The organism is Methylomonas sp. (genome assembly GCF_023228165.1).
GTDB lineage: Bacteria > Pseudomonadota > Gammaproteobacteria > Methylococcales > Methylomonadaceae > Methylomonas.
In genome coordinates this window covers 57,672-114,351 of record NZ_JALOBS010000015.1, presented here as the reverse complement: position 1 = coordinate 114,351, position 56,680 = coordinate 57,672, and the positions used below count along the sequence as shown (strand labels likewise).

Sequence of the window (56,680 nt, the reverse complement as noted above, 5' to 3'; positions counted from 1 at the left end):
GATGTCCTGATAGGCTTGACCGGCATCGCTTTGTTCATCCAGGATGACAGGGGTACCCGAATTTGAAGCATTCAACACCGATTTTGATTCAGGAATCACACCCAACAAATGCAGCGATAAAATTTCCTGCACATCTTCCACGCTCAACATTTCGCCCAGTTTCACGCGATCGGGTGAATAGCGCGACAACAGCAAATATTCCTTGATGGGTTCTTCGCCTTTTTCCGCCCGGCGCGACTTACTGGACAAAATACCCAGCATCCGATCGGAATCGCGCACCGAAGACACTTCAGGATTGGTTACCACAAATGCATCATCGGCAAAGTACATCGCCAGAGTAGCGCCCCGCTCTATCCCTGCCGGCGAATCGCAGACGATGTATTTAAACTCTTTTGCCAATTCCTCAAGAATCTTACCCACGCCTTCGGTGGTCAAGGCGTCCTTGTCACGGGTTTGCGAGGCAGGCAGGATATAAAGTTGATCGCAGCGCTTGTCCCTAATCAAGGCCTGATTCAAGCTCGCTTCGTTATTGATGACATTGACCAAATCATAAACCACCCTGCGTTCGCAGCCCATGATCAAATCCAGGTTGCGCAAACCCACATCAAAATCGATAACCGCGGTTTTATGGCCTCTTTTTGCCAGGCCCATTGCGATTGCCGCACTGGTTGTGGTCTTACCCACACCACCTTTTCCTGACGTTACGACGATAATTCTGGCCAATGTTATTCCTCCGAGAAAAGCTTAAATATCTTTAATAATTAGGGTCTGGTCATCCAGACTGATCTGAACAGGTTTGTGTGCTATTTCCGGACTTATATCGTCGCTGAGTTGATAAATACCGGCTATTGAAATCAACTCCGCCTGCAAATCAGAGCAGAAAATCCGGCTATTGCTGTCGCCCAACACGCCCGCCAGAGCTCGACCGCGCAAGGAACCATAAACATGAATATTACCTTCCGCCATGATCTCGGCACCCGCACTCACGGTAGCGGTTACGATCAAGTCACCTTTGGCATAGACGCGCTGCCCGGAACGAATCGGCTGAGTCACTACCTTGTTTTCGAACGTCTGCTCGGGCGGTTTGATTTCTTCCACTTCAGGCACGACCAATGTTTTTGCGGTCGGCTTACTCGTCATAGGCACATTGCCGCCATGCATGGAATGCACCGGTAAATTCATGGCCAAGGCGGCTTGATTTTGCTGTTCGTTGCCGCCGCGGATACCGATAGGCATAAATTCCAAATCGCGCACCAGCTTAATCAGGGATTGCAAGTCCATATCCAGGCCCAAGCCATTTAACTTTTGCAAATCGATAAGCAAGGGAGAGTTTTTAAAAAACTCCGGTGCCTGCGCGATTTTTTCCTGCAGTTGTTGTTCGATATTCAGCTCGTCATTACTCGCCAACAGCAATACCGGCACCGTCAGCGAGGTACTTTTAAACTCTAAAGCTGCTTTTTGCAAAGTAGGAGAACTGGTTGACATAGAGTTATTAAAGAGAATCAGCTATTTGTATGGAATGGAATGAAATACTATCATCATCCACCGGAAAAAGCACAGTGTGACTTAGAGCAAGAACAGGGTAGCCAAACCCAGAAATGCCATAAACCCAACCACGTCAGTCACTGTGGTCAGTAATACCCCGCCCGCCAAGGCCGGATCGATGCCCAATCGATCCAATACCACGGGAATGGTTACCCCCGACAAGGCGGCGCACACCAAATTTATCATCATGGCCGACCCCAGCAATAAACCGAGATGCATATTATGGAACCAGAACCCGGCTATACTGGCCACCACGACCGACCAAATCAAACCGTTCACCAAGCCAACCGACACTTCTTTTATCAAAAGACTCCAGGTATTACCGGCAGACACTTGCTGCAGGGCCAAACCCCGAATCACCAGGGTCAGCGTCTGGCTGCCGGCAATACCGCCCATACTGGCAACTATTGGCATCAATACCGCCAATGCCACTATCTGCTGAATGGTATCTTCAAATAAATCGATGACCCATGCCGCCAAAAAGGCGGTCAACAAATTAATACCCAACCAGACGGCGCGTCGCTTGGCGCTGGTCATTACCGGTGAAAACATATCGTGTTCTTCGGTCAAACCGGCCATGCCCATCAAGGAGTGATCCGCTTCCTCGCGAATAACATCGACGATATCGTCTATTGTGATCCGTCCTATCACCTTCCCGTCGTCCGCAACCACCGGCATGGACAATAGATTGCGCTGCTCAAACAACCTCACCACATCGCGACTGGGCATACTGTATATAACGGCAATACCTCGGCTATCCATCACATCGGCCACTTTGCTATGCGGATCGCTGGCCAGAAACTGACTTAAAGGCAAAATTCCCTGGAACTGCTCGGTCCGATCAACCACAATTAAACTTTCGGTGCCTGTCGGAATTTTACCGCGCTTTCTTAAATAGCGCGCCACCACATCCAATGTCACATCGGAACGTACCGTGAGCACATCCTGAGACATCAAGCCGCCAGCAGTGTGTTCGGCATAACGCAGGGTTTTTTCGAACCGGCTGCGATTTTGCGCGCCGATGGTTTCAATGACTTGCGACAGCAAAGGCTCGGGCAGCACATGCAGCAGGTCGACCATACTGTCAGAGCCCATATTCTCGCAGGCGGCAATCAGGTCTTTGCGGTCGGTGATTTTCAGCAAGCTGCTGCCTACGTCCACATTGACCTCAACCAGTATCTCCCCCATCACGCTGGGAGGAATCACCAACCAAATTTTAGCGCGCTGTTCCGGCTCCAATGCCTCGAGAATATGGGCGGTTTCGGCGGGATATAGCGAGTGCACCAGATTTCTGATTTCAATCTGGGAGCCTTTTTCCAGAATTTTGCCAACTCTATTCAGCAGCTGTTTACTATTTTCTATCGGTAATGATGACATAGTAGAAATGTTTATTTTAAGGGCTTCATGTTAGGATTTAGCGCAGCTCGCGATGCCTGACGATCACATTCGGAATCTTGTCTTTAAAATATCGGCTCAGCGCCTCGACCAAAAAAACCGAACGGTGCTGCCCGCCCGTACATCCAATGGCAATAGTCAAATAACTTCGGTTATCGGACTCGAAGCGCGGCGCCCAACGCTCAATAAATTGGCTAATATCCCGTAAAAATTCTTGGACTATGGCTTCCCCTTGTAAAAAATCGATTACCGGCTGGTCCCGTCCGTTATGTCCGCGCAATTCCGCTACCCAGTAAGGATTGGGTAAGCTGCGGGCATCAAAAACAAAGTCCGCATCGAGCGGAATACCGTATTTAAACCCAAAAGACTGAAACAAAATCGATAAGCTGCCCTTTCCTTTTTCACTCAGACGGTTTTTCAGTAAATCCCTTAACTGGTGATACAAGGTATAGCTGGTATCGATGATAATATCGGCATTTACCGCAAGCGGCCGTAACACTTCCTGTTCAATTTCCAAAGCTTCCCGCAAGGGTCTGTTGGCCGTGGTAAGCGGATGTCTGCGGCGGGTTTCGCTATACCGCTTGAGGATAATATTCTCCTCGGCATGCATATAAACCACTTCGCACTCAATACCTTTGTCGCGAATAATCTTCAAATTAGTCGGAAAATCCGCCAAGTGCTCGGCCTGATTGCGGGCATCGATGCCGATGGCGGTTTTTTGATAGGTTTCTCTATCCTCCAGCATCACATGGTCAATAAAATCCTGCAGCAAGACGACCGGCAAATTATCGATGCAATAATATCCACAGTCCTCTAGTGTATCCAGAGCGATGCTTTTTCCGGAGCCCGATATCCCGCTGATAATGACCAATTTCATAATTTGTTCAACAGGGCGAAGCCGAACTTCGCCCTGCCCTTGTAGTTCAGTAATTAACGATGATTTTGTAATTTTTCTTTGTGTTTGACAATCTGTCTATCCAATTTGTCGACCATGTTGTCGATAGCGACATACATATCTTCTTGGGTATCGTCGGCATACAGTTTTGCGCCGCTGATTTGTACAGTAGCCTCGGCTTTTTGTTCTAGTTTTTCGACTGTCAAAATAACGTGAACATCGACCACGTTATCGAAATGACGTTTTAATTTACTGATTTTGTCTTCCACATGGGCTCTTAATGCCTCGGTAACTTCTACGTGGTGACCTGTGATACTGACTTGCATGGAAATACTCCTGTTTATAAAAAATGTGCTTCCCGTAAGATTTAAATTAGCCTTTTCCGCTGGCTGGTGGAAGGAATCGACATGGCTTCGCGGTATTTTGCAATGGTGCGACGCGCGACATTAATGCCTTTCTCATTCAATAAGTCGGATATTTTACTATCACTTAATGGTTTGGCCGGGTTTTCATTACCCACCAACTCTTTTATCAGTGCTCTGATCGCCGTGGCCGAGCACTCGCCTCCTCCTTCAGTACTGACATGACTGGAGAAGAAGTATTTAAATTCAATCACCCCTTGCGGAGTGTGCATATATTTTTGCGTGGTAACCCTGGAAATGGTGGATTCGTGCAACTCCAGTTCTTCGGCAATATCCCTAAGCACCATGGCTTTCATGGCAATCGGGCCATGCTCGAAAAATTCGCCCTGCTTTTCCACGATACTTTTGGCCACTCTTAGGAGCGTATCGTTGCGGCTGTGCAGACTTTTGATAAACCAACGCGCCTCTTGCATATGGTTTTTCATGCTGACGTTGTCCTGGCTGTTATCGGCCCGCTTGATCATGCCCGAGTAGAACGGATTAATGCGAAGTCTGGGGGCGATATCAGGATTGAGCGTGACCAGCCATTGATCCTTGACCTTGTGTACGAACACATCCGGTACCACGTACTCCACATCCATGTCCTGAAGGCGTGCGCCGGGCTTGGGGTCCAGACTCCTGATCAATGCCAAGACACCTTTCAATTGTTCTTCGCTGAAGCCGACCCGTTTCATCAGGCGGGCCTGATCGCAAGTAGCCAACAATTCTAAATGCCGGGACACGAAATCCAAGGTATCGGCCTTGAAAGGCGTATCCGCTGGCAATTGCAACACTTGCAGGCGCAAGCAATCCGCCAAATCCAGCGCACCCACGCCGACCGGATCGAAATTCTGGATCATGTGCAAAACCGCCTGCACTTCATCCATTTCCAAATCGTCCAACTGCTCCAACAGCCCTTGGTATATGTCATTCAAATCCGTGGCGATATACCCGTCGTCATTAATAGCGTCGACAATCCCAACGGCAATGGCATAATCGCGCTCGGACACATGGGTCAATTCCAACTGCCAGATCAAATGATCCTGAAGCGTTTGGGCTTTACCGCGAAAGGTTTCAAATTCGACGCTTTCGGACGAATCGTCTCCCGCCGGCAAGGCGCTTTCATATACATCATCCCAGCTGACATCGACAGGCAGTTCATCCGGCATATCGGTTTGCGAGCCTTCGCTGGTGACCTGATCGCTATTTTCAGTTTTCTTTTCGTTGTATTCCAGGGTAGGTAAATCGTCCTCTTCAACTTCCAGCATCATATTGGATTCCAACGCCTGTTGAATTTCCTGCTGAAGGTCCAAAGTCGACATCTGCAACAATTTAATCGCCTGTTGCAATTGCGGCGTCATTGTCAGGCTCTGACCAATTCTGAGCTGTAAAGATTGCTTCATAACTACTCGATCTCTATAAGCTAAATGTGTCGCCCAAATATACGCGGCGGACTTCCTCATTTTCAACCAATTGCCGCGAGGCCCCCTCGGCAATCACCTGTCCCGCATTCAGGATGTAGGCCCGGTCGCATATTTCAAGCGTTTCCCGAACTTTATGCTCGGTAATCAATATGCCGATGCCCCGATCCTTCAATTGGGCAATTATTTTTTGCAATTCCAGCACCGAAATCGGGTCGACCCCGGCAAACGGCTCATCCAGCAAAATAAATTGCGGCTCCGAAGCTAATGCCCTGGCGATTTCAACCCGCCGACGTTCCCCACCCGATAGCCCCAAGGCTTGTTGATTTCGTAAATGGCTAATCCCAAATTCACCCAGCAGCTCATCGATCATCAATTCGATCTGGCCATCGGTCAGGTCGTCGCGAATCTGCAATACGGCCCTTAAGTTATCCGCCACGCTCAATTTACGGAACACGGATGCTTCCTGGGCCAAATAACCTATACCCAGTCTGGCCCGCCTATGCATGGGGTGATGCGTGATAGCTTGATCATCCAGATATATTTCGCCGGCATCGGCCTTGATCAACCCTACCAGCATATAAAAACTGGTGGTTTTACCCGCGCCGTTAGGCCCCAGCAGACCGACTACCTCGCTGGTATTGACCAGCAAACTCACGCCGTTGACAACGTTGCGTCGGTTATAACTCTTGAATAATTGTTCCGCCCTTAATCGCGCCATATTACTGAGCCGGTTTTGCTTTGGGTTTGATCACGGAGTGGACGCGCTTACCGTCTGAACGGGGTTCGCCAGCCTTCAACAAGGAGTTTTTAGTATCATACTCGATATGGTCGCTGGATTGTTTGGCATCCCCCTGCCAAACCGACGCATTTTGCATAAAAATCAGCAAATTCTTGTCCGGATAAAATTCGTTGGTCAAACCTTCCCCATACATTTTCTCTTTTCCCACGGCCGGCAACTGTTCGAATTTCGAGGGCTTGCCGGTTGCTACCAGCTTGGTAATATCGCCATCCTTCAGATAAACCACCAGTTTATCGGCGTCAATTCTAATACTGCCCTGCTTGGCTACCACATTGCCTATATAGGTACTAACCTGCGATTTTTCATCGTAAATCGCGCTATCCGAATCGATATACACCGGCTGCTCTGAGTCTGTCTCCAAGCCGAACGCCGGACACACGGACAGTAATAGCCCCAAGCCGATAAACTTACTTAATTTCATAACGCCCTTTAACCTTGGACAATAATTTCAAGTGAATTGGACTCACAAAGGTTACTTCCATGCCGGTGCCCGATGTTTGATTGGGTGGGCTAATGATATCCGCCCAAGCCGTTGTTTCCGCAAAGTGGGTTGACAGTTCAACCCGCAAATCCGAAGTATTGATTGTCAAGGCCGAGGAGCCTTGAGAAGCCTCGCGACTAATCACGGCCTTGCCGTTAAGCTGCAGGTGATCCCCATCCGCCGCCATGATACCGCTATCGGATTGGATCACCCACGGCGCGGCATTAGGATGATGCAAAACCATCACCGGCTGCTCCAGATGGGTGGAACCATCCGCTTTGTAATGGCGCATGATTGCCGCCGTCAATTCGCTTTTGGGCAAGCCGTCCAAACCCATTGCTTTTTTGTAATACCCCGAACTAAAAAAATCGGGGCTATGTTCCGCAACTTTAATTTCGATGGCGCGCTGTTCGTACAATTGCTGCAACCACCAAGTCAGCAGAGCAGCCGCCGCTACATAAATAAACAGCTGGTATTTATCCCAAAGGTTCATAAATAGCTCTGCAACATCCGATCAAAAGTACCCTGCACCTGCATGATCAAGTCGCATACTTCGCGCACCGCGCCCAATCCGCCCGCTGTGAGCGTGCACCAGTCTGCACGTTGCTTGACGGCAAAGTTTGCATCGGCAACGGCTACAGCGAAACCGGCTTGGAGCATAATCGGCAAGTCCAGCACATCGTCGCCGACATGAGCCGCTTGCTCGGGACGCAGGTTCAGGTTTTGCAGAATCTCGGCAAAGGCCGCCCGTTTGTTTTCATGACCCTGATACACTAAATCGACCCCGAGGGTCCGCATGCGTAACGCCACGGAATTCGATTTGCGTCCGGAAATGACCGCTACCTCGACGCCGGATTGCCGCAATAACTTAATGCCGTGGCCATCGCGGGCATGAAAGCATTTATATTCTTTACCATTGTCATCAAAAAACAAACGTCCGTCGGTCAAAACCCCGTCGACATCCAGTATCAACAACTTTAGCCGTTTGATTTTTTCCAGTTGTATTTGCGATAAGTTCAGCATGTGCTTACTCAAATAATGCCGGCGCGCAGCAGATCATGCATATTCAAAGCACCCTGCAACCGCCGGTTTTCGTCAACTACCAGCAGGGCGTTGATCTTTTTTGTTTCCATAATCTGCATGGCTTCCGCGGCCAACATGTCGCTCGCAATCACGGTACAGGGGTGGGTCATCACATTGGCAACCCGGGTTACGCGTACATCCAGATTTTTTTCCAGCATGCGCCGCAAATCGCCGTCCGTAAATATACCCATCACCCGCCGGGTTTCATCGATCACAGCGGTCATACCCAGCTTCTTCTCGGTCATTTCCAGCAAGGCCTTACTGACTAAAACGGAATCGTTCACCATGGGCACTTCGGCATCGCGGTGCATAATGTCGCTGACTTGCAATAACAGCCGCCTGCCCAAACTGCCGCCAGGATGAGACAAGGCGAAATCGTCCCGGGTAAAGCCCTTGCTTTGCAGCAAGGAAACAGCCAATGCATCGCCCATCACCAGCGCGGCCGTGGTACTGGAGGTTGGCGCCAAACCCAATGGACAAGCTTCCTGCTCGACCCCCACATCGATATGCACGCTTGCCAGCCTGGCCAAAGCCGACTCGGCATTACCGGTCATGGCAATCAACGGTACGCCCAGCCGCTTAATGATAGGCAAAATCGTCAGAATTTCCTCGGTTTCGCCGGAATTCGACAACGCCAATACCACATCCTGACGGGTGATCATACCCAAATCGCCATGGCTGGCCTCGCCCGGATGCACAAAAAAAGCCGGGGTTCCGGTGCTGGCCAAAGTAGCGGCGATTTTTCCGGCGATATGTCCGGATTTACCCATTCCGGTTACCACGACTCGCCCCTTACAGCTCAACAGTAAATGACAGGCACGAATAAACCGTTCGTCGATGCGCTCAGCCAGTTTGGCAACGGCCTTCATCTCGGTTTGAATAACCGCTATCGCCAAGGCCTGAATATCCTCATCGCACACCAATTTCATGCTCTCATTAAAAACGTTAAAAAAGGAACCATTATTGCATGTTATTGCAGACCTTTTCATCCTGAGTCATTGACTTATTCTTAATGCCTCATACAAAATAGCCCACTTCAATCCCAAAAATCTTGAAATCTCGGCAAATGCCCAATAGCGCAAGCTCAACAAATCATATCGTTACCGTCAAAAATCTCAGCTTTTCCCGCGGGACGAGAATAATTTTCGACGATATCAACCTGAATATCCAGCGAGGTAAAGTCACCGCCATCATGGGGCCCAGCGGCACCGGCAAAACCACTTTGCTGAAGCTGATCGGCGGACAACTCTATCCGGATGCCGGTCAAATTCACGTGGACGGCCAAAATGTTCACCGATTGAAAACCAAGGATTTATATAACTTGCGCAAGCGCATGGGCATGCTGTTTCAAAGCGGCGCACTACTGACGGACATGAATGTGTACGATAATGTGGCGTTTCCGTTGCGGGAACACACCCATTTACCGGAAGCCATGATCCGCACGGTAGTACTGATGAAATTACAAGCGGTCGGTTTGCGCGGTGCCCGCAATTTAATGGCCAATGAATTATCCGGCGGCATGGCCAGACGAGTGGCGCTGGCGCGCGCGATTGCCTTGGACCCCTTGATGATCATGTACGACGAACCGTTTACAGGACAAGATCCGATTTCCATGGGCGCGCTGGTGCATCTGATAAAATCGCTGAATAACACCCTGGGCCTGACCAGCATCATCGTCTCTCACGATGTCCGCGAAACGGCCGCCATTGCCGACTACATTTACGTCTTATCGGAAGGCAAAATCGTCGGACAAGGCTCACCCCAACAACTGGCGGATTCGAAATCGGCCTGGGTGAAACAATTTATGAACGGCGATGCCGATGGCCCGGTACATTTTCATTACCCGGCCAATGACTACCTCGACGACTTGCTGACCGCTAAATAACCCGGACTCGCTATGCTTGAATTATTAGAACAGCTGGGCAAAACCACCCGTGGCAGCTTCGCCAAATTGGGTCGCGCCACATTTTTCCTGATGCATACCCTAACAGGCGTACGCGAAATATTGCCGCGCCCCAGCCTGCTGATAAAGCAAATGTATTCGATCGGCGTATTGTCGTTTTTGATCATTGCCATCTCCGGCCTGTTCGTCGGCATGGTGCTCGGCTTGCAGGGCTATTACATTTTGTCCGATTTTGGCGCCGAAGAATCCTTGGGCCTGATGGTGGCGGCTTCGCTGGTGCGGGAACTGGGCCCCGTGGTTTCGGCACTGCTGTTTGCCGGCCGGGCCGGTTCGGCCTTGACCGCGGAAATCGGTTTGATGAAAGCCACCGAACAATTGTCCGGTATGGAAATGATGGCGGTCGACCCCATCAACCGCATCATTACCCCGCGCTTTCTGGCCGGTCTGATCTCCATGCCCTTGCTGGCGGCTATTTTCAGTTCGGTTGGCGTCATGGGGGGGCACATGGTCGGTGTGGGCATGCTCGGGGTTGATGACGGTGCCTTCTGGGCGCAAATGCAAAACGGCATAGACTTTAACGAAGACATCATCAACGGCGTCATCAAAAGCGTGGTGTTCGGATTCGTGGTGTCCTGGATCGCCCTGTTCGAAGGCTACGACACCATACCCACCTCGGAAGGCGTCAGCCGCGCCACCACCCGCACCGTGGTCAATTCCGCTTTTTCGATTCTAGGACTCGATTTCATTTTAACCGCTCTCATGTTTGGAGACATTTAACATGCAGCACTCAAAAACGCAGGACACTCTGGTCGGACTTTTTGTCGCCATCGGCATCGCTGCCCTGTTTTATATGGCCTTGCAAATCAGCAATCTCGGCTCCTACAGCAACAGCGACAGCTTTACCGTCAGCGCCCGCTTCCAGAACTCCGGCGGACTGAAAGTCAAATCGCCGGTATCGGTCGCCGGCGTCAAGGTGGGACGGGTGTCCTCCATCACGCTGGATAAGGAATCTCACGAAGCTATCGTGGAAATGCAAATCGACGCGCGATACGACAATCTGCCGGACGACTCCAGCGCCAGCATCTATACCGCCGGCCTGTTGGGCGAGCAGTACATCAGCCTCGACCCCGGTGCATCCGACGATTATTTGAAAAATAAAAGTAAAATCGATATCACCAGTTCGGCCATCGTCCTGGAAGAAATGATCGGCAAATTCATGATGAACAAAGCAGAAGGCAAATAATGGCTAAGCTGAGTTTGAGCGAGCAATCGCCCGGTTATTTTACGGTTGAAGGCAATTTAACCTTCGCCAGCATAGACAAGGAGACCCTGCAATCCTTTAGGTTTTTAAAAGGCATAGAGACGATTTATATCGACTTGTCCAAAGTCGGCAAAACCGACAGCGCCGGCCTGGCCTTGATGATCGAATGGATAAAGCAAAGCCGCATGATCCGCGCCCAACTACGTGTTAAAAATATTCCCGCGCAACTCATGGCCCTGGCCAAATTGAGCGGCTTTGACGAAACCGAATATTATTCCGGCAGTTCATCCAGAACCGCCCCCAACAATGTAACCAACATCAATGGATAAATTACTGATTTCCGGCGGCGAACCGCTCGACGGCGAACTGCGCATTTCCGGCGCCAAAAACGCTGCGCTGCCCATTCTGGCCGCCACTATTTTGTCCGAACCGCCGGTCAGCGTCGGCAATATCCCGCATTTGCACGACATCACCACCACTCTGGAGTTGCTCGGCCAAATGGGCGTCGGCCTGATGGTCGACGAAAAAATGAACATCGAAGTCGACTCCAGCACCATCGACAAATACGAAGCGCCTTACGAATTGGTTAAAACCATGCGCGCCTCGATCCTGGTACTGGGCCCGCTGCTGGCCCGCTTCGGCGAAGCGCATGTTTCCTTACCGGGCGGTTGCGCAATCGGCACCCGCCCGGTGGATATTCATATCGATGCGCTGATTAAATTGGGCGCCGATATTCAGGTGGAAGCCGGATATATCCATGCCAAATGCAAGCGTCTGAAAGGTTGCCGTCTGGTACTGGATAAAATCACCGTGACCGGCACCGAAAACATCCTGATGGCCGCCACTCTGGCGGAAGGCATCACCATCATCGAAAACGCCGCCAAGGAACCGGAAGTGACCGATCTGGCCCACTTTTTAAACAAAATGGGCGCCAAAATAACCGGCATCGGCACCGACATTCTGACCGTGGAAGGCGTGGAAAAACTCGGTGTTCAGGGACTGCACTACAACATTCTGCCGGACCGTATCGAAACCGGCACCTATTTGGTCGCCGGCGCCATCAGTCGCGGCCGGGTCAAATTGAAAAACACCGACCCCACCACGCTGGACGCGGTACTGGACAAACTCAAGGAAGCCGGCGCCGAAATCACCACCGGCAACAATTGGATAGAATTAAACATGCACGGCAAACGCCCCAAGGCGGTCACCGTGCGCACCGCGCCTTACCCTGCATTTCCCACCGACATGCAGGCGCAATTTACCGCCCTGAATGCCGTTGCCGAAGGCGTCGGCCTGATTACCGAAACCGTGTTCGAAAACCGCTTCATGCACGTACAGGAAATGCAGCGCATGGGCGCGCAAATCAAACTGGAATCCAATACCGCCATTATCACCGGCATTGAGCGCCTCACCGGCGCACCTGTGATGGCGACCGATCTGCGCGCTTCGGCCAGCTTGGTTTTGGCCGCCTTGGTAGCCGATGGCGACACCCTGGTCGACCGGATTTACCATATCGACCGCGGTTACGACCATATCGAAGAAAAATTGACTCAACTTGGCGCCACCATCCGCCGCGTACCTAATTAACAACCGACTTAAATCATGTTGACCATAGCCGTATCCAAGGGCCGTATCTACGAAGAAGCCCTGCCGTTTTTGCAGCAAGCCGGTATCACCCCGATCGACGACCCGGACAAAAGCCGCAAACTCATCTTACAAACCACCCGCCCGGATGTACAACTAGTGATCATCCGCGCCACCGACGTACCCACCTTCGTCGAATACGGCGCAGCCGACATGGGTATCGCCGGCAAGGACGTGCTGCTGGAACACGGCGCCGAAAGCCTTTACGAGCCGCTGGACTTGGGCATTGCCGGCTGCCGGCTGATGACCGCCGGCCCGGTGAATGCGCCGGAAGTAAAAGGCCGTTTGCGGGTAGCCACCAAATACGTCAAAACCGCGCAGCGCTATTACGCCGACCTGGGGATTCAAGCCGAGATCATCAAGCTGTACGGTTCGATGGAGCTCGCGCCTCTGGTGGGCTTGGCGGACTGCATCGTCGACCTGGTAGACACCGGCAATACCCTGAAAGCCAACGGCTTGGAGCCACGCGAGCTGATTGCCAACATCACCTCTCGGCTGGTGGTCAACAAGGCGGCCATGAAAATGAAGCACCAAGCCATTCAGGCTTTAATCGACCAGTTTGAAAACACTTTGGCGCAACGGTAAACACTATGACTGCGATCAACATGCTCCGTCTTGACAACAGCAGCCCTGATTTTGAGCGCGACCTGCAGCAAAGACTAGCTTGGGACGCCAGCGACGATTTGGACATTCACCAAAGGGTTTTGGAGATTATCTCCAATGTGCGTAAATCCGGCGACCAAGCCTTGGTCGATTACACCAACCGCTTTGACCGCACCGCATTCAAAACGGCCGCCGAACTGGAATTGAGCCCAGCCGCACTAAAGCAAGCCTGGGACAGCCTGCCCGAGGCACAAGCGCAAGCCTTGCAAGTTGCCGCAGACCGCGTTCGCAGCTATGCCGAACATCAGAAAATGCAATCCTGGCAATTCACCGAAGCCGACGGCACGGTGTTGGGGCAAAAAGTCACTCCACTGGATAAAGCCGGCCTGTATGTTCCAGGTGGTAAAGCCGCTTATCCATCCTCGGTATTGATGAACGCCATACCAGCCAAAGTAGCTGGGGTCGGCGAATTGATCATGGTGGTACCTACCCCAGACAGCGAAACCAACGCCATGGTACTGGCTGCTGCGTATATTGCCGGCGTAGACAGGATCTTTACCGTCGGCGGCGCTCAAGCCGTGGCGGCGCTGGCTTATGGCACCGAAACCATACCGGCCGTGGATAAAATCGTCGGCCCCGGCAACATTTACGTCGCCACCGCCAAAAAACTGGTGTTCGGCCAGGTCGGTATCGATATGATCGCCGGCCCGTCGGAAATCTTGATTATCTGCGACGGCCAGACCCATCCGGACTGGATCGCGATGGACCTGTTCTCGCAAGCTGAGCACGACGAAAACGCCCAGTCGATTTTGATCAGCGACAGCGCCGAGTTTCTGGATCAGGTGGCAGCCAGCATCAACAAACTGCTGCCGGAAATGGAACGCGCCGACATCATTCGTGCCTCTATGACCGGGCGCGGCGCGTTTATCAAAGTCGCTAACCTGTCGGAAGCCGCCGAAGTCGCCAACCGCATCGCGCCGGAGCATTTGGAATTATCGGTTGCCGACCCGGAAGCCCTGGCCGCGCAAATCCGCAATGCCGGCGCTATTTTCATGGGCCGTTACACTGCGGAAGCCTTAGGCGATTATTGCGCCGGCCCCAATCACGTGTTGCCAACTTCCAGCACTGCGCGTTATTCCTCACCGCTGGGCGTGTACGATTTTCAAAAACGCAGCAGTTTGATCAATTGCTCAGCTGCCGGCGCTTCTGAGCTTGGCAAGATTGCTTCGGTGTTAGCGCGAGGCGAGAGTTTAACCGCTCATGCGCGGTCGGCGGAATATCGGATTTAGTTATTCCCTCTCCCTGAGGGAGAGGGCTAGGGTGAGGGGATTTTTTCTCGTTCCCACGCGCCGCGTGGGAATGCAGTCTAACCCTGCCAGCGGTAACCAAGCTTTTAGTATTGTGTCGCTATCGCGACGGTTTAATTTAATGCCGGTTCCCACACCGGCGACCGCGATACTTTCTTTTGCGTCGCCTCGGCAACTGCTCCATACGTTGCTCTACCTCCTGCATCCATGCAGTCGAAAGAAAAGACACCCGGATGCCGCTTTTATCCTGCGCTCCGAAGGCTTTGACCGGGGTTTTCCGAAGGGGCATCCCAGCCCCTACGAAAAACGCGATGCATCCCTGCATCGCCCCGATGGGCAAATCACTCGGTACATCCTTGTACCTCACCCTTCGGGTGCTACGCATGCAAATCGGCAATCCTGCCGATTTGTCCGCCCAAACCCTCCGGTGCTCGGCGCGGCATAACGGGAGTACCTCGCATCCGCTCCCACACAACGCACAACAAACTTGCTCAGACTAGGCCATTGAACTACACTTGACCCATGCATTTCTAATGGGACGACAGCAAAAGCGAAACCTGTTTCCGTCAACGCGGATTCGATTTTGCCTACGCCGCAAGGGCGTTTTTCGATCCAAACCGACTGGTGCAGGCTAATAATCGGCGCTGTTACGGCGAAGACCACTATCAATTGACGGGCATGATTCAACAACGCCTGTTCGTCGTGGTTTACACACCCCGCCAAGACGCCATGCGTATCATCTCAGCCCGCAAAGCCAATCAACGGGAGATAAACCGCTATGAAAACAGTACGCTTGACCATTGAATCCGATTCGGAAGCTGGACGCATCGATACTGCCCGTGTGGATGCGACAACGGAAGCCGAGATTGCCCGGCAGATTGTCCTAGATGAGACTAACGCCATGCTGGACTCCGCCCGGTTTACCCGCAGAGTGCGTAAACGCTTGGGCTTAAGCCAAGCGGAATTTTCAAGACGCATCGATGTATCGCTGGAAACCATTCGCAATTGGGAACAAGGCAAACGCTCGCCCACCGGTGCAGCCAAAGCCTTACTTAAAATATTGGACAAAGCGCCTGAGGCGGCGTTGGCGGCGTTGGATTGAGTTGTTGTGTCTCTAAAATTGCTTCTGTGTTGGCGCAAGGGGGAGAGTTTGACTGCGCATGCGCGGTCGGCAGAATATCGGATTTAAGAACTATTCCCTCTCCCGCCGGGAGAGGGTTAGGGTGAGGGGAGTTTTAAATTTGTATCGCTGTCGCGACGGTTAATTAGAAGTCGGTTCGCGGACCGACGACCGTGATACTTTCGCTACGAAAACCATCCTTGGTTTTCGCCCTAACGGGCCAGCCGTTGGCTGTTCAAATTCGCTCCCGGCAAATTTGTGCGCTGCCAGAAGAAAGTATCGCGGCTGTCGGGCCGAGACCCGACTTCAAATCAACCCGTCGCACAGCGACACAAATTCAAAAGGGCGTCTGAAACCAAAACACTACCCCAACCAATTCTCCATCAACAACCCCGGCACTCGCTCAAACTACCGCATATTGTACTCGTTCCCACGCGCCGCGTGGGAATGCAGACTATCCGCGCTAGCGGTAACATACGACCACAATATCAAACGAGGTCAAGCGAATGGGCCGCAGTCGTTACCGCATTCTCCAATCCCAATATCCGCATTTCTTAACCTGCACCGTACTCAACTGGATACCTTTGTTCACTCGTCCAGCTACCGTGCAAATCGTATTGGATGCTTTACGCTACCGCCAACAGCAGCATGAGTGGCGAATCTACGGCTATGTCATTCTGGAAAACCACATACACTTGTTGGTACAAGCTGACGATTTACCCAGCCAATTGGCGCATTTCAAGTCTTATACGGCACGCCAGCTAATTGATTATTTACAAGCCATTAACGCCGAACGCTTATTGCAGCAATTGAGTTGGTTCCGTAAGGCGCATAAAACCGACAGGGATTATCAGTGTTGGGAAGAAGGTAGTCATCCGCAGTTAATCCAGAACCCTGAAGTCTTCCGACAGAAATTGGATTACATCCACCTCAATCCGGTCAAACGCGGTTATGTCGATTTGCCGGAGCATTGGCGCTATTCGAGTGCGCGGAATTATGCGGAGATGGAAGGGTTGCTACCGGTTTATCGGGATTGGTTTTAGCTGACCGCTAGCGCGGATGGTCTGCATTCCCACGCGGCGCGTGGGAACGAGTAAATGCCGTTTGCCAATAGGCGTTTCTGGGCATTTAAAGTTTGCCGGAAACCCTTTCATTTATTCCTGCCTACGAACTGGCATCAAAAATGTCCTCCTCTTATATGAATTGACCTAATATCCAACCTATCGCTTAAACTTACGCATAACACCTTGTAAATCACCCCGGAGCCCACCCCATGCCAGCCCTTGAATCGCTAATCGCCACCTTGTCCGGCTGGGTCTGGGGGCCGCCGATGCTGGCGTTGTTGGTCGGCACCGGCTTGTATTTGACCGTGCTGCTGCGCGGCTTGCAGTTTAGGGCGCTGCCGTTGGCGTTTAGGATGATTTTTCATAAAGACTACGGCCACGCCGGCGACATCAGCCATTTTGCCGCGCTGATGACCGCTTTGGCGGCGACGGTCGGCATCGGCAACATCGTCGGCGTGGCGACGGCAATCACACTTGGCGGGCCGGGGGCGGTGTTCTGGATGTGGATGACCGGTCTGGTCGGCATGGCAACCAAATATTCCGAAGCAGTACTGGCAGTCAAATACCGGGAAAAAGGCGAGTACGGTATGCGCGGCGGGCCCATGTATTATTTGGCCAAGGGTGCGCACCTGCCCAAACTCGGCTGGTTGTTTGCGCTGTTCACCGCGCTGGCGACCTTCGGTATCGGCAATATGACCCAAGCCAATGCCACCGCCAAGATTTTCGAAGCGACCTTCACCGTCGCACCGTGGGTGACCGGTCTGGTGTTAATGACGCTGACGGCGCTGGTGATCCTGGGCGGCATCCGCTCGATCGGCAAATTTACCTCGGTGCTGGTGCCGTTCATGATATTGGGCTATGTCGGTACTGGACTGACGGTGCTGGCGCTGAACGCCGCCGAAATCCCCGCTGCATTCGGACTGATCTTCGGTCATGCCTTCTCGCCCGCTTCGGCCAGCGGCGGTTTTGCCGGCGCCGGCGTGGCAGCGGCGATGCGCTTCGGCATTGCCCGCGGGGTGTTTTCCAACGAATCGGGCCTGGGTTCCGCACCGATCGCCGCCGCGGCCGCACGCACCAATGACCCGGTCAAGCAGGCGCTGGTCAGCATGACCCAGACTTTTATCGACACGTTGCTGGTCTGCACCATGACCGCGTTGGTGATTCTGACCGCCGATTCCTGGACTCTCGGTGTCACCGCCGGCCAATTGACCAGCGCCAGCTTCGCCGAAACCTTAGGCACCAGTGGACAAATACTGGTGGCCATCGCCACCTCTGTGTTTGCCTTCTCCACCTTGATAGGCTGGAATTACTACGGCGAAAAGGCCATCGAGTATTTGTTCGGGCCGCGCGCTATCCGCATCTACCGTATCGCCTTTATCGCCACGGTGATCGTCGGCGCGATGATGGAACTAGAATTCGTCTGGAATTTCTCCGACCTGATGAACGGCATGATGGCACTGCCCAACTTGATTGCGCTGTTGATACTGTCGAAAGTCGTCAAGCAAGAGACCGATCGTTATTTCAAGGCCCATGGACAAGATTAATGTTGCCGACCTATCGCAACCGTATAAAGCGTGGCCTTTGCCAGCTTTATACAGTGGTGTTAGAATCGCTGCACCGACGCTCGCATCGCCGCGAGTGATTCGCGTCAACGTGGACGCAAGATGGCTGATTTACAAGGTTATGCGTTCGTCCTCCGCTTTGTTAAAATCCGCCGCATTTTTGTCGCGCGACTGCCTCGGCTTCATAGGGCAAAGTACAACGCCGCGTGTTTCCAATTCCGCCGATTTTGCCAACTATGCCAAACCTAACCCTCACTGCTTTATTCCGTCCTGAAATTCTGGCGATGTCGGCTTATCATGTGGCTGACGCCCATCATTTCATTAAACTCGACGCCATGGAAAATCCCTACGGCTGGCCGACTGACATTCAACAGGCCTGGCTGGAACAATTAAAAGATTGCCCCATGAACCGTTATCCGGATCCCGAGGCTAAAACCTTAGTCGCGGCATTACGCGCCAGCAATCATATCCCCGCCGAATCCGGCCTGCTGTTGGGCAACGGTTCGGATGAAATCATCCAGATTCTACAGATGGCGTTACCCGGCAATGCCACGATCATGGCGCCGGAACCCGGCTTTGTGATGTACAAACAAATCGCCCTTAGCTTGGGTTTGCGTTATCAAGGCGTACCCTTGCTGACCGACGATTTTGATCTGGATTTGCCGGCCATGCTGGCGGCTATTGAGTCGTCTCAACCCAGCCTGATCTTCCTGGCTTACCCAAACAACCCCACCGGCAATCTGTTTGACGCGGGGGCTATTAAGGAAATATTGGCTATTGCCCCCGGCTTGGTGATCGTGGATGAAGCCTACGCGCCGTTTGCCGATGCCAGTTTTATCGGCGAATTACCGAATTATCAAAATTTACTGGTGATGCGTACCGTATCCAAGCTGGGGCTGGCGGGTTTAAGGCTGGGATTTCTGGCTGGGGATAATACCGTCCTGGCACAGTTGCATAAAGTCCGCCTGCCTTACAATATCAACTGTTTGACCCAAATCACCGCACAGTTTGCCTTGACCCATCAAAACTTTCTGGTGGAGCAAACCAGCGACATTTGCCAGCAGCGCGGCGAGGTTTTGGCTGCATTGCAAGGTATGGAAGACATCAAATGCTACCCCAGCGCGGCGAATTTCATTCTGATCAGAACCCTTAATCACCCGGCTGACGATGTGTTTATTTCGCTGAAAAAACAAGGCGTTTTGATTAAAAACCTCTCTCCTCAGGGTGGAGTGTTGCATAACTGTTTGCGGGTTACGATAGGCAAACAGGAAGAGAACCAGACCTTTCTGACCGCATTGCGGAATGCTTTGAAAAATCCGTAATAGTGCTGCACAGGTTGAATGGCCTCGCCTCGCCCGCAATAACACTTTCATAAACCCGGAACAGTAAGGTATATTTGCGGTAAAAATTATAATAATTGATGTGTATCACACGCATCATCTCTCATCAGGAGTGTTACATATGAACCTTGAAGGCGTCGATACATCCAAGCGCCAGTTCCTAACCTCGGCCTTGTCGGTGGTTGGAGCCGTCGGGGCTGGTTACCTGGCTGTCCCTTTTCTTTCTCAAATGCAGCCCAGCGCCAAAGCCATGGCCGCCGGCGCACCTGTTGAAGTCGATCTCAGCAAGATGGAGCCCGGCCAAATGATTCGGGTCGCCTGGCGTGGCAAACCGGTATGGATACTCAATCGGACACCCGAAGTGCTGTCCACTTTGGCCACTTTGGACAGCAAGCTGGCCGACCCCATGTCGAATGAATCCGTCCAGCCCGAATACAGCAAAAACGCTTTACGTTCCATCAAACCGGAAATTTTCGTTGCTGTCGGACTTTGCACCCATTTAGGTTGTTCTCCCACCTTCCGCCCGGAAATTGCCCCCAGCGACTTGGGCCCGGACTGGAAAGGCGGTTTCTTCTGCCCCTGCCACGGCTCCTGGTTTGACTTGGCCGGTCGTGTTTACCGAGGTGTTCCCGCACCGACCAATCTCGAGATTCCTCCCTACCGTTATGTTAAGGACACCTTAATCATCGTTGGCGAAGACACAGAGGTAACCACAGCATGAAAGACAGAATCAATCAATGCAGCTCCTGGCTGCTGGAACGCTTTCCAATCTCCGATTTATGGAACGAGCACATGGCGCATTACTACGCGCCTAAAAACTTCAACATCTGGTACTTTTTCGGCTCGTTAGCCTTGTTAGTATTGGTTAACCAGTTCATCACCGGCATTTTGCTGACCATGAACTACAAACCCGATGCCAAGCTGGCCTTCGATTCGGTCGAATACATCATGCGCGACGTCCACTGGGGTTGGCTGGTGCGTTACATGCATTCCACCGGTGCTTCGGCCTTTTTCATCGTGGTCTATCTACACATGTTCCGCGGCCTGGTGTACGGTTCGTTCAAACAACCGCGCGAACTGATCTGGATTTTCGGCATGCTGATTTTCGTCTGCCTAATGGCGGAAGCCTTCATGGGCTATTTGCTGCCATGGGGTCAAATGTCCTACTGGGGCGCGCAGGTGATCATTTCGTTATTCAGCGCCATTCCGGTGGTCGGCGATGAGTTGTCGTTGTGGATACGCGGCGACTACGTGGTTTCCGACGCCACATTAAACCGCTTCTTCGCCTTCCACGTCATCGCGGTGCCTTTGGTCCTGTTGATCCTGGTGTTTCTACACATCGTGGCCTTGCATGAAGTCGGCTCCAATAACCCGGACGGCATCGAAATCAAAAAAAATCTCAACTGGAAAGGCCATCCGATAGACGGCATCCCCTTCCATCCTTATTACACAGTCAAGGACTTGGTGGGGGTCGGCGTATTCATGTTCTTCTTTGCCGTGGTGATCTTTTATATGCCTGAGTTGGGCGGTTATTTCCTGGAACACGCCAACTTTATCCCGGCCGATCCATTGAAAACGCCGGAGCATATCGCCCCGGTCTGGTATTTCACCCCGTTTTACGCCATCTTGCGCGCGGTACCGGATAAGTTTGCCGGCGTCATCGCCATGGGCGGTGCCATCGTAGTGTTGTTCATGCTGCCTTGGCTGGATCGCAGCCCGGTAAAATCCGTCCGCTATCGCGGCGGCATTTTCAAAAAAGCCGTTTTGCTGTTCGTGATCGCCTTCATCGGCCTGGGCTACCTCGGCACTCAGGCCGCCACCCCCGGCGCCACTACTGTCGCACGCGTATTAACCGCGGTTTATTTCGGCTTTTTCCTGTTGATGCCTCTTTATACCCGTTGGGAAAAAACCAAGCCGGTACCGGAACGTTTAACCGAGCACCCTACCTTGGAAGATCGCATACCGGCTTTTTTGGCCGTCATCGATGAGGTGGTAGCAGTCGAGCAAACCACTGACAAGTCCAATGCTAGCGTAACCAAAAGAAGGCCGAATTTTGCGGGCATCAAAACCGTATTGATTCGTTTTGCAAAAAACCTGAAAAAGAGCCTGGACTAAGCCATGAAAAAGATACTCTACACTCTTTTATTTTTGCTGCCTTTAACTGTATCGGCCAGCAGCGGCGTCAAACTGGAATCAGCTGACATCGACTTATCGGACAGCGCTTCGCTGGAACGCGGCGCTCATCATTATGTGACGTATTGTCTGGGTTGCCATTCCGCCAAACACATTCGCTACAAACGCATAGCGATGGACCTGGAACTGGATGAAGACGAAATCCTGAAAAATGTCGCCCCTTTGGGTGCGGGTATTTATGACCAGATGCATTCGGCCATGAATGGCCATGACGCGGAAAAATGGTTCGGCACCACCCCGCCCGACCTCTCACTGATCGCCCGAATCCGCGGCGCGGACTGGCTATATAGCTACCTGAAAGGTTTTTATAGCGAACCCGGCAAACCCACCGGCGTTAACAATGCCGTGTTCAAAGACGTGGCCATGCCTAACGTATTTTGGCAACAACAAGGCACCCAGGAAGCCGTGATCAAAACCGTTGACGGCCAGGAGATCATCACCGAACTGAAACTGGCGGAACCCGGCCAGTTATCACCCCAAGAGTTCGACCACATGGTCAACGACTTGGTTAATTTCCTGGTCTACGTCGGCGAACCGGTACAACTGGAAAGACAGCAAATGGGCAAATACGTGCTGTTCTTTATCCTGATGTTTATCGTACTGGCTTACTTGCTGAAAAAAGAATATTGGAAGGACGTCCACTAATCTTTCTCCGACGGGGCGGCTTCAAGTCGCCCCGCTTCATCTGTCTGCGCGCGGCACTTGCCGCCTCCCCAAATCGATGATCAACCATGGTACAATTCGCCCCGTTTTGAACCCTGTTTATTAAAGAGGTTACTCTTCGTGGCAAACATTACCAGCCGAAAATCCGCAATGATTCTGTTCTCAACCGCGAACTGCATTATGAGTCACTGTGCCCGCCTCGTCGTACATGAAAAAGGCGTCCCAGCTGATATCGAATTTTTCGATCCGAACGAACCGCCCGAAGATTTACTTGAAATGAACCCAAACGGCAACTCGCCCACCTTTGTGGAGAGAGACCTGGTGTTATACGACGCCCGCATCATCATGGAATATCTGGATGAGCGCTTTCCGCACCCTGCCTTGCACCAAATGGACCCCGTCTCGCGTGCCAACGCCCGCATGCTGATCAAGCGCATCGACCAGGACTGGTATCCCTTACTGGAGGAAGTGCAAATTCACGGCGACAAAAAAGCCACCAAAGCCAAAAAAATGCTCAGAGAAAGCCTGATGGCCGCCGCACCGGTATTCGAGGCCAACCCCTATTTCATGAGCGAAGAATATTCCTTGATCGATTGTGCCATGGCGCCTTTCCTGTGGCGGCTACCCAGCATCGGCATTGACATCGCCAGCCTCGGCAAAGGTATCACCGCTTATGCCAACCGCCTGTTCTCCCGCAAAGCCTTTCAGGATAGCTTGACCCGGGAAGAAAAAGACTTGATGCCATTAATCAAATGACGCCATTAAAACCGTATTTGATCCGCTCGATCTACGAATGGATCACCGACAACAACCTGACTCCGCACTTACTGGTCAACGCTGAGTTTCCAGGTGTTAATCTACCTACCAATTTTATTGAAAATGGCCGGATTGTACTGAACATCCGTCCGGAAGCCATCCAGGGCTTGGTGTTGGGTAACGACGAAATACAATTTAACGCCCGCTTTTCCGGCAAACCCATGCGCATCAATGCGCCCACGGAAGCCATTTTGGCCATTTACGCCAAGGAAAATGGCCGTGGCATGGTATTCGACCCCGAAGAGAGCGACGACGATACCCCCAGCCCTCCGGAACCCGAGAACCCGCCGCCGTCAAGACCGCAATTACGGGTGGTTAAATAGCGCCCGCCAGGACCATCGCGGCGCATAAACCGGGCTTGCAACCGCACGTAAAAAGCTTAAGGCCTTAAAGACACCGGCAAACCATTGCGATAGAATGCGGCATCATTTATTTGCGGGGGAACGGCGATGACAGACGATATTCAAACAGCCATGTCCGAAGATGAAATCATCAACAGACTGCGGGCGGAATTGCCGCATTGGTATTATGAGAACGGCTGGATTCGCCGCAAAATCAAAACCAGCGGTTGGAAAGCGACCCTGATGGTCGTCAACACAGTTGGCCATTTGGCCGAAAAAGCCTGGCATCACCCCGACTTAACCGTCTCCTATGCCTTTGTGATCGTCAAGTTGGTCACGCATGCCGCAAAAGGTGTGACGGAAAAAGATTTCGCGCTGGCCAAAAAAATCGAGGAAGTGGTGTTATGGGACGCCGCCGCCGACTCGGCCGGTGTCTTCGAAGGTACGCCCGACGACCCCCGTTTCAAATACATCAAACATGACTGAGGACAGCAACATGACTGAAATCACCGAGGTGCCCAGCCCGTTTTGCGGTATAGGCACCGACGATTTGACTATCCATATCGACGGCGTATCGCTCAAAGTGACCGCAAATGGCTGCGCCATCAACAGCCCGGCATTTGAGCAACCCATCACCGATACAGCTCCCAAAATTAACGGTCAATCGGTCAGTCTGACAGCCGCTGTCGATAAAGCCGCCGAATTGCTGCGCAACACCCAACAGCCGCTGATCGGCGGCTGCGCCACGGATGTAAACGGTATGCGTGCCCTGCTGGCCCTGGCCGATAAAAGCGGCGCGGTGGTGGATAACATCAACTTCACCGCCGCGCGTCGCAACCTGCTGGCCTTACAGGATTCCGGCTGGATGAACACCACGCTGGCCGAATTAAAAAATCGTTGCGACGTATTGCTGGTCATCGGCACCGATCTGGAAGGTTTCGCCCCGCGCTTTTACGAGCGCTATCTGTGGAACGACGCATCCATGTTCCTGGAAAACACCGGCCGGCGTGAAATCATCTACTTAGGCAAAGCCCCATCCGGCGACGCATCGACATCGCCTTCCGGAAAAAAAGCCGCTGTTTTCCCTTGCGCCGACACCGATTTACCGGACGTGATTGCGGTGCTGTCCGCACTGATCCGAAAACAACCCCTGCAAGCCCAATCGGTTGCCGGCATTGCGGTTAGCGATCTGCAAGTGATTGCCGACAAATTAATAGCCGCCCAATATAGTGTGGTGTGCTGGGGCGCGGCAGCACTGGCGTACGACCACGCGGAACTCACCGTGCAGGCCATTTGCGGCATCGTCAAAGACATTAACATGCAAGACACCCGTTGCTCCGGCTTCCCGCTGGGCGGACGTGAAGGCGACCAGACAGCCAACAAGGTTTGCGGCTGGACCACCGGCTATCCGGCCCGGGTTAATTTTGCCCGCGGCTACCCGGAGTACGATCCGTTTTTATTCGACAGCCAGGCGATGCTGAATAACGACGAAGCGGACGCGCTGGTTTGGGTACAGGCCTTCAATATCAGTAGCAAGCCGCCCGAAACCGACTTGCCGACTATCGTCATCGGCCGCTCCGGTATGACATTCGATAAGGAACCGAACGTATTCATCCCCGTCGGTACACCCGGCATCGATCATCCCGGCCATGCCTACCGGCTGGACAACGTGGTGGCGATACGCCTGAAAAAACTCAGAGATTCCGGCCTGCCTAGCACCGCTGAGGTGCTGCATGCCATCGAACAAGCACTTTAGGACTTAGACATGCTGATAAAACTCACAGGTGGCACCGTTTACGATCCGGCCAGCGGCATCGACGGTCTGCAGCAGGATATTTTCATTCGAGACGGCCGCATCGTCGAAGCGCCGACAGACGGCAGACCAGTCGATAAAGAATACGATTTGCGCGGCAAGGTGGTGATGTCCGGTGCCATTGACATGCACACGCATATCGGCGGCGGCAAAGGCAACATTGCCCGTACTCTGCTGCCGGAAGACCATCGCATGGACCCGGTAGCACGCACCCCAATTACCCGCTCCGGCAACGGCCACGCCATGCCCAGCACCTATGTTGCCGGTTATCGCTATGCGGAGATGGGCTACACCGCCTGTTTCGAACCTGCCGTACTCCCGGTTAATGCTCGTCAGGCACACATGGAGATGGGCGACACGCCTATCGTCGACAAAGGCGGTTATGTGATGCTGGGTAGCGACGACTTTTTGCTGCGCATGATGACCGCCCAAAAAGACCAAAAAGCCATCAATGATTACGTGGCCTGGACCTTAAATGCCGCCAAAGGCATAGGCATCAAAGTTGTGAATGCCGGCGGCATCAATGCCTTTAAATTTAATCAGCGCAAACTGGATCTGGACGAGCAAAACACGCATTACGAAGTCACGCCTAGGCAAATTCTGAAAACCCTGGCCACTGCGGTTAAGGAGTTGGGCATCACCCATCCACTGCATGTGCATGGTTGCAACTTGGGCGTACCCGGCAACATCGAAACCACTTTGAATACCATTCAAGGCATCGAAGGCCTGCCGATGCATTTGACCCACATCCAGTTCCATAGCTACGGCACTGAAGGCGACTTTAAGTTTTCCTCCGGCGCCGCACAAATTGCCGAGGCTCTGAATAACAACCCAAACATCACTACAGACGTCGGCCAAATCATGTTTGGCCAAACCGTCACCGCCTCCGGCGACAGTATGCGCCAGCATGCCAATCACAAGTATGCCAGCCCTAATAAATGGGTCTGTATGGATATCGAGTGTGATGCAGGCTGCGGCTTAGTGCCATTTAAATATCGCGATCAAAACTTCGTCAATGCCTTGCAATGGGCCATCGGCCTGGAAATTTTCCTGCTGGTCGAAGATCCCTGGCGCATCTTCCTGACCACCGACCACCCCAACGGTGCGCCATTTACCAGCTATCCGCATTTGATACGCTTGTTGATGGATAGAAGCTTCCGCAACGACATGCTGGCGACCATCCACCCGGAAGCGCAGAAGATGACCACCTTGGCATCCATCGAACGCGAATACAGCCTAAACGAAATCGCCATCATGACCCGGGCAGGCGCCGCACGCGTGATCGGCCTGAAAGATCGCGGCGCACTCAGTGCCGGCAACTGGGCCGACATTACCATCTACACCGAAAACACGGATAGACAGGCCATGTTTACCAAACCCGACTATGTGTTCAAAGACGGCGAACTGGTCGTGCAAGACGGTCAAGTCGTCAAAGTTACCTGGGGCACTACCCACATCGTCAAACCCGACTACGACCTGTCGATTGAAAAAGACTTGAAGCCATATTTTGACAAGTACCTGACCATGAAACTCGGCAACTTTAAAATCAGCGATGACGAAATTACTGAAGACGGACGCGGCAGTTTGACAGCGCATCCGTTGCGAGGTGAGGCTTAGAAATTTGGGTAAAATGTAGGTACGATTAGCGATAGCGTAATCGTACGCAACCGTGTTAAACATCCCTCCAATTACGCTATCGCTAATCGGAGCTACAAGCTGCAAGCATCTTATATTCAATCAAGCGTCTAACCGTCCGCTCCACCAAGTAAGGTGCGCACCGCGTACCAAATTAAAGCAATCGCGGTGTGAATCGCCCCAAAAGGCATGCGGAGCATACCCTACGAAACTAATTAGGTAAGTTTATGGTGTTAAAATGAAAAATATTTTAAAAATAACATTTTTGGCCGCCGTTATTTTACAATCTCCATCAACAATTGGTGCTGAAATTGATTTACTTTGCACTGGCGTAGAAATATTGGGTCATTCAAAAACACCTTATTCATTTCGAATATTAGTTAATGTTGAGACAGAAAAATTTACGATATTTGAGGACGCTAGTAATTGGTCTGCAGGACGCAAGGAATACCCAAAAGACAACTCATAGAACCCTGATAATTGCCCAAATCCTTATTGGGAAGTAAACATTTCAGATACAGTGGTTGAAATCACAACCAGTTGCTCAAAAGCTGACTTAGCCAAATTAGGCGGAAGAACATGGGAAATAAAAAGAACTGATGGCTCCTTTAATCTGTATAGCTTTGGCTCGGGCGCCGGGAATGGAAAATGTGTTAAATTCGCAGAGCGTGTTTTTTAACTCCTCGCGGGCCGGAGTTTGTAAATCCGTAAGACGGGACGCATCAGCTGTTCCGCCAAATGTTAAGCTTAACGATGAATAGACTTCCTTGGAGCAAAATCATGGAACACCTATTAAAACTGCACATTGAATATCTCCCCGAAGGGGTTTATCTCGCTACCAGTGACGATATTCAAGGCCTAATAGCTCAAGGGCACACGATTGCCGAAACGGTCGAAATCGCCCGAGATGTCGCCAAAAAATTGATCGAAGCATCCTCAGCCCAGAGAATATAAGTGCCCGAAATTAGCCGCTTTCTAGGTATTATTATTTTTATGTATTTTGACGAGCATAATCCGCCGCACTTCCATGTCAAATATAATGAATACAAAGCCATTGTAGAAATCCAGTCGCTGAATATTCTAGCTGGTCATCTGCCTGGAAAAGTACGCGGATTGGTTGAAGAATGGGCTGAACTGCATCAGCAAGAATTGCTTGAAATGTGGCATACAAAGGATTTTCATAAAATCAAACCCTTGGTATAAGAATATGATTATTGGTGTAAAAGCAGCCGAATATATAGATGCCTATCGCTTGAACCTGGTTTTTGACACGGACGAATCGGGCGAGGTCGATTTGCAGGATTTGATTTTTAAATACGATGCCGCCTCGCCGCTACGGAATACCGATTATTTCAAGGACTTTAAACTGGACGACTGGCCTACCCTGGTTTGGGATTGCGGTTTTGATGTGTCGCCTGAAACGCTTTACGAAAGAGCGACCGGTAAACGAGTGGATTGGCTTCAACCTGAAATAATGACTGAACAATGAGTACCCAACATGATTATTAACGGCGTCACCATAGACAAAACCTTTGCCGAAGCCTTTCCGATGAAGGCGACGCGAGCCATCATTACGGCTCAGAACGAAAAATGGGCAATGATTTCCGCCCAAGCCATGACCGGCTTCGCAACATCCGTTATCGCCTGCGGCTGCGAGGCAGGCATCGAGCGAGTACTGTCGCCCGAGGAAACCCCGGATGGCCGTCCCGGCGTGTCCATCATGATTTATGCGATGGGCGGCAAAGGTCTGGCCAAACAATTGGAAACTCGCGCAGGGCAATGCGTATTGACCTCGCCAACCTCGGCGCTGTTCGCCGGCATCGAAAGTGGCAAGCCGATTCCATTGGGTAAAAATCTGCGCTATTTCGGCGACGGCTTCCAAATCGCCAAGAAAATCGCCGGCAAACGCTACTGGCGGGTGCCGGTGATGGACGGCGAATTTCTCACCGAAGCCACCACCGGCATGGTGGAAGCCGTCGGTGGCGGTAACTTTCTGGTGCTGGCCGAATCGCAACCGCAAGCCCTGGCAGCCTGCGAGGCGGCGATCGAGGAAATGCGAAAAACCCCCAATGTAATCATGCCCTTCCCTGGCGGCGTGGTGCGTTCCGGCTCCAAGGTCGGCTCCAAATATCCGGCCCTGGGCGCTTCGACCAATGACGCCTACTGCCCGACTTTGAAAGGCATGACCAAGACCGACTTGTCGCCGGAAATCGAATCGGTGATGGAAATCGTCATCGACGGCTTATCTAAGGAAGACATCGACAAAGCCATGCGAGTCGGTATTCAAGCAGTCTGTGATTTGGGCGCGGCCAACGGCATTAAACGTATCAGCGCCGGTAATTACGGCGGCAAACTGGGGCCGTTTCACTTTCATTTGCAGGAGATCATGGCATGAGCGCCTTAACCTTTACCCTGAAACAACCCACCGCTCAGCGCGTCGATATGTCGCCGCTGGTTTGCCAAAAGTTGCAAGGTATGGACGTCGATGCGATTGCCGCCATCGAACTGCAATGCGGTAAACGCCGTCCTCGCGTCGACGAGTTGTTTTACATCACCGGCATGAATACTCAGGAAATCATCATTGCTAACGCGACTGACAAGTTGGACTTTATCGGCAAGGAATTGGATGGCGGCAGCATTAGCATACTGGGCGATGCCGGTGCTTACCTGGGTATGCAAATAAAAGCCGGCAGTATCAGCCTCAGCGGCGATACGGGTTTATACGCGGCTTGCGAAATGAAAAACGGCCTGATTCAAATCGACGGTAACGCCGGCGATTTTCTGGGCGGAGCCCTACCCGGCAACAAACAAGGCATGAAAGGCGGCACCGTATTGGTCAAAGGCAATGTCGGTCAACGCGCCGGCGACCACATGCGCCGCGGCCAAATCCTGATCGAAGGTAACGCGGGCGATTATTGCGGTTCGCGCATGGTGGCCGGTACCATTGCCGTGATGGGTAACACAGGCCGTTATCTCGGCTATGCCATGCGGCGCGGTACGCTGTTATTGTGGAACCAACCGCACCTGTCCGCCACCTTCAACGACTGCGGTTCGCATACCTTGGCATTTTTGCCGATGTTGTTTGCCTCGTTCAAGCCGCTGAATTCACGCTTTGCCGAAAGCAGTGCGGCATTTAATCGAGTGCAACGTTACGGCGGCGATATGGCGGAAACCGGGCGGGGTGAGGTTTTAGTTAAATTATAAGCCAATAATGGTCTAGACAAGTGTCACGCAGGTTACTACTGGTCGACTTTGAAAATGTTCATCAGGTCGATTTGTCGCGTTTAGGTGATAACTTCGATGTCGCTATATTTGTCGGTTCCACACAAAAAAACATACCGTTTGAATTAGTTACAAATGCACAAAGGTTCGGTTCTCGACTTCAGTGGAAAAAAGTAGAGGGAAGCGGTTCGAACGCGCTCGACTTTTTCATAGCTTACGAGCTTGGCCGCGTATTTGAAAAATCGCCACAAAGCCATTGCATAGTGCTATCCAAGGATAAAGGATTTGATCCACTGTTGAAGTTTCTTCATAAAAGCGGGTTCCATTGTAGGCGCATCAATAGCCTGCTTGAGTTAGAGCCGAAATCGCCCTCTAAAGATGAACCCAATTACAGTCGTGTAGTCGAGCTGCTCGCCAAATCAGATAAGAAATCCCGGCCACGAAAACTTAAAACGCTTGCTCAACATATTTCTTCAATGTTTCAAAAGAAGATTACGGCGGCAGACGTTGACCACATTATTGATTTGCTTTTTGCAAATAAATTAATCTCTGAAACAAACAACACTATTTCGTACGATTTTTGAAAAGCCCTAACACACCCCTGCAAGCACTCACCACCACCAACCACGACCGCGACATTGCCGGGCTGAAATACATCTACCCGGTTATATCGCGCCGGGCCGGCGGTTTGTCGATTGGGGTTAATTTCAATCCTAACAATGCCTGCAACTGGCGTTGTATTTATTGTCAGGTGCCGAATTTGCAGCGCGGCGCGGCGCCGGCCATGGATCTGGCCTTGCTGGAAGACGAGCTACGCTTCTTTTTGAATTATGTTCAACAGGGCGATTTCTTCGAACAATACCAACTGGCGCCCGATCAACGCGTCATTAAAGACATTGCCATCTCCGGTAACGGCGAGCCGACCAGCCTGGAAAATTTCGAGCAAGCATTAGCATCAATCGGCAAGATTGCCGACGCAGCCGGTATATTTCCCGCCAGCCACTTTGTCTTGATCACTAATGGCAGCTTGGTACATCAGGCATCCACACAGGCCGGCTTAATGCAACTGGCGCGTTATCACGGCGAAGTCTGGTTCAAACTGGACAGCGCCACGGAACAGGGCCGCAAACTGATTAATAACTCGGCGCAAAGCCAGCAAAAGTTGTTGGAAAACTTGAAAACGGCTAGCCGGCTATGCTCAACCAAGCTGCAAACCTGCGTGCTGCATTTTGACGAACAAACCTGGACACAGCACGAAAAGCAGGCCTATTTACAGCTGCTCCGGCTCATTCAAGAACAACAAATCAAGATTGAGAAAATCATGTTATACACCATCGCCCGGCCATCGTTTCAGCCCGAAGCCGCGGATCTGATTAAGGCGGATTTGGCGGAAATGAATGCGCTAGCGACCGACATCGAAGCCATGGGCTTCGATGTCGGCGTGAGCGGTTAAGCTTTAATATCGAGCAAACTGCCCAACATTTTGTCCTGCGCTTGAATGATTTTAGTCGCCGCCGAAGTCTCAAGTTCCGCTTCCTTTAAACTTAAAACCGGTTTAAATAAATCCGTTGCTTGAAAGGATTCCGTACTCCCGACTTCTTGGCCTTGAACCGGCAATCTAGCAATGGTTTGCGCAGCGGTATCGGCCTTTTGCTGGGCGTTGGTAATCAGGTTTGTAGCGCTGGATAGTGGATTGATGTTCATCTTATACCTCCCATGTTTCAGCTAGCATCTTAATCCCATGACTATCGGCAAGGATAGCCATGGATTCAATAATATTTGCGAATTTGTAAGTTGTATCACATTGCCGGCTAGTCTTTCTTTTCCAGCCGTTTTTGCCACCAGCGCTTGATCCAGGGCAACCCCTGGTTTAACCATTGCAGCCACAACTTCTTCATTGTCGATTTAGCCATGCATGCTAGGCGATTGCCCAGGGTTAACGCATGATCACAACCAACCTGCTGCAATCTGGCTTCGACAATTGTGCTCCATTGCGGACGAGGCTGACCGTTGGCATCTAAAAACACCTTATCAAACAACCACATTTCTAAAATTGATACCACCCACATAAATGCAAAAGACATCGCCATGCCCGCACCGGCCAATATCACCAAAATGGCAAACATGGGATGTAATTTGGTCAACCACCACGACAAGATATCCACCAGTAAAAACAGATAGGGCATGCCGATAGCGATGGATTTGTATTTGACAGTACTGGTTTCGGCAAAACTGAAGATCAGACCGACAAACATGAAAATAAAGCTGATACCGAATAAGTGAATATGCGATACCCGGGTTAACGAGCTAAAGGTCGCGCCTTCGTCTTCCCGCGTCAATTCTTTTAAAACCTTGAAATCATTAAAATTGGGGATAGTCGCATCCTTGTTATGGCACATAACACAGCGTTCCTGTATCACTTTTTCCGTCCCGGAGTCAGCATACTCATCCTCATCGGCGCCATCGCGCACCCATTGCATGATGATAAACCGTTCCTGCTCCGAAGCATTATCCTTCATGGAGCCGTTCAATTTGGTTTCCAAAACGGTACCTGACCGGTTACCGTAATAGCTGTAGACGATATCATCGATCGACAGGCCGAACTTGCCGTCGGCCATACCGTGCGTAAACAGAATTTGGATCAGGGCAAACAAATATCCCACAGCCACCGAGGTCAGGTAGCCGGTGAATAAAACCTTGACCGGAATATCCAGATTTTTTAACGAAGAAAAGTCGCGTGCCATGAGACTCACAAGAGTAGTTGGGGGAAAAGTCAGATTATAGCCTGCCTGACCAATCAGTATTTATTTATACAGGCAAAAAAAAAGGCCCTTGTAAAACAAGAGCCTTTTTTGCGGAGCCTTTAGCGCTTATCTTGGCTGAACGTTGGCAGCAGTTAAACCTTTTGGGCCGGATTCGATATCAAACTCGACGGATTGACCGGGTGACAAGGTTTTAAAACCGTCGCCCAAGATCACCGAGTGGTGAACAAAAACATCTTCCTTACCCTCGGATGGTTCGATGAATCCGAAGCCTTTGGTATTGTTGAACCACTTGACTGTGCCTGTTGCCATTATAAAACTCCTACAAATTTAAACTGATAGTGACGCAGAAAAACAATATTGAAAACCTTTTTCCAAATGGCCAAGGCGCAACTCAACATCTTTAACTGAGCCGGACAATTGTACTGTGATTTATTTGTCAAGGCTACCTATCTTAACGACTGCCAGACAGCTAATCTGCCCGTACGATTATCACATTCGAAACCAGGCATAATATTCAAGGAGGCAAAACAGTCCTTCATAAGCTATCCGGAATATTTGCATAAAGCGTACGACCACACCTTGAAAAAGGTTAAATAACGCCGCATTTCTGGGGCAAGATTAATTTTTAGAGGTACTTACCATGCGAATGGACAAACTCACCAGTAAATTCCAGCAGGCACTCGGCGACGCCCAAAGTCTCGCCCTGGGCAAGGATCATCAATTCATCGAACCCTTACATGTCATGCAGGTCCTTTTGGATCAGGAAGGCGGCAGCACCAAGCCCTTATTGCAACAGGTCGGCATTCAAGTCAACGCCTTGCGTAACGACTTGAGTAAGGAAATCGATCGCCTGGCCAGCGTGTCCGGGGCAGGCGGCGATGTACAGCTGTCTAATGAATTGTCGCGCATGCTGAATCTGACCGACAAACTGGCGCAAAAACGCAAAGATGCGTTTATTTCCAGCGAACTGTTTTTACTGGCGGCATTGGAAACCAATGGCAGCTTGCAAGGGATTTTAAAACGTGCAGGGGTTACCACATCGGCAGTAGAAAAAGCCATCGAGAACATGCGTGGCGGTCAGAACGTCAACGATGCCAATGCCGAAGATCAGCGCCAGGCCTTGAAAAAATACACCATCAACCTGACCGAGCGTGCCGAACAAGGCAAGCTAGACCCAGTGATTGGTCGCGACGACGAAATTCGCCGCACCATTCAAGTCTTGCAACGCCGCACCAAAAATAATCCGGTGCTGATCGGCGAACCCGGCGTCGGTAAAACCGCCATCGTCGAAGGTTTGGCGCAACGCATCATTAACGGCGAAGTCCCGGAAGGCATTAAAGGCAAGCAATTACTGGCATTGGACATGGCAGCCTTGATCGCCGGCGCCAAATTTCGCGGCGAGTTTGAGGAGCGCTTAAAAGCGGTGCTTAATGACGTCGCCAAAATGGAAGGTCAGGTGATTTTGTTCATCGACGAGCTACACACCATGGTCGGCGCCGGTAAAACCGAAGGCGCCATGGATGCCGGCAATATGCTGAAACCTGCCTTGGCGCGCGGCGAACTGCATTGCGTCGGCGCCACTACGTTAGATGAATATCGCAAATACATCGAAAAAGACGCGGCTCTGGAACGTCGCTTCCAGAAGGTACTAGTCGACGAACCCACGGTGGAAGACACTGTGGCGATTTTGCGTGGTTTGAAAGAGCGTTATGAGATTCATCACAGCGTAGATATAACCGATCCGGCCATCGTCGCCGCAGCCACTTTGTCACACCGTTACATTTCCGACCGCCAATTGCCGGACAAGGCCATCGACCTGATCGACGAAGCGGCCAGCCGCATCCGGATGGAGATGGACTCCAAACCGGAAGCCATGGATAAACTGGACCGCCGGCTGATTCAGTTAAAAATAGAACGCGAGGCGATGAAAAACGAATCCGATGCCGCCTCGAAAAAACGCCTGGAAATCCTGCATGAAGACATCGCCGAACTGGAAAAGGAATATTCCGATCTGGACGAAATCTGGAAAGCCGAAAAAGCGGCCTTGCAAGGCACTGCCAACATTAAAGAACAACTGGAGCATGCCCGCCTGGAATTGGAAGCGGCGCGCCGCAACCAGGATTACACCCGCATGTCCGAGCTGCAATATGGCGACATTCCCAAGCTGGAAAAAGAGCTGGATCTAGCCTCGCAAGCAGAAATGCAGGAAACCACCTTGCTGCGCAGCAAAGTCACCGAGGATGAAATCGCCGAAGTGGTTTCGAAATGGACCGGCATCCCGGTTTCGAAAATGATGGAAGGCGAACGGGAAAAACTGCTGCAAATGGAAGAAAACCTCAGCAAGCGCGTGATCGGCCAAACCGAAGCCTTAAAAGCCGTCAGTAACGCCATCCGCCGTTCGCGGGCCGGTTTATCCGATCCGAATCGGCCCAACGGTTCCTTCCTGTTTTTAGGCCCGACCGGGGTGGGTAAGACCGAACTCTGTAAAGCCCTGGCGGAATTCATGTTCGATACCGAAGAAGCCATGGTGCGTATCGACATGTCCGAGTTCATGGAGAAACATTCGGTAGCTCGCTTGATAGGCGCGCCTCCAGGTTATGTTGGTTACGAAGAAGGCGGTTATCTGACTGAAGCCGTGCGTCGCAAGCCTTATTCGGTCATCCTGCTGGACGAAATCGAAAAAGCCCATGCCGATGTGTTCAACGTACTGTTGCAGGTATTGGACGATGGTCGCTTGACCGATGGACAGGGACGTACGGTGGATTTTAGAAATACCGTGATCGTAATGACCTCTAATTTAGGTTCCAGCATCATCCAGGAACTGTCGGGCGAGGAGAATTACAACACCATGAAAGATGCGGTGATGGAAATCGTCGGCCAACATTTCCGCCCGGAGTTCATTAATCGCGTCGACGAGGCCGTGGTATTCCATCCGCTGGCCCAAGATCAGATACGAGCCATCTGCAAAATCCAGATCGATCTGCTGTTGCGTCGCCTACAGGAAAGAGACATGGGAATGGAAGTTAGCGAATCAGCACTGGATTTACTCGGCGAAGCCGGTTTCGACCCCGTTTACGGTGCCCGGCCCTTGAAACGTGCCATCCAACGACAGCTGGAAAATCCGCTGGCCAATGAAATTCTGTCAGGCCACTTTTTGCCAGGCGATGTGATTAAAGTGGATAAAGCAACGGATGGACTCACTTTTAGCAAATAAACAAGCAAAGGGTGCAGCGTCCGGCTTAGGCGCGGCACCCTCACCAGCATCCGATAAAATCACATCCGTATCGTTACCCGCGCCAACTCTAACATTTATTATGCTGTAGTAAATGACAGGCTGTGGTATAAAAACCCCGGTACTTTGAGTAAATCCACAATACCTTTTTCAGGCAAATCTGACCTATGTGCCGGCTAATCTCGCTTTAAGATTACTATCTTATAGTTGTGTGTGTGCTTGCTTCGAAAATTGATCAATCGCACATCGTTTAATCATAAAACCAAGAGGAACGTGTAATGGGAATACTGCAAGAATTTAAAGAATTCGCCATGAAGGGTAATGTCGTCGATATGGCGGTAGGTGTCATCATTGGCGGGGCATTTGGCACAATAGTTTCATCGTTGGTAGCCGATGTGATTATGCCGCCTATCGGGGTATTATTGGGCGGCGTCAACTTTTCCGATTTGGCGGTAACCATACAGGAGGCGTCGAAGACAGCCGAAGGTACCGTCATACCGGCCGTGATTATCAGCTACGGCAAATTTATTCAAACCTTAATCGACTTTACCATTTTAGCGGGCGCGGTATTCTTGATGATCAAAATATTGATGTCCTTCAAGAAAAAAGCCGAAGCCGCCCCAGAAGCCCCTCCCGCGCCTTCTAACCAGGAATTGCTACTGACCGAAATCCGGGACTTGTTAAAAAAATAGACTACTGCTTTTTAGCCGCCAGACGGCGCCTTACCCTTTGTTAAGCCTTAATCAGCAAGGGTAAGGCTATCCGCACGGGCAACAGCACTTCAATCTAAAACTGATTCGTAAAGGGGAAAAGCCATGTCATCAATCCCACCGTTTCCAATTGACAATTTCGTAGGCTATTGCAACAACCTGAAAAGAGTCGGCATCGACCCTGGCTATGTGCTGTACACCAACCAACATGCCAGCAACGACAAACCGGCTGCCCGGCTCATATCCAGCGAGCAACTGGAAGCTGCGCGGAGTTACCTAGACTCCCCCTCCGACGAAGCATTTATGCATTTGGTCAGGTTAGGCGGCTTATTCGATACCGAATGGGACCGAAACACCAGCCATTGGCAAATTATTTCCTTTGAAGGCTGGGAAGCTTTACATAAAGCCTTTAACCACTTGCACGCCAAATCAGGACAAGCATTGATGGAGCTCACCGGTTTATCGGATTTTTCCTGATCCTGGGTGTTTTGCCTTTACATTAGTGAAATTCATGCTTTTGTAAATGTCACATTTTTGTAATGCGGCCTGCCTACAATTGTAGACACTCCTGATTTTGTCTCCCAATGACACAGAGATCTCATGGCAATACATACTGGCAACATTACGCAACAACCTCGGCTGCATTATTTTGACGGCGAGTTAGGCTGTTTACATGGTCTATTGCTGGAGATGACCGAGCTGCTGATCAATCAATTGGAACAAACCTTACACGCGCTGGATTATGCCGACATGGCATTGGCGCTAAGCGTGATTGATCGTGACGTTAGGATCAATGCCTACCACGCCAAAATCGAAACCGAAGTGCGGGGTGTGCTGGGCCGTCACGGTTCCCTTGCCAACGATTTGCGTATAGTGCTGCGCATTTCCAAAATAGCCGATGCCTTGGAAAAAACCGGCAACGAGATCACCGACTTTGCCGTCAGAATCCCGGCCCTGACCCTGCAAGACCAGACCGAAAAGCCCGAGCTTCTAACGGATATTTTCAAAATAGGCGGCCTGATAAAAATCATGCTGAATAAGATGACGGCTGTCTTGGAAAGCCGCGATTCCAATCAAGCCTATAAATTGATGCACTATGGATTGCATTGTGAAACGCAGGTGCAAGAGGGCATCAAGCAACAATTGGCTCTGGTGCTGAAAAATCCGGAACTGCTCGATCCGGCGCTGGACGTGCTATATATCTTGAAAGCACTGGAGCGCTGTTCCGAGCATTGCCGCAAGATTGCCGGATATCTGATTTTCATGCTGGATAGTATCGATATTCGCGGATACAGCCATGCCGAGTCCATTCGCACTTAACGCTTGCAAACACTGTTTTGAAACTATATCCACTATACGATAAACATGATGACGACTTCTCCTTATCGCACCATCTGGATTTCCGATCTGCATATCGGCTCTACCCAGTGCCAAGCCGATACTTTGTTGGATTTTCTAAAGCATAACGACAGCGGGAAACTGTATCTGGTAGGCGACATTATCGATTTTTGGGCTTTATCCAAAAAAATGTACTGGCCGCGCGACCATAACGTTATTATCCAGAAAATCCTCCGCAAAGCCCGCCACGGCACCCAAATCATCTATGTGCCCGGCAATCACGATGAAAACGTGCGCGATTACGACGAATATATCTTTGGCGACATTGTGGTGAAAAAGTCCGACATTCACACCACCGCCCAAGGCAAACGCTTTTTGGTGGTGCACGGCGACGAATACGACACCATTGCCCAGCACCATCGCTGGATGGCCAAGCTGGGTAGCGTCGGTTACGACTGGCTGATCGAAATTAACCGATTTCTGCGTCTTTGCCGACGCATGCTGGGGGTGCAGTCGCATTTTTCCTTGGCGGCCTTTGTGAAATTCAAAGTCAAAAACGTGGTGAAATTCATGTCGGATTACGAAGAAACCATCGTCAAAACCCTTAAAAATGAAGGCGTCGACGGGGTAATTTGCGGTCACATACACCATGCTGAAATTAAAGATATCGAAGGCTTTATGTATGTCAACACCGGCGACTTTGTAGAAAGCTGCACGGCAATCGTCGAGCATCACGACGGTAACCTCGAGTTGGTGAGATGGCAGAAACAGGCAGCACTTACCGACAACCCATTAACTGAAAACCCTTTGACGGACAGCCCTTAAAGGCCGAGGGTCACTCACGCAACAGTAAAAAAGCCGATTTACCGGTCATTTATTTACACGGATTTTAAAAACTTAACTATGCTTTTGCCAAACCATCGGTGACGCTTGGCCATTCCGGACGGACACCCGGTTACAACAGGGCTATTGGTTAATTACATAGGGAAGTAATGATGACAAACATGAAAAAACGTTGGCTGTGTATAATTCCGGTTCTGTGTTGGACGCCGAAAGTATTTGCGGATTACAAAAACGATATCGGCTACGGCGACTTGCAGAGTTTGCTGGGCGCTGGCACGCCTAGCGGGGCTGGCGTAAATGTAATCCAGGCAGAAGCCTCGACCGTGCTCAATACCGATGGCAATTTTCCGATTTACGCTCCGGACCCCAATCACGCACAATTTGCGGACGATACCTTCCTCTTCCCTGGCACCGCCAGTACCTCCCCGTCCAGCCACGCCACCGGAGTAGGCGCGCTTTTTTACGGCAGCAACGCCATGGCCCATGGTATCGACACCATCACCAGCTACGAAGTTAATGACTGGATCAGCAGCCTTTACAACCCTAACGGTACTGTTGCACAACCTGTTAACGGCAGCCGGATAGCCAACCACAGTTGGGTCGGTACCGGTAACACTCCTACTGACACCGGCAACATCCTGCGTTTGGTCGATCGGCAAGTGCAACTCAATGAATTTATACAGGTCGTCGGCGTGGCCAACGGCACCAGTAATAACCCCTTGCTCGGCAGCGCTTACAACGTCATTGCCGTGGGCCGCACCGACGGCAATCAAGACAAGGGTTCCGATGCGGTCGACTCGGTATACGTGGCCGGTAGAACCCGCCCGGACCTGGTGGCCCCGGAAACCACTACCAGCGCAGCCACCCCCCTGGTTTCGGCGGCAGCGGCTTTATTGGTTGAAACCGGACATAACGCTGCCGCCACCCTGTCCAACGGGTCGACCGGCATCACCGGTGTGGGTACAGTCTATAACGCCGAACGCTCCGAAACTGTCAAAGCCGCCTTGATGGCGGGGGCCGACAGAGCAACCGATAACAGCTCCACGACCGCCAATATTACCGACTACCGAAGAAACGGACATGCCAGCGATAACGGCTTGGACGACCGCTTCGGTGCCGGACAACTGAATATTTTGCATAGTTATCAGATCATTGCCGGCGGGGAACAGGATAGCCTGGAAGATGGCGGCAGCGGATTAATCGGTACCTCTGGATTCGACTACGATGCCGCTTTTGGCGGCCGCCAAAACAGCAACAATATCGCCACTTATACATTCGATGCCACGGAAACTTTGAATTTTACCGCTTCATTAGTCTGGAATTTAGGCGTATCCAACAACAGTAATCTCACCACCACTTTGTACAACCTCGATTTGGAATTGTTCGACGTCACTACACAATCCACTGCGGCCTCCTCAGCCGGCACACTAGATAATACCGAAAACCTGTGGTTGACTCTGACCATGGGCCATAGCTATGAATTACTGGTCAAATCCGCCGAATCCAGCAACTTCTCTTGGGATTACTCGCTGGCCTGGTATATGGGCGCCCAGGCAGCGCCCGTTCCGCTCCCGGCCGCTTTTTATCTGTTCGCGAGCGGACTGGCAGGGCTTGGATTCACTGCACGGCGAAAAAAGCCTGACGGTTCAAACATAATACCGCTATCTAGCACAGGTAGGTAGATCGCTTTGACACATCGGACAACTGATACTTGCCGTTGCTGATGATCTAGTTTTATCAGGCTATCTGTGCGTGATATTAAGCCGAGTTCATCAACCATGCCCCGCTATTAAAGCCAGATGATCCGAACTGTAACTGCTATAGAAAAAAGTTCTGTCTCAATATTCAAACGTTAATGAATGTCCAACACATTTTAATCCCTATTTACTTGGCCTAGGGTGCAGAATGTCGGGCAACTGACAGTCACTACGCGTATGCCCTCGACTTTCTGCAAGGTTTTTTGATGGCGACTATACGCGTCGCAGAGGTCGTGTTGACTATGATCAGTGTCGCCGTTTGCTGTTTGGTTAGGATGCTTGGCAAAAATTGCGCAAGTGGAGCTTGAATCCTTCCAGCCAACTTGACTCAGCGTGGCAGTCAATACACTCGGATTTGTCCTCGCCTACCTTTAGGTACGACTACGATTCCTGATGGACTAATATGATAGTGTTCCCGATCAACTGCGGGGTGATAGCCGATCACCGTGTCTGGCTCAATGAGATTGTATCGGCCAATGATGGCACGCCGAAGTCGGGAACCTCGGCTTATGACGCAGTAATCCATAATGATGCAGTCTTCTATATCGACATCGGGTTCTATCATGACCTCGTGTCGGATCACCGAATTACGAATATTGCCACCATTGATCACGGCTCCTCCACCAATAATGCAGTTTTGAATTTCACCGCTAATGATTCTGGCTTCCGGTCCGAAATAATGATCCGAATAAATAGGCCAATCGGGATTGAAGGTATCGAACCGCGGCTGCAATCCAAGCAGATCCATATGGGCCGCATGATAGGACTCAAAGTTGCCGACATCGCGCCAATAAGCCGGTTCTTCATAAGCTTTGACGCCCGGTATTTGGTTAGAGGTGAAATCATAAGTACAGACCTTGTGCGTGCGCATCAACTTGGGTAGTACATCATGGCCGAAATCTTTTTCTCCTCGGGCATGCGCTTCCTCCAAAGCATCAATCAGCACCTGGGTTTTAAACAGGTAGTTACCCATTGAGGAAAGACAGTGTTGCGGGTCGCCGGGGATAGGCTTGGGTTGTGCGGGTTTTTCCTGAAAATCAATAATTCGTGAAGAATTATCCTGAGTGATAATGCCAAAATTGTGTCCCTGGTCTAGGGGCACGGGTAAGGCTGCCACCGTCATATCGGCCTGGTGATCCAGGTGAAACTGAATCATTTGGCTAATATCCATCCGATAGATGTGATCGGCGCCGAAGACCGCCACTATGTCGGGGCGGTGATGTTCTATCAACCCCAGGTTCTGATAGACGGCGTCGGCAGTGCCCTGAAACCAGTCCGGGCCGCCGCGCATCTGGGGCGGAACCACAGTCACAAAGTGGTCCGCAATGATATTCGAAACCGACCATGCTCGACGTACGTGCTCGATCAATGATTGGGATTTATACTGGACCAGCAAATAGATTGAGTGGATTTCGGAATTAACCAGATTGCTGAGCACAAAATCGACGAGGCGGTAACGCCCGCCGAAGGGAACTGCCGGTTTTGATCGTTCTGCCGTAAGCGGGTTCAGGCGAGTGCCTTCGCCGCCAGCCAATACGATCGCCAGCACTTTTGGGATAGCCATCTCGCCCTCCGATTCTAAAGTCAAATACGCTTAATGAAAAAATACCTATATGGGTCGCCTTTGAAATTTATTTCCTGGCTCGCTGGCTCCCAGTCGCTGAGGCGAACTGAAATACATGGTCAACTCTCAGGGCAGTGCGGATCCGGATTCAGGATCGAATCATGGTAAGGATCATCTTAAATTGCTTCAGCGCCTTAAGACTGTGCGACTGCTGCGCGGGTATCAGAATAATATCCCCGCCATGCAAGTGGTTCGGTTTGCCTGCAATACTAACTTCCGCTTCACCTTCTAGCACCTGCACCAGGGCATCGAATGGTGCCGTATGTTCACTCAGGCCTTCTCCTTCGTCGAACGCGAAGATAGTCACAGTACCTGTTGGTTTTTTGACAATTTCATGACTCACAACTGAGCCTTCCTGGTAGTTCACCAAGCCGGCGGCACTGATGATTTCGGCGCCGCTGATTCCTTTCGGTTTGTGTGTGCTTTCTGCTTGCATAATTTTTTCCAATCAAATTTTACCAAACGGGCAGACGCTCAATCTTATCGACGCCTATTATCATAAAGTAATGCCTTATTCCATCAGTTTAAAAAAATCTTTAGGCGCACCGCAAATCGGGCAGCACCAGTCATTCGGTATATCGGCCCACAGGGTGCCGGGCGCAAGGCCACTATCGGGGTCACCCTTGGCTTCATCGTAGATATGTTCGCATTCTCTGCACTGATATTTTTTAAAATCTGACATGCCGATTCTCCTGGATGGATTAGTTAATAAAAGTAGATTGGATACTGCTGCTGTCCAAGGCCATGCCTTGGAACCCTAACAGAAAAAAGCCTAACATCGCCTTCATCTTTCAAGTGCCTCGCTGACTCGCCGCTTAAGCATAGGGAGCAAGGCCTGCTCGAACCACGGATTGCGGCTCAGCCAAATATTGTTCCGTGGACTCGGATGCGGAAGGGGGATTATCTTGGGCCAATAAGATTGCCAGTTGCTAACCGTCTCGGTCAGTGACCCGCGCACTTCGTTGATGTGATACGCCTGGGCATACTGCCCAACAACCAGCGTAACTTCAAGATAGCGCAGATACCCTAGAAGTTGATCACGCCATGCCTTCGCGCATTCAGGCCGTGGCGGCAGATCGCCGTGTTTACCCGTGCCGGGAAAACAAAAGCCCATGGGCAAAATGGCGATTTGTTGCGCGTCGTAAAAAACCTCGCGCGTCACCCCCATCCACTCACGCAAACGCTCACCGCTGGCATCATCGAAAGGTATTCCGGATTCATGCACTTTTCTTCCGGGTGCCTGGCCGGCAATCAATACACGAGCTTGCGGGTGCATCTGCAACACGGGCCGCACACCATGCGGCAACTGGGCCGCGCAAAGAGAGCAGTCAGCTACTTCGGCTAGCAACGAAGCAAATGAATTCATGGGCTGACTTGTCTAATCACCGACGCACAACCGATTGTCTCGAAGCGAAGCGCGCGGGCAGTCAAAGCACAGACTATAGGCAGCCAGTGCTTTGAACAGTTCGGTCACTGCTAGTGGCCGACATCCTCTCGGATTAATACCCTGCACCTCTCGCCTGTACCGATACATTGATCTTCCTCTCGCTAACGGAAAAGCCAGTCATTTTCCTGAATCACCAGCGCCTGGTTATGTGCTTCGTCCTTTGCTGCATAGACAAGCGTCACCTCACCTTTCTCCAGTTCTTGCTTTAACAGCTGAAGTTGCGCCTGATTACCCTTCAGTTCATCCAGATAGCGCGCCTTAAATTCATGCCACCTGGCAGGATCATGGTCAAACCATTTCCGCAGTTCCGTACTAGGCGCAATGTCTTTTAACCACAGATCGATGCTGGCCTTTTCCTTGGTCAAACCGCGCGGCCAAAGCCTGTCCACGAGGATGCGCCGGCCGTCCTGCTTGTCCGGCAGTTCGTATACCCTTTTAATCCTGAGCCGATCATGTTCTGGCTGTTGCATTAGGGTATACAGCAGCGTTGTTTGAATGCTTTGTCCGGCATGGCGCTAACGGTTTAGGCTTTAAAAGATGATAGTGAGCAACACCACTGAATCCAGCACAGCTTTCACGGCATGCGGTTCGTCCGGCATTAAATAAACGAGCTGGCCGGGTGTTAATGCTTGTGTTGTCTGCATGGCTACAAACTCAATTTTTCCGCTTATGCATTGAACTACGATAGGTCCTGAAACTTTGTGATCTGCAAATTCTTTACCCGCAGGGAGAGCCAGGCGGACAAGTTCCATGTCATCTGTTTTCAAAATGACTTTTGATTTTTCATTCGGGACGTCTTGTGCCCAAGTTGCCAAGTCAACAACTTCATTGGATGACGCGTGATGTGTAGCCATGACTCTTTCCTCATACGTTTAAATTTATCAAACACAAGCTAATAATCCGGCCCCAGGTAGGCACCATGCCCCCAGATACTGCCGTTGTTCATCAATCCGTATTTGAGAAAGATTGCCTGACCCTCGCTGATGTCGTCACTGCTAAACAAGGGCACCCCTTGCGCATCAAGTACCTGCGTGGGAACCGGCGGAGCGTTGCGATAGGCCAACGATGTAATGGTGATGAGTCCGGCAAAGCCCAGCACCATCACAATCAATACCGTGCGTAGCCACCAGGGAGAAAGTGCGGGTTCCACTGTAGTTATGGGATGTGCGGCAACCTTCATGATGTTTCAGCCCCGATCAGTAACCTGAAAACTCTTCCGTGCGAATGTTGTCTTCATCGACGCCTGCTTCGCTGAGCATGTCACGCATCGCCTTTACCATCGGCGCAGGACCGTCTAGGTAAAAAATCGGTAGCGTCAGGTCGTCGATGAACTTCAACAGCATGGCTTTATTGATAAATCCGGTTTCGCCATGCCACTCGCGACTGGACTTTTCCATCTCGGCCATGGTGCCGACAAAGGTGTAGTTTGGGTTGGTGGCGTGTGTTGCGGACAAATCGTCCAGAAAGGCCGCATCTTCCGGTCTTCGATTAGCATAAAAAACCAGGATTCGGTGCGGCACCTGATCATGAATGGCTTGTAACAGAATGCTTCTAACCGGCGTGACGCCTATACCGCCGGTCAAAAAAACAGCCGGAGTACTGGCTTTATTGTGTAAGGTAAACGAGCCATAAGGCCCATCCAGCGTCACCTCGGTGCCGGGCTGCATGGTTTTTAATACCCGCTTGAACGCCGTATCGCGCATACGCGCGGCAAAAATAAGCTCGTCTTCGTAAGGGGCGCTGGCAAACGAAAACGCTCGCGTATTGCCTTCGGCATCCGTTTCAGCGGGGTTTATCAGCGTCAGGTTGCCGAATTGACCTGCTTTGAAGCTTAAATCCGCAGGCTTTTCAAAATGAAACGCCATGGTTCCTTCAGCAATTTCGCGGTTAAATTTCAGTTTAACGGTGTATTTGGACATGGCGAACTCCCCTTACTTTTGTTGAAAATAGGTACACGCAACGCAGCGGTCGAAAGCCTACCTTTGCCGCCGCGGTGCTGCTCAATTACATATTCAGTTTAACTCCGCACAATCGCTTCAAGCATAGCGGTTATTGGATTTTCAAGGGCAATGTGGAAAATCCGCTTGCAGGATAGCTGCTGTTAGTCGGTGACTTATCCTGCACCAACTCGATCGAGGTAGTATGTTTCAGCAGCTCCTCCGTTAGCAATCGTAACTCCATGCGAGCCAACGGTGCCCCGGGACAAACGTGGATCCCGGCACCATAGAGAAGATTCTTGCTGGGATCACGGTCCAGACGAAAAGTCTCCGGCTCTTCAAAAACACGTCCGTCTCGGTTTGCAGCCATCCAGTTAAGAGAGATTCGCTCGCCGGCTTCCAACTCTCGACCGCCAATTTTCACGGGGCGAGTTGTAATGCGCCGATTTGCGACCAAAGGCGCGTGAATTCGAAGAATTTCGTCGATTGCGGCGGGCAAAATACCTGGCTCAGCGCGTACTTGCATCTGCAGCTCAGTATGCAATGCAAGATAGTGGACAAGTATGCCAACGGCAGCGGACATAGTACCAATCTCTCCGACAGTCCAGTTCCGCAGAATGCTGGCAATTTCTTCGCGCCTTAACGGCTGCCCACCCACTGTTTCCTGCATCAGGGCGGAGGTGACAGTGACGTCAGACTTTGCCCCGGTCTGGAGGCAGGATTCCAGCACGGCGTCAATGAAATCTTCGAACTCGCGCGCGAGTTCTGCAAGTGCCTGCCTATTCTGCGCGATGGTCGCCTGGTGCTGGTTAATAATCCAGCGAATCAACGGTTCGTGCAAAGCAGCCGGCCAGCCGAGAAAGGCGCATTGAACACCTACCGCGAAAGGCTGGGCAAAATCGTTAATCAGTTCTACCTCGCCGCCGGCAAGAGCGCTCCGCACCAAAGTCAGGGCAATCTCCCGACACAGGGGTTCAAAGGCGTCCATACGTTCTGGGGCAAAATAAGGCTCAATCAGACGGCGATATATAGTGTGCTCAGGAGGATCCATCCCGTTGGGTACGGAGAGGTGTTCGGATACCGCGTTGCTGAACGTTTCATGATCATGCAGCACGCGAGTAACATCCTCATGCCGGAACAGCGACCACCCCATGAGCTCGCTATGCGCAACGGGGCAACGTTCACGCATTTGATCATAGGCCATACGCTGGTCACGCAGGAACTCTTCTGATCTCGGATCCCAATCGGGTTTTTTCTTATCGCTCATGATTAATTACACCCTTTGCTAGTCAAAATTCGCTGCCAAACAACGCTGTGAATACGTCCATGCCGTCATAACCTTTGCCAACTACCCCGGCACTTCCATACGCTAATGCCGAAATTTGAAGTGCGAAAGACTTCCTCGACATAAATAGCAATCCTGACGCGAGTTGTCAGTGCTGTTCATAAGTACAATCGCCAGCCTAATTTCAATAACACGCCAGGAGGCTGTCATTACTACTTTTCTATGAGATCACCCGCTGGAACAACACCGTTGGAACGGCCTTTCAGATAAATATATAGATCACCAGCACCATCGACTACCACTTTGTTACCTCAAATTAAGAGTCGGATAAAATGACTAAATGCTGCCATAAGCGTTTGTTAGGGCTGACTGACATTGAAAGCATCGGCATAGATATTCTTCATCGCGGCGCCTGCCAGAAAGGCTTTTCTTTTAGTGACCCGCACCATTTCCGGATGCCCGCACAAAAACATGCGCCAGTTCTTTAAACTGGGAATTTGCTCAAAGGCGATATCATGAGCGCGCCCTGTCGCATAGCCAGCGGGGACATCGTCCCCGGAAAGACAGGGTATATAATTAAAATTCGCATATTGCGCCATCAGCTCGCGTAATTCTGCAAACAAATATAGTCCATTCAGATCGCGGCTGCCGTGAAACAAATGGATGGGTCCGGTATGACCCTGACTGAGCGCATCACGGATGATGCCATACAGCTGCGCAAGTCCCGAGCCCGTGCCGATCAACATCATGCTTTGTTCAGTATCGCCGGGTATGTAAAAGCAATCTCCGCCAGGGCCGCGAATCTCGACGGTTTGACCGGGGCGAAGTTCATCATGTATCCAGCCGCTGACAAGCCCCTGCGGTAAACGACGCACATGCAGATGCAGGTGATCATCCTCATACGGCACGCTAGCCAGCGAATAACTGCGACCCAGGGTTTGATGTTGAAACAGATTAATGAATTGTCCTGCGCGGTAATCAATCTGCGCATGACATTCCAGTTCGACATGCATGATGTCGTCATTAAGCAGACGCAAACTTTTGACGGTTGCCGGAATCACTACCTGAGCATCGGCATCGTCCGGTAGCGCCACTTCCAAATCCGTTTCCGGATAGCACACGCAAGGCAGAAAATAGTTCTGTAGCGTGAGGCTGTTTTTCAGACCTTGTTGCGAGGCTTCAGTGGGAGTGCCGCCTGTCGCGCGCATCAGACAGGTCTGACAGACACCGCTGCGACAGGAAAAAGGCACGGCCACACCGCGATGGGTTAAACAATCGAGAACGGATTGGTCATCTTCCAATTCATAGCTGTCTTTTGCGTAACGAATAATAGCCAAAGCGGTGACCTCGTTAACAAGCTGAACTGTTAGCGACCCAATACATCGTTACGTGTGCTTTCGGCGATAGCAGCTACCTGCGCGATCAACTCTTCCTTTACGCCTAGTTCGCGCAAGGTGGCGCCCAGATCTTCGATTACGGCATCGACATGCGAGTCGTTCAGACCGCGCGAGACCAGATGAGCGTGACCTTTGCGCATATCCAGACCGGTATAATTGTGCGGACCACCGAAAGCCATGGTCAGGAAGGCTTTTTGTTTAGCGGCTTGTTTCTCCATGTCTACATCTTCGAAGAAGGTATTGATACGCGCATCGCCTAGTACTTTGCGGTAAAAAATATCAACAGCGGCATTAACGGCGGCTTCACCACCAATTTGTTCGTACAAGGATTCTTGTTCTGACATTTTCGCTCCAAATAGTAAAAAGTTATTTAAGATGCCCCTTAAATGAACAGTCAATGCCTTGGAGGGATTCAATTTCCGCCACCATAAGATTCATCTTAAATGCATCTTATGATTTGACGGTAAACCCGTCAACCCCTACCTTATGATTTTTAAGATCTAAGCAAAAACAAGCACGCTTTACACGCTATTCAATAGGCTCTTTATGGAACTGAGGTCAACTATGGCCTACCCCGTTGCGAGATAAATTCGAGCGAGACAACAAGAATATTACCCCCATCCTGCCGCCCCTGGAGTGCGGCATTTATGGATCTCCGGCCCTGACTGGCATCTTTCGAAAAATTTGACAGAGTTTTTCTGATTGGATTGATCCCAAGCGGGACCATTTGCCGGTATTCGGCGAGCAATTCTTGGCTTGCTGAAAGTTCGACAGGCTCCTGACACATTGTAAAAATCGCGGCTAATTCCATTAGTGCGTCATATCCCGTACTAACGACCAAATCCCACATACAAAATAAGTCATATGCCGCACAGTTAATTTTACACAAACTATAACTTATTGAATTAACTTATAAAATAACTGGCGCAACAAATGCATATAAGTAAGTGTGAATGTATTAAATATTTACAACTATAGCGGATAAAGCGGTGCGATATCGATTGACTCTGCTCGGAGCAACCGGGGAATCAAGGTGATATTTTAGGCTAATTGACAGGGATGGCAATGAATGCGCTTGGGAAAAAGATCGCAACCAAGGCAAGGGGCTTTGAATACCCAATTTGCCACGTCCGCCGCAAGGCGGGTGATGGAGAACCGCTGCGCAGGGTGCAATTCCTTGCGAACTGATTAAATCGCTCGAACACAAATCAATTTATTTTAAGGAGTAATTATGAATCTAAAAACCAGACTGTCTGCTGCGATAGTATTGGCTACAAGCGCTTCCATGGCACAGGCCAGCGTCTATAATGTGTCTGCAACATTTACCGACGGCGGCATGCAAGGAGAAACCGTGTTCAATGGTAGCTTCGACTGGGACGGCACCACTGTTAGCAATTTCTCGGGCTTGCTGTCCGAATCCATGTTTGGCTGGAATGGCACAGCGTTTGATTCGAATGGCAGCAGCGCTGGTGGTATGAATGGAGCCGCTTACTCCACAAATGTATATGCCAAACCCGGCGGGTATGCCCTTAACGATGCGCCGTTACTGAATCTAACCCATCAACTAGTCAGCAGTACTTCCGGCAATTTGGTGACAGTCACTTCATTTTTGCAAAATAGTACTGACGTTGTGACTGGTGGCGGTTATGACGTGACGGTTACTCCGATGGCCTACGGTACGATGGGGGATGGCAACATCCGCAATTACAACGCCTTTTTTACCCTGGTGTTTGATTCCACTAACCTAACCGACACATCGGCAACCGCGGACCAAATCGTCTACGGCGACATGACCGCACTGGGTCTGATGGGGCCTATGCTGACTGGTTCGATGGGTATGACTGCATTCAGCGGTGGTGGATCAATGGGCGGTGCGCCTCTGTCTCTCAGCATCAGTGAGGTTGCTCCAGTACCAGTACCTGCTGCCGGCTGGTTGTTTGGTAGTGCCTTATTGAGCCTGTTGGGCGCTAGCCGCCGCAAAAGCGTGCAGCCTGCTTAAGCAAACTGAAACGTGATTCGTTGACAACAGCAGCAAAACTAAAGGAAAGCTAGCAACTCAGCTTTCCCTGATAGATCTGGAGACCGGGTCTCTCAAAGGTTTGTTAACGCTAAAAGGATCTTAAGGCGCGGGCACTTGGAAAATCCGAGCACCCGCGCCATTGATTGCACAACATAGACACGGTTTTACCCAACCAATAATTTTTCAGGTATTTAGTAATGTATAGTAAACGAAGCTCTATTCAAGGCATTAAAGCCGCGCATTTATTGCTTGCATCGGTGTTAGTGTTTGCCAACGTTTCAATTGCCGAGGCTGCAATCGCCACCTACAACGTCACCGGCGTCTTCGCAGAACCCGCTACGACGGTCGGCCATACCACATTCAACGGCACATTCAGTTGGGATGCCGCAACTGAAACGGTATCTGAGCTGAGGGGCACCATGAACTCAGCTATGTACCCAGCTGATGATATAAACCCTAATCCACCGCAGTCTTATCCCCTTATGCATCTTAATTATCAACTTGCTCAGGCTATCGAAGGGAATATCGTGACAACTTCGGTGTTTTTGAAAGATACAACAGACGTCTTTACTGGTGGTGGTTATGCGACGACAGCGGACAATGCAACTTATTATGGTTATTTAGATGGAAATACACGGAATTACAATGCCTACTTTACCTTCGCCTTTGATAAAACCACTATGAGCGGAATTGCAGACAGCATCGTATATGCCGACTGCACCGAGGGTGGAATGATGGGACCGCTCTGCATGACAGGGCATAATTTACCTGAAAAAGGCACAATGGGTGCATTTCCATTGTCGCTGACTATCACTGGAGTCGCGGCTGTTCCATTGCCGACTGCCGTTTGGCTGTTCGGTAGCACACTAGCGGGGTTAATCGGCATGAATCGCAAGCGTGTTGTAAAGGCTTAGCCCGGATATCTCAGCATTCCTGAAAAGACTGAAAAAGAGGGCAGAGAATGAGCGTTTCGTCGCCTGTTATTTAGCATAAAACAGCCGTTAGTACCGATCGATCTACCTTGAAAACCAGCCTCAATTTTCCGGCGTTTCAGTTGTCCAAAATCCATCACAGCAGCGATACAATTTGACATCGGCCCGGCCTCCAAATAAACCGTATTCGCAAACGAATTTTCTGCGGGTTTACAGGCTGAGCCGAGTCTTTTTGATTAAAAACCGGGCCAGGTAAATTCCCAGGTTCTTCGGCACAGTCTGGGGTATTAGAACCGGCCTCGACCCTCTGCTGTATCGTCACCGCCGAGTTTAGTCATAGTACCCGTGTTGCCAGTTATTCGATCTCTGGTGGCACCCGGAAGTGGCACCCGGAATAGGACACGAATCTTCGCTATCTCTTTTCGCTACTGAAGAACAATATCCAGTAAAAGCACCGCCACCGATGGCGTTAGCTGCTGTACGCGCTGCATTATGGAATCCGAATCTAGTAGCGCCTTGTATATGCCTAATCTTATTGCTGCGCTTGCCCATAACCCCGTGGGATCGATCAGGTTAAGCGGAGTATTCCCCACCTAGGCGTATGTATTAATCCCCCCGCCAACCCAATCCGGCCAGTTTGTAGATACAGCCCCCCAATCGTGACCGCTATTTTACGTTAGCCGCTTGGTCTTACAGCCCCCATGCCTCTATAAAACTCCGATAAAATCCTGCATCCTGCACGGTAGCACCGCGTCGACCGACGATACCCGAAGCAAATGACTGGGCTCGTTCGAGGGTTAACTGCAACGGCCAATCCAGATGAATACCCAGCATCAGCACGGCGGCAAATGCGTCTCCGGCGCCGACGGTATCGATAACTTGTAGTGCCCTTACCGGCACGGCCATGGCACGTTCGCCGGCCGTGTTGATGGCAACCGCGCCCTTTTCGCCGCGGGTGACGATCAAGCCCTGTAATCGATGCTTTATCAGAAATTCTTGCATCGCAGCTTCAAAATCAACGGAACCGGCCTGCAGCGCCTGCAATTCCAAGTGATTAAGTTTGACCCAATCGGCCTCGTCCACCCAGGCTAGCACTTCAGCCTTGTCCCACCAAGGTTCACGCAGATTCACATCCATAAATACCTTGCCGCGATGCTGTTGTTTCAAGTGCGCCAGTGCTTGTCGGGACACCGAATTACGCAAGGCCAAAGAGCCGTGATACAGCAAATCGGCTGCGGTATTCGTCGGCAATTGCTCGGTATCGATAAAATCGTAGGCTTGCTCGGGTACGATCAAATAACTGGGCTCACCCTGCTCTATTTTGACTTGCACCGCACCGGTAGGGTGCTTGGTGTCATGCTGTAAACCCGATAAATCCATTCGCCAATTTTCCATGCCGGCTTGTACTGCCGCTCCGGTGTCGTCTTCGCCGATGCGACTGATGAAACACGGATTTTGTTTAAAGGCCTGCAAATGCCAAGCGACATTAAACGGCGCTCCGCCCAGCACCACACTGCCGTCTGGAAAATGGTCGAACAATACTTCGCCGAAAATCTGCATCAGTGGTTTATTCATTCGCATGCATCCAGTCTAGTGTGTGCGGTAAATAATGCGCGACGCCTTCCAGAATACCGGCCGCGTAATTGCCGTTCATGCCTAAAAACTGCCCTTTAGCTTGATATAGAGTTGCTTCATTACCCTGTTGTTTGGCCAACGTTTGCGCTTCCTGTCGCACTTCGGGGCTGGCGTTGGCTACCAACACCGCTTGAACGGCACTGGCCATGACCGGCAGGTCGTTGCCGCTATCGCCGGCAAATACGCTGTGCGCTACATCTATGCCAAGTTGTTTCATTAAAAATTCGACCGCATGAAATTTGGTGGCGCTAGCCGGCAACACATCCAATAGCCCGACTCTCTCGGCTTCATCGATGCTATAGATCAACTCGGCCCGTATGCCATTTGCCCGCAACAGCGTTTGCATATCCAATAGCAATTGCTCGGTATTCATATCCATGGGTAGATAGTAGCTGAGCTTGAAGCGATTTTGCTTGGCGGCCTCTTGCGGCGTCAACCCGGCAAAGCCCGCCAACAGAGTTTGTAAGCGCTGATGATCGTAACCCGCCCAGTCCGGCGCAATCTCGGCTGCCCAGGCTTCGGAAGCCAACCAATCATTTCGGTTAATGTCATACAAAGTGGTACCGACATCGCCGATCACAAAATCCGGGCTCGGCAAGTCGTATTCGACGATGGCCTCCTTTACCAATGCTTTGTGCCTGCCCGATACGTAAGCCAGCAAAATTTCCGGTCTGGCCACCAAACGTTTAAACAAAGGTCTGGCCCGTGGCGACTCAAGCGCACTACCGTTGGGTAATAAGGTGCGATCCAGATCGGTACAAATCAATATCCGTTCTGTCATATTGCCCCCATGTCGTCTTTGAAAAAGTCGTAATGCTCGATAGCTTCGATAATACCCAGTGCGTGAGGTTGCTGGGCAAAATAGATACGCTCGGCTTCGTACAATTGCGACAACTCCTCCCGGTGCCGATTGGCTACCACCACGGCTAAAGTATTGCCGTGCATCATGTCCTCATCCGCACCGGAGCCACCGGCAACCAAAATCCGCTCCAACGGGATGTTCCATTGGCGTGCAAAGTACCTTAAAGCCAACCCTTTGGAGGCTCTGGCAGGTACGATATCAAAAAACTGCCCAAAGGCCTGATTGGCATTGACAGCTTGATCTTCCTGTCGTAACAAGGCATTGATGTCTTCCGGACTGGGCGCCAGATGGGTATCGTAATGGTAAGAAATTTTGAAACGGCTCTGCTCGCTGCTGGGCTGTAACGTCATACCGGGAATATCGGCCATAACCCGCCGAATGGCTTTAGGGTTCCAGTGATAATCGATATGCCGGGCCCAGGCCGTGTCTGTTTTGATGTGCGGGGCATAATAAATTTCCGTACCCAAGCTGGTGATCAACACATCCGGTGTGGGAACGCCGTTTTTCTTTAAAATAGCTAACGCCGAATCCAGCCTGCGACCGGTGGCGATACCAAAAAACACATTTTTACGTTGACTACGCAGAGTATGCACAAATTGCTGCAAGCCTTCGGCATTACCCAGCAAGCTTTGATCGATATCGGTGAAAATAGCCCTATTTTGATAGCGTAAGGCATTGCGTACCGGTGTCGATTTGATAACCGGCTGGTGCAGTTTCAATAACGGTTGCAGCTTATCCAGATAACGTTGGGCATGTGCCTGCCAGGAATAAAATCGACGCACATTCCGTAAGCCGTGCTCGGAGAAAGTTTGCCATTGACCGGGATTTGTCAGGATAGACAATAAGGCATCGGCAATAGCTTGAGTATCCAGCGGGTCGACCAACAAGCCGTTATTACAATTGCCTATGATATCTACCGGCCCGCCGTTTTCGGTGGCCACCAGCGGCGCGCCGCAGGCAGCCGCCTCCAACAGTGTCAAGCCAAATGGCTCGGTCAAGGCCGGGTTAATGAACACCCCTTTCGACAACGCCGCCAAGCGGTAAATATCCGGCACATCTTCCTGCTTATGATGTTTGGGCAGGGCCAGCTTGCCGTATAAATCATAGCAATCGGCCAACAACAGAATTTCGGTCAATACCGCTTGAGCACCCTCGTTCATTTCCCTGATGTCATCACGATTGCCGGCGATAATCACCAGATTGGCGAGCGCTTGTAATTCAGTTGATTCGCCATAGGCTTTCACCAGCGAGACAATATTTTTACGTTCATCAGGTCGGGACAAAGCCAATATTATCGGCTTTTCAGGCTCGGTTAAAAACGGCTTCAATGCCTGACTAAAACCAACTTTAGAGGGTGCGCCGCCGGCCGGGTGGAATTGCTCCAAGTCGGTACCAGGCGCTATCACCACCATGCGTTCGGGATGATAATAGTCGTACAACTCATATTGTTCGGAAATTTCATTATGGGTACTGGTAATCACCAAATCCGCCGTGGCCAGTACATCTTCTTCTGCATTAATGCGGCGGGAAATGTGGTAACGCTGCTCCAACAAGTCGCCGTGCAAACCCATGGCCAGCAATTGGGTGCGCTTGTCCCGCCCCAGGGAATGGCCGGTGAATACTAATGGAATCCCGGTCAAATGAGACAGGCGCATCCCGACGTATCCGGCATCGGCGTAATGCCCATGTAAAACATCCGGCATGCGCGGCTGTTGGCTCAGCCATTGCAAAAGATTATCGGCAAAGATGTCCAGGCAATCCCATAACTCCTCCTTGGGAATATATCCCTCCGGCCCGGCTGGAATGCGGATGATACGGGCGTTGTCGTTCAACACTTCGCTGGGTTGGTCGTAATCTCGACTGACTTGATCGTCGTTAATCTGCCGCGTAATCAGGTCGACACGTTCAACGGTCTCTTGTTGACCCAATGCTCTGGCAAGGTCGACCACATATTTGGTTTGCCCGCCGGTATCGGCATCCCGTCCCAGCTCCAAATCATGCCCACGAATCAAACCGTGTACACTAATCAGTACGATGTAAAACGCATCTGCTTTACCAGTCATATCCATTCTAATTCTTCTTATGGCGCGAAAGGTCATTCACGAGTGGTTTTATCCTACCTAATTTCCGCTTAGTGGTTTGGATTTTTTTTCATCCCGCGTTCGCTTGTGCGAATTTTAGGCGCGGTTTTTTTGGGTTCATCCGCGAACACTTTTAATCCACTGTTAACATGGACACTATGACCGATCAGGGTATAATTTACCCATGCATCCTCAGCTATCCGGCCTGCCAGCCTCATTCGACTTGAGTCCTTACACTTTTTTTCCGCCTGAGTTTTAATGAAAATTGTCATTCTTGGCGCCGGCGTCACCGGCTCTTCCGTTGC

At 51.1% G+C, this 56,680-nt stretch carries 64 protein-coding genes and 1 pseudogene (2 of these 65 only partly in view); 37 read left to right on the top strand and 28 right to left on the bottom strand.

The features are described from left to right. The 11 genes from minD to M0R33_RS13115 all read right to left on the bottom strand — a co-directional run. Positions 1-723: the 5' portion of a septum site-determining protein MinD gene (gene minD / locus M0R33_RS13165; protein ID WP_292569802.1), read on the bottom strand. 90 nt of this gene lie to the left of the window's left edge; 723 of the gene's 813 nt are visible here — the first part of the coding sequence; its start codon is at positions 721-723; the stop codon falls past the left edge of the window. Positions 724-744: 21 nt separating this feature from the next. Continuing rightward, positions 745-1,485: a septum site-determining protein MinC gene (gene minC, locus M0R33_RS13160; protein ID WP_292569799.1), complete on the bottom strand. Its 741-nt coding sequence runs from the start codon at positions 1,483-1,485 to the stop codon at positions 745-747. Between the two features lie 81 nt (positions 1,486-1,566). Beyond that, a complete protein-coding gene (mgtE, locus tag M0R33_RS13155; protein ID WP_292569796.1) occupies positions 1,567-2,922 on the bottom strand; it encodes a magnesium transporter in 1,356 nt (451 codons plus the stop codon). 37 nt (positions 2,923-2,959) lie between these two features. After that, a complete protein-coding gene (rapZ, locus tag M0R33_RS13150) occupies positions 2,960-3,817 on the bottom strand; it encodes an RNase adapter RapZ (RefSeq protein WP_292569793.1) in 858 nt (285 codons plus the stop codon). Positions 3,818-3,870: 53 nt separating this feature from the next. Beyond that, positions 3,871-4,161, bottom strand: coding sequence for a ribosome-associated translation inhibitor RaiA (gene raiA / locus M0R33_RS13145; RefSeq protein ID WP_256614898.1), 291 nt, complete (start codon positions 4,159-4,161; stop codon positions 3,871-3,873). A gap of 41 nt (positions 4,162-4,202) precedes the next feature. Continuing rightward, positions 4,203-5,639, bottom strand: a complete 1,437-nt coding sequence (locus tag M0R33_RS13140) for an RNA polymerase factor sigma-54 (RefSeq protein ID WP_292569786.1) — start codon at positions 5,637-5,639, stop codon at positions 4,203-4,205. A 13-nt stretch (positions 5,640-5,652) separates the two neighbouring features. Further along, positions 5,653-6,378 (bottom strand): LPS export ABC transporter ATP-binding protein, encoded by a 726-nt coding sequence (gene lptB / locus M0R33_RS13135; RefSeq protein WP_292569784.1) that lies wholly within the window; start codon positions 6,376-6,378, stop codon positions 5,653-5,655. A gap of 1 nt (position 6,379) precedes the next feature. After that, positions 6,380-6,880 carry a lipopolysaccharide transport periplasmic protein LptA gene (gene lptA / locus M0R33_RS13130; protein WP_292569781.1) on the bottom strand — a complete coding sequence of 167 codons (501 nt, stop codon included), beginning with the start codon at positions 6,878-6,880 and terminating at the stop codon, positions 6,380-6,382. Continuing rightward, positions 6,867-7,433 (bottom strand): LPS export ABC transporter periplasmic protein LptC, encoded by a 567-nt coding sequence (gene lptC, locus M0R33_RS13125; RefSeq protein WP_292569778.1) that lies wholly within the window; start codon positions 7,431-7,433, stop codon positions 6,867-6,869. Before lptC ends, lptA begins: the two co-directional genes overlap by 14 nt. Next, entirely contained in the window at positions 7,430-7,963 is a 534-nt protein-coding gene (gene kdsC, locus M0R33_RS13120; RefSeq protein WP_292569775.1) for a 3-deoxy-manno-octulosonate-8-phosphatase KdsC, read from the bottom strand. The genes lptC and kdsC overlap by 4 nt, the downstream gene beginning before the upstream one ends. Positions 7,964-7,971: 8 nt before the next feature. Next, a complete protein-coding gene (locus M0R33_RS13115) occupies positions 7,972-8,952 on the bottom strand; it encodes a KpsF/GutQ family sugar-phosphate isomerase (protein WP_292569772.1) in 981 nt (326 codons plus the stop codon). A 137-nt stretch (positions 8,953-9,089) separates the two neighbouring features. Between M0R33_RS13115 and M0R33_RS13110 the strand changes: the two genes are divergently transcribed. The 28 genes and pseudogenes from M0R33_RS13110 (at position 9,090) to M0R33_RS12975 (ending at position 31,963) form a co-directional block, all read left to right on the top strand. Then, positions 9,090-9,908, top strand: a complete 819-nt coding sequence (locus M0R33_RS13110) for an ATP-binding cassette domain-containing protein (protein WP_292569770.1) — start codon at positions 9,090-9,092, stop codon at positions 9,906-9,908. A 12-nt stretch (positions 9,909-9,920) separates the two neighbouring features. Beyond that, positions 9,921-10,703 carry a lipid asymmetry maintenance ABC transporter permease subunit MlaE gene (mlaE, locus tag M0R33_RS13105; RefSeq protein ID WP_292569767.1) on the top strand — a complete coding sequence of 261 codons (783 nt, stop codon included), beginning with the start codon at positions 9,921-9,923 and terminating at the stop codon, positions 10,701-10,703. 1 nt (position 10,704) lies between these two features. Then, positions 10,705-11,169, top strand: coding sequence for an outer membrane lipid asymmetry maintenance protein MlaD (gene mlaD, locus M0R33_RS13100; RefSeq protein ID WP_292569764.1), 465 nt, complete (start codon positions 10,705-10,707; stop codon positions 11,167-11,169). Further along, a complete protein-coding gene (locus tag M0R33_RS13095; protein ID WP_292569761.1) occupies positions 11,169-11,516 on the top strand; it encodes an STAS domain-containing protein in 348 nt (115 codons plus the stop codon). Before mlaD ends, M0R33_RS13095 begins: the two co-directional genes overlap by 1 nt. Next, the gene (gene murA, locus M0R33_RS13090; RefSeq protein ID WP_292569758.1) at positions 11,509-12,774 is read left to right on the top strand and encodes a UDP-N-acetylglucosamine 1-carboxyvinyltransferase; all 1,266 of its coding nucleotides are present in this window, start codon (positions 11,509-11,511) and stop codon (positions 12,772-12,774) included. The genes M0R33_RS13095 and murA overlap by 8 nt, the downstream gene beginning before the upstream one ends. A 15-nt stretch (positions 12,775-12,789) precedes the next feature. Further along, positions 12,790-13,416, top strand: a complete 627-nt coding sequence (gene hisG / locus M0R33_RS13085; protein ID WP_256616686.1) for an ATP phosphoribosyltransferase — start codon at positions 12,790-12,792, stop codon at positions 13,414-13,416. Positions 13,417-13,421: 5 nt separating this feature from the next. After that, the gene (gene hisD, locus M0R33_RS13080; RefSeq protein WP_292569751.1) at positions 13,422-14,723 is read left to right on the top strand and encodes a histidinol dehydrogenase; all 1,302 of its coding nucleotides are present in this window, start codon (positions 13,422-13,424) and stop codon (positions 14,721-14,723) included. A gap of 564 nt (positions 14,724-15,287) precedes the next feature. Next, positions 15,288-15,545: pseudogene (locus tag M0R33_RS13075) on the top strand (BrnT family toxin); the annotation flags it as partial. Beyond that, positions 15,520-15,843, top strand: coding sequence for a helix-turn-helix domain-containing protein (locus M0R33_RS13070; protein ID WP_292569748.1), 324 nt, complete (start codon positions 15,520-15,522; stop codon positions 15,841-15,843). The pseudogene M0R33_RS13075 and the gene M0R33_RS13070, both read left to right, overlap by 26 nt. A 524-nt stretch (positions 15,844-16,367) precedes the next feature. Next, positions 16,368-16,904: a transposase gene (locus M0R33_RS13065; protein ID WP_292569745.1), complete on the top strand. Its 537-nt coding sequence runs from the start codon at positions 16,368-16,370 to the stop codon at positions 16,902-16,904. Between the two features lie 230 nt (positions 16,905-17,134). Continuing rightward, a complete protein-coding gene (locus tag M0R33_RS13060; protein ID WP_292569742.1) occupies positions 17,135-18,469 on the top strand; it encodes a sodium:alanine symporter family protein in 1,335 nt (444 codons plus the stop codon). Between the two features lie 254 nt (positions 18,470-18,723). After that, entirely contained in the window at positions 18,724-19,809 is a 1,086-nt protein-coding gene (gene hisC, locus M0R33_RS13055) for a histidinol-phosphate transaminase (protein WP_292569739.1), read from the top strand. Between the two features lie 139 nt (positions 19,810-19,948). Continuing rightward, positions 19,949-20,548, top strand: a complete 600-nt coding sequence (petA, locus tag M0R33_RS13050; protein WP_292569736.1) for a ubiquinol-cytochrome c reductase iron-sulfur subunit — start codon at positions 19,949-19,951, stop codon at positions 20,546-20,548. Then, positions 20,545-21,942: a cytochrome bc complex cytochrome b subunit gene (locus tag M0R33_RS13045; protein ID WP_292569732.1), complete on the top strand. Its 1,398-nt coding sequence runs from the start codon at positions 20,545-20,547 to the stop codon at positions 21,940-21,942. Before petA ends, M0R33_RS13045 begins: the two co-directional genes overlap by 4 nt. 3 nt (positions 21,943-21,945) lie before the next feature. Continuing rightward, the gene (locus tag M0R33_RS13040; protein ID WP_292569729.1) at positions 21,946-22,665 is read left to right on the top strand and encodes a cytochrome c1; all 720 of its coding nucleotides are present in this window, start codon (positions 21,946-21,948) and stop codon (positions 22,663-22,665) included. 168 nt (positions 22,666-22,833) lie between these two features. Continuing rightward, the gene (locus tag M0R33_RS13035) at positions 22,834-23,439 is read left to right on the top strand and encodes a glutathione S-transferase N-terminal domain-containing protein (RefSeq protein WP_292569822.1); all 606 of its coding nucleotides are present in this window, start codon (positions 22,834-22,836) and stop codon (positions 23,437-23,439) included. After that, on the top strand, positions 23,436-23,822 hold the full coding sequence (locus tag M0R33_RS13030) for a ClpXP protease specificity-enhancing factor (protein ID WP_292569726.1): 387 nt from the start codon (positions 23,436-23,438) through the stop codon (positions 23,820-23,822). Before M0R33_RS13035 ends, M0R33_RS13030 begins: the two co-directional genes overlap by 4 nt. Before the next feature lie 126 nt (positions 23,823-23,948). After that, a complete protein-coding gene (locus tag M0R33_RS13025) occupies positions 23,949-24,326 on the top strand; it encodes a 4a-hydroxytetrahydrobiopterin dehydratase (protein ID WP_292569723.1) in 378 nt (125 codons plus the stop codon). A gap of 10 nt (positions 24,327-24,336) precedes the next feature. After that, complete coding sequence (locus M0R33_RS13020) at positions 24,337-25,596, top strand: formylmethanofuran dehydrogenase subunit B (protein ID WP_292569720.1); 1,260 nt, start codon at positions 24,337-24,339, stop codon at positions 25,594-25,596. 9 nt (positions 25,597-25,605) lie between these two features. Next, the gene (locus M0R33_RS13015) at positions 25,606-27,270 is read left to right on the top strand and encodes a formylmethanofuran dehydrogenase subunit A (RefSeq protein ID WP_292569717.1); all 1,665 of its coding nucleotides are present in this window, start codon (positions 25,606-25,608) and stop codon (positions 27,268-27,270) included. Between the two features lie 256 nt (positions 27,271-27,526). Continuing rightward, the gene (locus M0R33_RS13010) at positions 27,527-27,757 is read left to right on the top strand and encodes a hypothetical protein (protein ID WP_292569714.1); all 231 of its coding nucleotides are present in this window, start codon (positions 27,527-27,529) and stop codon (positions 27,755-27,757) included. A 311-nt stretch (positions 27,758-28,068) separates the two neighbouring features. Further along, positions 28,069-28,242, top strand: a complete 174-nt coding sequence (locus M0R33_RS13005) for a hypothetical protein (RefSeq protein WP_292569710.1) — start codon at positions 28,069-28,071, stop codon at positions 28,240-28,242. Further along, positions 28,243-28,491 carry a DUF4160 domain-containing protein gene (locus tag M0R33_RS13000; RefSeq protein ID WP_292569707.1) on the top strand — a complete coding sequence of 83 codons (249 nt, stop codon included), beginning with the start codon at positions 28,243-28,245 and terminating at the stop codon, positions 28,489-28,491. Positions 28,492-28,495: 4 nt separating this feature from the next. After that, positions 28,496-28,777 (top strand): DUF2442 domain-containing protein, encoded by a 282-nt coding sequence (locus tag M0R33_RS12995; RefSeq protein ID WP_292569704.1) that lies wholly within the window; start codon positions 28,496-28,498, stop codon positions 28,775-28,777. A 9-nt stretch (positions 28,778-28,786) separates the two neighbouring features. Continuing rightward, entirely contained in the window at positions 28,787-29,683 is an 897-nt protein-coding gene (fhcD, locus tag M0R33_RS12990) for a formylmethanofuran--tetrahydromethanopterin N-formyltransferase (RefSeq protein WP_292569701.1), read from the top strand. Beyond that, positions 29,680-30,492 carry a formylmethanofuran dehydrogenase subunit C gene (locus tag M0R33_RS12985; protein ID WP_292569698.1) on the top strand — a complete coding sequence of 271 codons (813 nt, stop codon included), beginning with the start codon at positions 29,680-29,682 and terminating at the stop codon, positions 30,490-30,492. Before fhcD ends, M0R33_RS12985 begins: the two co-directional genes overlap by 4 nt. A gap of 20 nt (positions 30,493-30,512) precedes the next feature. Further along, complete coding sequence (locus M0R33_RS12980; RefSeq protein WP_292569695.1) at positions 30,513-31,094, top strand: PIN domain-containing protein; 582 nt, start codon at positions 30,513-30,515, stop codon at positions 31,092-31,094. After that, a complete protein-coding gene (locus tag M0R33_RS12975) occupies positions 31,091-31,963 on the top strand; it encodes a radical SAM protein (RefSeq protein WP_292569692.1) in 873 nt (290 codons plus the stop codon). The genes M0R33_RS12980 and M0R33_RS12975 overlap by 4 nt, the downstream gene beginning before the upstream one ends. Here M0R33_RS12975 and M0R33_RS12970 read toward each other — a convergent pair. The 3 genes from M0R33_RS12970 to M0R33_RS12960 form a co-directional block, all read right to left on the bottom strand. After that, positions 31,960-32,214: a hypothetical protein gene (locus M0R33_RS12970; RefSeq protein WP_292569689.1), complete on the bottom strand. Its 255-nt coding sequence runs from the start codon at positions 32,212-32,214 to the stop codon at positions 31,960-31,962. The two genes, M0R33_RS12975 and M0R33_RS12970, sit on opposite strands and share 4 nt — an antisense overlap. Positions 32,215-32,321: 107 nt before the next feature. Next, complete coding sequence (locus M0R33_RS12965; protein WP_292569688.1) at positions 32,322-33,254, bottom strand: hypothetical protein; 933 nt, start codon at positions 33,252-33,254, stop codon at positions 32,322-32,324. 126 nt (positions 33,255-33,380) lie between these two features. Beyond that, complete coding sequence (locus M0R33_RS12960) at positions 33,381-33,584, bottom strand: cold-shock protein (RefSeq protein WP_013817377.1); 204 nt, start codon at positions 33,582-33,584, stop codon at positions 33,381-33,383. A gap of 331 nt (positions 33,585-33,915) precedes the next feature. On the opposite strand from M0R33_RS12960, the gene clpB reads away from it, so the two are divergent. The 6 genes from clpB to M0R33_RS12930 all read left to right on the top strand — a co-directional run bounded on the left by clpB (position 33,916) and on the right by M0R33_RS12930 (position 41,080). Then, the gene (gene clpB, locus M0R33_RS12955) at positions 33,916-36,489 is read left to right on the top strand and encodes an ATP-dependent chaperone ClpB (RefSeq protein ID WP_292569681.1); all 2,574 of its coding nucleotides are present in this window, start codon (positions 33,916-33,918) and stop codon (positions 36,487-36,489) included. A 296-nt stretch (positions 36,490-36,785) separates the two neighbouring features. Next, a complete protein-coding gene (gene mscL / locus M0R33_RS12950) occupies positions 36,786-37,199 on the top strand; it encodes a large-conductance mechanosensitive channel protein MscL (RefSeq protein ID WP_292569679.1) in 414 nt (137 codons plus the stop codon). Positions 37,200-37,322: 123 nt separating this feature from the next. After that, complete coding sequence (locus M0R33_RS12945) at positions 37,323-37,694, top strand: hypothetical protein (protein ID WP_292569676.1); 372 nt, start codon at positions 37,323-37,325, stop codon at positions 37,692-37,694. Positions 37,695-37,817: 123 nt separating this feature from the next. Further along, the gene (locus M0R33_RS12940; protein WP_292569672.1) at positions 37,818-38,537 is read left to right on the top strand and encodes a PhoU domain-containing protein; all 720 of its coding nucleotides are present in this window, start codon (positions 37,818-37,820) and stop codon (positions 38,535-38,537) included. A 48-nt stretch (positions 38,538-38,585) separates the two neighbouring features. Continuing rightward, the gene (locus tag M0R33_RS12935; protein ID WP_292569669.1) at positions 38,586-39,380 is read left to right on the top strand and encodes a UDP-2,3-diacylglucosamine diphosphatase; all 795 of its coding nucleotides are present in this window, start codon (positions 38,586-38,588) and stop codon (positions 39,378-39,380) included. Positions 39,381-39,550: 170 nt separating this feature from the next. Next, a complete protein-coding gene (locus tag M0R33_RS12930; RefSeq protein WP_292569666.1) occupies positions 39,551-41,080 on the top strand; it encodes a VPLPA-CTERM sorting domain-containing protein in 1,530 nt (509 codons plus the stop codon). A 415-nt stretch (positions 41,081-41,495) separates the two neighbouring features. On the opposite strand, the gene glgC is transcribed toward M0R33_RS12930, so the two are convergent. From glgC to M0R33_RS12875, 11 genes are all read right to left on the bottom strand, one after another. After that, on the bottom strand, positions 41,496-42,743 hold the full coding sequence (gene glgC, locus M0R33_RS12925) for a glucose-1-phosphate adenylyltransferase (RefSeq protein WP_292569663.1): 1,248 nt from the start codon (positions 42,741-42,743) through the stop codon (positions 41,496-41,498). A 124-nt stretch (positions 42,744-42,867) separates the two neighbouring features. Continuing rightward, positions 42,868-43,215 (bottom strand): cupin domain-containing protein, encoded by a 348-nt coding sequence (locus tag M0R33_RS12920; RefSeq protein WP_292569661.1) that lies wholly within the window; start codon positions 43,213-43,215, stop codon positions 42,868-42,870. 75 nt (positions 43,216-43,290) lie between these two features. Then, entirely contained in the window at positions 43,291-43,461 is a 171-nt protein-coding gene (locus tag M0R33_RS12915) for a rubredoxin (protein WP_292569658.1), read from the bottom strand. A 102-nt stretch (positions 43,462-43,563) separates the two neighbouring features. Continuing rightward, positions 43,564-44,145, bottom strand: coding sequence for a uracil-DNA glycosylase family protein (locus M0R33_RS12910; RefSeq protein ID WP_292569655.1), 582 nt, complete (start codon positions 44,143-44,145; stop codon positions 43,564-43,566). A gap of 182 nt (positions 44,146-44,327) precedes the next feature. After that, positions 44,328-44,696, bottom strand: coding sequence for a DUF488 domain-containing protein (locus M0R33_RS12905; RefSeq protein WP_292569652.1), 369 nt, complete (start codon positions 44,694-44,696; stop codon positions 44,328-44,330). 60 nt (positions 44,697-44,756) lie between these two features. Continuing rightward, positions 44,757-45,080, bottom strand: coding sequence for a cupin domain-containing protein (locus M0R33_RS12900; RefSeq protein WP_292569649.1), 324 nt, complete (start codon positions 45,078-45,080; stop codon positions 44,757-44,759). Between the two features lie 38 nt (positions 45,081-45,118). Further along, complete coding sequence (locus tag M0R33_RS12895) at positions 45,119-45,406, bottom strand: hypothetical protein (RefSeq protein WP_292569646.1); 288 nt, start codon at positions 45,404-45,406, stop codon at positions 45,119-45,121. 16 nt (positions 45,407-45,422) lie between these two features. Continuing rightward, entirely contained in the window at positions 45,423-46,145 is a 723-nt protein-coding gene (locus M0R33_RS12890) for an FAD-dependent oxidoreductase (protein ID WP_292569643.1), read from the bottom strand. Positions 46,146-46,275: 130 nt separating this feature from the next. Next, positions 46,276-47,430: a cytochrome P450 gene (locus tag M0R33_RS12885; protein WP_292569640.1), complete on the bottom strand. Its 1,155-nt coding sequence runs from the start codon at positions 47,428-47,430 to the stop codon at positions 46,276-46,278. A gap of 377 nt (positions 47,431-47,807) precedes the next feature. Continuing rightward, positions 47,808-48,785, bottom strand: a complete 978-nt coding sequence (locus M0R33_RS12880; RefSeq protein ID WP_292569637.1) for an FAD-binding oxidoreductase — start codon at positions 48,783-48,785, stop codon at positions 47,808-47,810. 29 nt (positions 48,786-48,814) lie between these two features. Beyond that, positions 48,815-49,189: a group 1 truncated hemoglobin gene (locus M0R33_RS12875; RefSeq protein ID WP_292569635.1), complete on the bottom strand. Its 375-nt coding sequence runs from the start codon at positions 49,187-49,189 to the stop codon at positions 48,815-48,817. Positions 49,190-50,076: 887 nt separating this feature from the next. On the opposite strand from M0R33_RS12875, the gene M0R33_RS12870 reads away from it, so the two are divergent. Together M0R33_RS12870 and M0R33_RS12865 are read left to right on the top strand one after the other, a co-directional pair. Further along, positions 50,077-50,844 carry a hypothetical protein gene (locus M0R33_RS12870; RefSeq protein WP_292569632.1) on the top strand — a complete coding sequence of 256 codons (768 nt, stop codon included), beginning with the start codon at positions 50,077-50,079 and terminating at the stop codon, positions 50,842-50,844. 218 nt (positions 50,845-51,062) lie between these two features. Continuing rightward, on the top strand, positions 51,063-51,779 hold the full coding sequence (locus M0R33_RS12865) for a hypothetical protein (protein WP_292569627.1): 717 nt from the start codon (positions 51,063-51,065) through the stop codon (positions 51,777-51,779). A 708-nt stretch (positions 51,780-52,487) separates the two neighbouring features. On the opposite strand, the gene M0R33_RS12860 is transcribed toward M0R33_RS12865, so the two are convergent. Genes M0R33_RS12860 through M0R33_RS12850 form a run of 3 tightly spaced genes read right to left on the bottom strand, consistent with a single transcriptional unit; the run spans position 52,488 to position 56,357 of the window. Further along, a complete protein-coding gene (locus tag M0R33_RS12860) occupies positions 52,488-53,372 on the bottom strand; it encodes a carbohydrate kinase (RefSeq protein WP_292569624.1) in 885 nt (294 codons plus the stop codon). Next, positions 53,365-54,213, bottom strand: a complete 849-nt coding sequence (locus M0R33_RS12855; protein WP_292569620.1) for an HAD-IIB family hydrolase — start codon at positions 54,211-54,213, stop codon at positions 53,365-53,367. The genes M0R33_RS12860 and M0R33_RS12855 overlap by 8 nt, the downstream gene beginning before the upstream one ends. Next, a complete protein-coding gene (locus tag M0R33_RS12850) occupies positions 54,210-56,357 on the bottom strand; it encodes an HAD-IIB family hydrolase (RefSeq protein WP_292569617.1) in 2,148 nt (715 codons plus the stop codon). The genes M0R33_RS12855 and M0R33_RS12850 overlap by 4 nt, the downstream gene beginning before the upstream one ends. 276 nt (positions 56,358-56,633) lie before the next feature. Here M0R33_RS12850 and trkA point away from each other — a divergent pair, with 276 nt between their 5' ends. Further along, positions 56,634-56,680, top strand: partial view of a Trk system potassium transporter TrkA gene (gene trkA, locus M0R33_RS12845; RefSeq protein ID WP_292569614.1) — the beginning only. The gene runs 1,309 nt beyond the window's last position; 47 of the gene's 1,356 nt are visible here — the first part of the coding sequence; its start codon is at positions 56,634-56,636; the stop codon falls past the right edge of the window.

Bases quoted from the DNA above. Each gene is read 5' to 3' on its own strand.
- M0R33_RS13065 (WP_292569745.1), top strand. From the start codon at position 16,368: ATGGGCCGCAGTCGTTACCGCATTCTCCAATCCCAATATCCGCATTTC.
- raiA (WP_256614898.1), bottom strand. From the start codon at position 4,161: ATGCAAGTCAGTATCACAGGTCACCACGTAGAAGTTACCGAGGCATTA.
- M0R33_RS13070 (WP_292569748.1), top strand. From the start codon at position 15,520: ATGAAAACAGTACGCTTGACCATTGAATCCGATTCGGAAGCTGGACGC.
- M0R33_RS13025 (WP_292569723.1), top strand. From the start codon at position 23,949: ATGACAGACGATATTCAAACAGCCATGTCCGAAGATGAAATCATCAAC.
- M0R33_RS12895 (WP_292569646.1), bottom strand. From the start codon at position 45,406: ATGAAGGTTGCCGCACATCCCATAACTACAGTGGAACCCGCACTTTCT.
- petA (WP_292569736.1), top strand. From the start codon at position 19,949: ATGAACCTTGAAGGCGTCGATACATCCAAGCGCCAGTTCCTAACCTCG.
- M0R33_RS12945 (WP_292569676.1), top strand. From the start codon at position 37,323: ATGTCATCAATCCCACCGTTTCCAATTGACAATTTCGTAGGCTATTGC.
- mgtE (WP_292569796.1), bottom strand. From the start codon at position 2,922: ATGTCATCATTACCGATAGAAAATAGTAAACAGCTGCTGAATAGAGTT.
- M0R33_RS12890 (WP_292569643.1), bottom strand. From the start codon at position 46,145: ATGTCCAAATACACCGTTAAACTGAAATTTAACCGCGAAATTGCTGAA.
- M0R33_RS12940 (WP_292569672.1), top strand. From the start codon at position 37,818: ATGGCAATACATACTGGCAACATTACGCAACAACCTCGGCTGCATTAT.
- lptB (WP_292569784.1), bottom strand. From the start codon at position 6,378: ATGGCGCGATTAAGGGCGGAACAATTATTCAAGAGTTATAACCGACGC.
- M0R33_RS12875 (WP_292569635.1), bottom strand. From the start codon at position 49,189: ATGTCAGAACAAGAATCCTTGTACGAACAAATTGGTGGTGAAGCCGCC.
- M0R33_RS13030 (WP_292569726.1), top strand. From the start codon at position 23,436: ATGACGCCATTAAAACCGTATTTGATCCGCTCGATCTACGAATGGATC.
- M0R33_RS13010 (WP_292569714.1), top strand. From the start codon at position 27,527: ATGAAAAATATTTTAAAAATAACATTTTTGGCCGCCGTTATTTTACAA.
- M0R33_RS12900 (WP_292569649.1), bottom strand. From the start codon at position 45,080: ATGGCTACACATCACGCGTCATCCAATGAAGTTGTTGACTTGGCAACT.
- M0R33_RS12985 (WP_292569698.1), top strand. From the start codon at position 29,680: ATGAGCGCCTTAACCTTTACCCTGAAACAACCCACCGCTCAGCGCGTC.
- M0R33_RS13095 (WP_292569761.1), top strand. From the start codon at position 11,169: ATGGCTAAGCTGAGTTTGAGCGAGCAATCGCCCGGTTATTTTACGGTT.
- lptA (WP_292569781.1), bottom strand. From the start codon at position 6,880: ATGAAATTAAGTAAGTTTATCGGCTTGGGGCTATTACTGTCCGTGTGT.
- M0R33_RS13060 (WP_292569742.1), top strand. From the start codon at position 17,135: ATGCCAGCCCTTGAATCGCTAATCGCCACCTTGTCCGGCTGGGTCTGG.
- M0R33_RS12995 (WP_292569704.1), top strand. From the start codon at position 28,496: ATGATTATTGGTGTAAAAGCAGCCGAATATATAGATGCCTATCGCTTG.
- M0R33_RS12970 (WP_292569689.1), bottom strand. From the start codon at position 32,214: ATGAACATCAATCCACTATCCAGCGCTACAAACCTGATTACCAACGCC.
- M0R33_RS12920 (WP_292569661.1), bottom strand. From the start codon at position 43,215: ATGCAAGCAGAAAGCACACACAAACCGAAAGGAATCAGCGGCGCCGAA.
- M0R33_RS12935 (WP_292569669.1), top strand. From the start codon at position 38,586: ATGACGACTTCTCCTTATCGCACCATCTGGATTTCCGATCTGCATATC.
- hisG (WP_256616686.1), top strand. From the start codon at position 12,790: ATGTTGACCATAGCCGTATCCAAGGGCCGTATCTACGAAGAAGCCCTG.
- M0R33_RS13035 (WP_292569822.1), top strand. From the start codon at position 22,834: ATGATTCTGTTCTCAACCGCGAACTGCATTATGAGTCACTGTGCCCGC.
- hisC (WP_292569739.1), top strand. From the start codon at position 18,724: ATGCCAAACCTAACCCTCACTGCTTTATTCCGTCCTGAAATTCTGGCG.
- M0R33_RS13140 (WP_292569786.1), bottom strand. From the start codon at position 5,639: ATGAAGCAATCTTTACAGCTCAGAATTGGTCAGAGCCTGACAATGACG.
- rapZ (WP_292569793.1), bottom strand. From the start codon at position 3,817: ATGAAATTGGTCATTATCAGCGGGATATCGGGCTCCGGAAAAAGCATC.
- M0R33_RS12905 (WP_292569652.1), bottom strand. From the start codon at position 44,696: ATGCAACAGCCAGAACATGATCGGCTCAGGATTAAAAGGGTATACGAA.
- lptC (WP_292569778.1), bottom strand. From the start codon at position 7,433: ATGAACCTTTGGGATAAATACCAGCTGTTTATTTATGTAGCGGCGGCT.
- mlaD (WP_292569764.1), top strand. From the start codon at position 10,705: ATGCAGCACTCAAAAACGCAGGACACTCTGGTCGGACTTTTTGTCGCC.
- M0R33_RS13005 (WP_292569710.1), top strand. From the start codon at position 28,069: ATGGAACACCTATTAAAACTGCACATTGAATATCTCCCCGAAGGGGTT.
- M0R33_RS12850 (WP_292569617.1), bottom strand. From the start codon at position 56,357: ATGACTGGTAAAGCAGATGCGTTTTACATCGTACTGATTAGTGTACAC.
- clpB (WP_292569681.1), top strand. From the start codon at position 33,916: ATGCGAATGGACAAACTCACCAGTAAATTCCAGCAGGCACTCGGCGAC.
- M0R33_RS12870 (WP_292569632.1), top strand. From the start codon at position 50,077: ATGAATCTAAAAACCAGACTGTCTGCTGCGATAGTATTGGCTACAAGC.
- M0R33_RS12865 (WP_292569627.1), top strand. From the start codon at position 51,063: ATGTATAGTAAACGAAGCTCTATTCAAGGCATTAAAGCCGCGCATTTA.
- fhcD (WP_292569701.1), top strand. From the start codon at position 28,787: ATGATTATTAACGGCGTCACCATAGACAAAACCTTTGCCGAAGCCTTT.
- M0R33_RS13015 (WP_292569717.1), top strand. From the start codon at position 25,606: ATGCTGATAAAACTCACAGGTGGCACCGTTTACGATCCGGCCAGCGGC.
- mscL (WP_292569679.1), top strand. From the start codon at position 36,786: ATGGGAATACTGCAAGAATTTAAAGAATTCGCCATGAAGGGTAATGTC.
- M0R33_RS12855 (WP_292569620.1), bottom strand. From the start codon at position 54,213: ATGACAGAACGGATATTGATTTGTACCGATCTGGATCGCACCTTATTA.
- M0R33_RS12885 (WP_292569640.1), bottom strand. From the start codon at position 47,430: ATGAGCGATAAGAAAAAACCCGATTGGGATCCGAGATCAGAAGAGTTC.
- M0R33_RS12860 (WP_292569624.1), bottom strand. From the start codon at position 53,372: ATGAATAAACCACTGATGCAGATTTTCGGCGAAGTATTGTTCGACCAT.
- kdsC (WP_292569775.1), bottom strand. From the start codon at position 7,963: ATGCTGAACTTATCGCAAATACAACTGGAAAAAATCAAACGGCTAAAG.
- M0R33_RS12960 (WP_013817377.1), bottom strand. From the start codon at position 33,584: ATGGCAACAGGCACAGTCAAGTGGTTCAACAATACCAAAGGCTTCGGA.
- M0R33_RS12910 (WP_292569655.1), bottom strand. From the start codon at position 44,145: ATGAATTCATTTGCTTCGTTGCTAGCCGAAGTAGCTGACTGCTCTCTT.
- M0R33_RS12965 (WP_292569688.1), bottom strand. From the start codon at position 33,254: ATGGCACGCGACTTTTCTTCGTTAAAAAATCTGGATATTCCGGTCAAG.
- hisD (WP_292569751.1), top strand. From the start codon at position 13,422: ATGACTGCGATCAACATGCTCCGTCTTGACAACAGCAGCCCTGATTTT.
- M0R33_RS13045 (WP_292569732.1), top strand. From the start codon at position 20,545: ATGAAAGACAGAATCAATCAATGCAGCTCCTGGCTGCTGGAACGCTTT.
- mlaE (WP_292569767.1), top strand. From the start codon at position 9,921: ATGCTTGAATTATTAGAACAGCTGGGCAAAACCACCCGTGGCAGCTTC.
- minC (WP_292569799.1), bottom strand. From the start codon at position 1,485: ATGTCAACCAGTTCTCCTACTTTGCAAAAAGCAGCTTTAGAGTTTAAA.
- murA (WP_292569758.1), top strand. From the start codon at position 11,509: ATGGATAAATTACTGATTTCCGGCGGCGAACCGCTCGACGGCGAACTG.
- M0R33_RS12915 (WP_292569658.1), bottom strand. From the start codon at position 43,461: ATGTCAGATTTTAAAAAATATCAGTGCAGAGAATGCGAACATATCTAC.
- M0R33_RS13020 (WP_292569720.1), top strand. From the start codon at position 24,337: ATGACTGAAATCACCGAGGTGCCCAGCCCGTTTTGCGGTATAGGCACC.
- M0R33_RS12930 (WP_292569666.1), top strand. From the start codon at position 39,551: ATGACAAACATGAAAAAACGTTGGCTGTGTATAATTCCGGTTCTGTGT.
- M0R33_RS13115 (WP_292569772.1), bottom strand. From the start codon at position 8,952: ATGAAATTGGTGTGCGATGAGGATATTCAGGCCTTGGCGATAGCGGTT.
- M0R33_RS13040 (WP_292569729.1), top strand. From the start codon at position 21,946: ATGAAAAAGATACTCTACACTCTTTTATTTTTGCTGCCTTTAACTGTA.
- M0R33_RS13110 (WP_292569770.1), top strand. From the start codon at position 9,090: ATGCCCAATAGCGCAAGCTCAACAAATCATATCGTTACCGTCAAAAAT.